The organism is Actinomadura luteofluorescens (assembly GCF_013409365.1).
GTDB classification, from domain to species: Bacteria; Actinomycetota; Actinomycetes; order Streptosporangiales; family Streptosporangiaceae; genus Spirillospora; species Spirillospora luteofluorescens.
In genome coordinates, this window is record NZ_JACCBA010000001.1 from 1823236 (window position 1) to 1878057 (window position 54822).

The window sequence follows — 54822 nt, forward strand, 5'->3', positions numbered from 1 at the left end:
AGCAGCTAAGTTGGGCACACTGGCTCGAAACGCCCGCGACCCTTATGGGAAGGTCGGCCACTTGCGAGCCCGCATTTCACTGAATGGCGGAGCGTGGCATGTAGACAACTTCTCGCCGGCTGCACAACTGAGAACGTCTTCTACGAAATAGAAGTCGCCCTCGGTCAGGATACGGGTTGGTAATCCCTCAGGGAACTTACGGCCGGAGCCACCTCTATTTTGGCTGCCCTGGCGCTACGCAACGTCCCGAAGGTGGCGAAGGCGGTCGAGGTACTCGGCCACCGCCGGATGGTCGACTGAACTGCCTGCGAGAGTATCCGCCAACTCCTGAGAAACCATGAGAAGGGATGGCAGAGACTTGCGGTCACCCTCCAACGCACGATTGCCCATGGCTACCGCCTGCTCTATGTCGCCCTCTCTTGCAGCGACGACACCAAGCGTGACACGAGCCTCGGCATTGCGCATCGGGCTACGCTCAACACCGTTAGCTTTGGTCCCTGCTCTTAGAACCTCGGAGGCGTAAGTCTTAGCTAGACGGTCCTCTGTCGCGAGGATCCGATAGCAGTCCATTGAGTAGAAATCGAACTTGGCAGGGTCGACGACGAAATGGTGATCTAGATTGTCCGGATAGGGCAGCGTCTCTAGCAGTGTCCGGCCCTGGTCTAGAGCGAGCTCGGTCTGCCGCCGGTCGCCTAGCCGGGCCCACGCCTTCGCTCTTTGGCCAGCGAGCTGCACCGCCACACTATGATTCGATGCGACCGCCTCACCGGCTTCCGCTGCCGCGATCATTCCCCGATAGTCACCCTTGGTCAGAGAGAACCATGCGCGCATTTCATGCGCCCACCCACTGATCTCGCTTGCCCCGGATTCCTCCCCGAGGGTGAGCGCTGCCCGCCGAGTCGCTTCGGAATTCCGATCATTGGCGTCATATTCGACGCATCCAACGAGAAGCGCAAGCATCCCGGAAAGCGCAAGAATCTCGCGGTGTGCGCGAGCGTTGTTCGGCGGTCCAGAAGGCCGGTAATCCGGCGCAACCACTGCCGCCCCTCCACAAGAAGGTCTTCGGGGGGTAGGTATGGATACTCCGAACACAAGCGGTCCACCGTGACGCGTAGCCCGTCGAGTGTCGCATCGTCAAGTTGCTTGTGCGCAACCGAGTGACGATCTCCAACGTGTCCATTCCTGCGACGCTGAGCAACTCAGCTTCCGAGTCGCGGCGCCCCGGCTCTGGCCCGAATATTGCTGCGGTAACGGTTCCGTAGGTCTTGGCGACTAGAGGGCGATAGAAATCATCGGGTCGCGTCTCGCCGGCTTCCCACCGCCGGATGGTGCGGAGCATGCTCGCATCGGACGGAAGTTCTTGCTTCGCGTGAGCCCGTAGCGCCGCCACGAACTTCGGTTGGGACCACCCGCGCGCCTCCCGCTCTGCGCGGATACGGCGGGCCCAGTCCGGTCGATCGTCCATGTGGATCTACCTCCTTACCGCCCAGTGTGCAGGGGAAACGGCCACTGGCACGAGGGGCTGACAGGGGGTTGTCAGCCCCCAAGCCAGCTATTCGCGCATGCGGGTCGTCGCGACTTTTGAAGCATGAACAGCGCATCACCCTCCACCCAGCGCCGAACTGGCTCATCGCTACTCACCCTTGGTGGGGAAGCGAGTCAGCAAGCCGGCCACCGCATCTTCTGTGGCCGAGAGAACCCGCCGCGCTTCTCGAAGCTGACGCTGTACCGCTACCAGTTCAGACGCCAGTTCGGGCCCGTCGCCGGTCCCGGCGGGCTCCCTCACGAACGCTCCGCTGGTTCCTCTGATCTCTACAAGCCCTTCGCTCTCCAGGATGCGCACGGCCGCGGCGGCTGTGTTGCGAGCGAGGCCGTTTGTCTCGGCGAGCTGCCGATACGAGGGCAGGCGTGCCCCCGGCGGGTAGCTCGAACCCTTTTCGATCTCCGCGCGCAGCCGCCTCGCGAGCTGGCGGCTTGCAAGTCCTTCGTCATCCCGAGTCGCCACGACCTCACGGTACCCGAGTGTCTTGCGACAAGGGCTTGACGGATCCGGTTCACGTCCCTACTGTCATGGGACAAGACAGCTTGTCGCAAGACAAGCTAAGGAAGGTCGTTCATGTTTCCGCAGCAGTCCAGCAAGATCCCGCAGTGGCTGGCCGGTGTGGCGGTCATCATCTTCGCCGTCAACAACCCCGAGAAGACCGCTGACCTGGTCAACAAGGTCATCCACGCGATCACGACGTTCTCGGGCTCGCTGGGCTAGTCCGCGATGACCGCGGCCTCTCCTCTGTCCAAGCGGCCCCGGCGCTCAAGCCACCAAGCACACCGCCGAGAGCCGCGACCCGAACCGATCACGACCCGCATGGAGGACCACATGCCTGTCAACCCGTCCGCGCTGTCGCTGGGAGACCTAGTGGCCGAACTGGGGACGCGCGGCGACTGCCGCCACGACCCGGACCTGCACATGGGCCCGGACGCGTTCGAGGACGAGCCGCTCGCCGAGCGTCTGGCCCGTCAGGACGTGGCCCGCGAGGTGTGCGAGGGCTGCCCGGTGTGGGCCCTGTGCCTGGACTACGCGCTGCGGATCCGCCCCACGTTCGGCGTGTGGGCGGGCTACCTGCCGCGCGAACTGGCCGCGCTCCGGCGTGAGGCCCGCGCCCTGTCCGCGCCCGAAGTGGAAGAGGCCGCCTGACATGAGGAACCGCACTTACACCCATTCCGACGTGCTGACCATCGGTGTCCGCGACGGCTGGGCCGACCCGGAGACCGACCCCACCCGGATCGACTGGAGGGCGCGTCAGGCGTCCGCTGCGATCCCGTTCGCGGTTGTCGATGGGCGTCCGGTCAACCCGTGCGAGAAGACCGCGGTGAGCCGGGGCCGTAACGAGTTGGGGCACTGGGGCGAGGCGTTGGCCGCCGATGCGCTGGTGTCGGTGTCCGACCCGTCCGGCCGCCGGTGGATCCTCATGGTGGAGCGTGCGGACGGGCACGGCTGGGCACTGCCCGGCGGCCACGTCGACCCCGGCGAGCACCCGACCGCCGCCGCCGCGCGGGAGTTGGAGGAGGAGACCGGGCTCGCGCTGCCTGCCTCGTACTTCTCGGCTGGCATGCCGCGGTACGTGCCCGACCCGCGCGCCTCGGATGAGGCGTGGATGGTCACCGTGCTCAGCACGGCCCATCTGGGACGCTTCGACCGCCTGGACTTCCCGCGGGTGGCCGGCGCCGATGACGCCCGCCGCGCCGAGTGGGTGCCGGCCTCCTCCTACAACGTTCTTGTCGCCGTGCTGGTCGAGGTCTATGGCGGCCAGGTGTTCCCCGCGCACGTCGGCATGCTCCGCACGATGCTGGGGGTGGCCCGATGACCGCCGTCCTGCTCATGCTGTCCGCGCTCGCCGCTGTGGCGTGCTGGGTGTGCGCCTCCCCGGCGCGGCTCGCGGTCGCCGGTGGGGTCCTGCTGGTCACCCACCCCGCGCCGACGCTGGCCCTCACCGCCCTGGTAGTCGCCGGGCTGACGGCCGCCAGCGGGGTGCTGGTCTACCGGTCGCTGCGTGACGGGGGCTGGCACCTGGTCACCGTGTGCCGCCCGAACCTGGCCCCGGCTCTCAGCCCGGCGCTGGCTCCGGCGGGAGGTGGGGCGCGATGACCCGCCGCCGTAGCTCCGCCCGGTTCTTCGACCCGACCGGCGCCCGGCACGGGCTCCCCACGTGGCCGTGGCGGATGGCCCCCGCGCACCTGCGCACCCGCCGCCAGCTCACCGCCGAGGGGCTGCGTCCGGGCGGTCAGGAGATCGCCGGACAGGTGCTGTGGAACTCCCGCCGCTACAACGCGCCCGGTGGGGTGCGCGCCGCCTACCTGTACGACGTCCGTCTGGCGTTGCCCAAGCGCGTCCCGTCCGAGCGGCAGCGCGCAGCCCTGGGCAAGGCGCTGGCCGCCCGCCGGTTCTGCCCGACCTGCCGACGCGACGTCGGATACGTCCTGCCCCGCCGCCTCGGCGAGTGCCTGGACTGCGCCGACGAGACCGGGACGGAGGCGGCGGCATGAACACCACTACGTCCGCCCCGTCGCCCGCCGCGCTACCGGCGCCGCGCCACCTGATGGGGCCGGGTGCCCTCAAATGCTGCCCGACCTGCCGGACCCCGTTGGACGGCGGCCCGGTGCGCTTCCGCTGCGAGCCGTGCGGCCGGTCGGTGATGGCCGCCGACCTCGACACCGAATACCACCCCGGCCCGGGGCCCAACCCCGCCCGGACCGACGACCACGACGGGAGGGACCGGCGATGACCACGACCTACGACCCGCCCCAGCACACCGCCAACGGCCACCAGGGCGCCGGTGGATTCGGCCCGGCCACCGGCTCGACGGCCGGACGCGACGGGTACGGGCGGCCGGTGCAGGTGTTCAACCTGCGGTACCTGCCGGGCTTCATGGCCCGTCGCCGCGGCGCAGCCGCCGGGGGCGAGGCGCCGGCCGAGGGCAGCGACCGCGCCGGCGGCTGGCTGCTGGCGGTGGCCAGCGTTCTGCTTCTGCTGCTGGCCGCCGCTCAGGGGTACGTCTCCTACCGCGCGCAGTACGCGTTCGTGCACGCCGAGAAGGGCGAGCACACCGCGTCCATGCTGGAGGCCCTCGGGCTGGACGCCGCCGCGGTCATCTTCGCGCTGCTGGCCCTGGCACAGGCCCGGCTCGGCCGTCCGGCGGTCGCCGAACGCGCGCTGAATCTGGCGTGCGTGGCGGGATCGCTGTGCATGAACGCGCTGTCCGCCGACCCCGGCTCGGCCAAGTCGGTGGCCGCGTGGGTGATGCCCGCCGCGCTGTACGCCGCCGCATCGGACCGGCTCATCGCCGTGGTGCGTCAGCGCGCTTTGGCCGGCCGCGACGGTGCCGACGAGTCCTCGCCGCTGGCCGCCGCCCGCGGCACCGCCCTGTGGACGCTGCGGTTCGGGATGGCGCCCGTCAGCACCGTGCGAGGCTTCCGCGCGTGGGTGCTGGACGAAGCCCCCGTAGCCCCCGGCCGCCGCGCCCTGCCGAGCTTCCCCGACCTGCCCGCATTGCCCGCGCCCCGCGACACCGGCCGCGACAACAAGGGCGACGCCGAGGACGACACCCGCCGCGACAGCAAGGGCGAGGGGAAGGGCGACGGCAACCGCGACACGGCACACGACGGCGACCGCGTCAGCAAGCCGCGACGGGCTCGGCCCCGGCGCCGCACCGGCGGCGCGACCACGGCCGACAAAGCGCGTGCGCTGCTGGCCGCCGAGCCGTCGCTGAGCGGTGCCGAACTCGGCCGCCGGTTGAAGGTCACCCCGCGGACCGGGCAGCGCCTGCACGCCCAGATCACCGCCACCGAGGGAGGGACCCAGTCGTGAGCTTCAGCAAGCCCATGGGCGAGGTGGTACGTCTGCCCATCCCCAACAACACCGCCCCCGCCGACGACTCGGCGCCCGGCATCAACGCCGCGCCGGACGACGCCGAGGACCTGCGCTCCGAGGGTGCCGCGGACGTGGACACCTCCTTCGAGGTCCAACTCGACCCCGACGCCGACGCCGAGGGCGTACCGGTCGATGACGGCGTCGGGTACCTGCTGGACGACCCCGAGGGCGACGCCTACCCGGTCATCCCGCACCACCTGCGCAGCCTCGCCGGGGTCGGTGAGGCGATCGGGCGCCACACCCGCCGCGCAGCTCACCGGCTGGCCTTCCACGCCGTCCGCGCGCCCCGCTACCTGGCGCTGGCCGGGGTGTGGGGCGCGGTCGGGGTGTGGCGGCTGATCGACCGGCAACTGTCGTGGTGGTGGGTGTCGGAGAACGACTACCTGCGGTCACTGGCGGTCGCGCAAGGCGATTCACGCGAGTGGTACAAGCTGCACCGCGAAGTGAAGGAGACCCGCCGCGTCCGGGGCACCATCCTGGCCGGGCAGGCCGCCGCAGTGCTGGCCGGTGGGCTGCTGCTGGTGAAGTTCGCGCCGTGGTGGGGGTGGGCCGCGGTCGCCACCGTGGCGGTGCCGTGGCTGGCGCACTTCGGCCGCCCCCAGGACCACCCGATCATCGCCCCGGCCACGACCGTGCCGCGGTTCCGGCTGCTCAACCACGACGTGGTGCTGCGCGCCTACTACTCCGCCGGCCTGGGCCACGCTGAGAAGATGAACGAGCAGGTCACCTTCGAGACGACCATGTCCCGCACCAAGGAGGGCGAGGGGTCGCAGGTCAAGGTGGTGCTGCCGCACGGCACCGGGTTCGATGCCGTGGTCAAGGCCAAGGACAAGCTCGCCTCCGGCCTGGACGTGGCGCCCTCGCAGGTGTACCTCACCCATGACCCGTCCAGCCACCGCCGTCACACCCTGACGGTGATGGACCGCGACCCGCTCGCGGTCCCGGCGGGCAAGACGCCGCTGCTGGACTGCAAGCGCCGCAACATCTGGCGGCCGGCGCCGTTCGGGCTGGACGAGCACGGCCGCAAGGTCGCCCTCGGGCTGCTGTGGATCTCGATCCTGATCGGTGCGCAGCCCCGCAAGGGCAAGACGTTCTCAGCCCGTCTGCTGGCCCTGTACGCCGCGCTGGACCCCTCGGTGCGGCTGTCGGTGGTGGACGGCAAGAACTCTCCGGACTGGAACAAGTTCGCGATGGTCGCCTACCACTTCATCCGCGGCACCGTGCCCAACCGTGCCGGTGACCCCGTCCGCCAGTTCATCGCCGCACTCGCCGAGATCAAGCAGCACATCATCGACACCAACGACTTCCTGTCGACCCTGTCGGTCGAGGAGTGCCCCGAGGGCAAGCTCACCGAGGAACTGTGCCGCCGCTACCCCAAGCACCTGTTCATCTGGATGCTGGTGGTGGAGGAGTTCCAGAACTACTTCGAGCTGCCGGACCAGGACGACAACAAGGAGATCGCCGAGCTGCTGTCGTTCATCCTGGCGGTGGGCCCCTCCTCCGGGGTGGTGCTGCTGTCGTCCTCGCAGAAGCCGTCCGGGGTCGGGGCCGGTGACGTGCAGCGGCTTTTCAACCGGTACCGCGACAACCACGCCGTGCGGTTCGCGCTTCGGTGCGGCAACCGCAACGTCTCCGACGCCATCCTCGGCGGAGACGCCTACTCCGAGGGGTTCGACGCCTCCGCGCTGCCGGTCGGCAAGCCCTACCTCGGCGTGGGCTACCTCTACGGCGCCGACGACCATACCCCGACCGTCCGCACCCACCTGGCCGACCACGGCGACGCCGAGAAGATCCTCACCGCCGCCCGCCGGATGCGCGAGCGCGCCGGCACCCTGAACGGCTACGCCGCCGGTGAAGACACCGGCGCCCCCGACCGGGACGTCCTAGGCGATGTGCTGGCGGTGTTCGGCGCCGACCCCGGCCTGCACTGGACCGAGCTGGCCGAGCGGCTCGCCGGACAGTTCGGCGACCGGTGGGCCGACGCCACCGCCGACGCCGTCTCGGCGCAATGCCGGGACCTGGGGGTGCCCAGCGTGGACGTCAAGCGCGGCGGAGTCACCCGCAAGGGATGCCGCAAGCGGGACGCCAAAGCAGCCACCGACGGCACCGCCGCGGGCTGACCCGCCCGGCTCCGGCCACCGATCCGGGCCGCTACCTGGTAGCGGCACCGCTACCTGCCCAACCTGCGAAAACGTCGCTACCCGCTACCTGCCGCTACCCGCACACCGCCCCTGACCTGCCCGGTAGCGGGTAGCGGCCCCCGGCCACACACCCACGATGCGAGGACCCCATGGCCCTGAAGATCCAGGTACTCAAGTGCGGACGCTGCGGCAAGCCCCGCGGGCTGACCCACACCTGCACCACCCGCATGGACCGCCGCACCAAGCCCGGCAAGACCCGCCTCAAGCCCCGCGTCACGGCGACGTGCCGCACCTGCGGCAAGCCCCGCGGCCTCAACCACACCTGCCACATCTCAACCGACTTCAAGAAGCGCAAGGCCGCCGCCGCGCGCCGCGAGGCCGCCGAACGCAAGCGCCAGCAGGCCGCCCGCCGCAAGGCCGCCGCCGCGGCCCGCCGCAAGAACACCACCAAGCCCCGCAAGCCCACCGCGACCAAGCCCACCGCCAAGACCACCAACGGCAAAACCACCCCGGCCAAGGCGCCCGCGGGCAAGACGGGCGCAGGCAAGGCCACGCACGACTACCGCACCTGCAACGACACCGACTGTCCCCGCTACGCCTGCCAAGCCTGGAAAGAGGCATACGCCGAAGCGATGGCCATCGGCCTGGAAGACGGCTACCAGCAGGGTCACGAGCAAGGCCGCCGCGAAACCTCCCACCAGGCCGGCGGCATGCCCGCCAACGAGAAGCAGATCAAAGCGCGGGTCGCCGCCGACTTCGCTGAGGACAACGTCCGCGAGGACGAGATCCTCCTCAAGCCCAACGGCGACATCGTCATCGACCGCCGCAAGACGGTCGCGTGGGCTCAGCCCGTGGTCATCGGCCGGTGGAAGCCCTAGCCCGCATTCCACGCAGCACACCCGACGACCACGCACGAAGGAGAACCCCGATGGTCACCCTGCTGCTGCTCGCCATGGCCGGATCCGCGCTGTGGGCGGTCAGCGTCTACGCCTACCCGTTCCGCCCCTGCAGCCGCTGTGAGGGGAGCGGCCGCAAGCACGGCAGCACCCGCCGCCGGTTCGGGCCCTGCAACCGGTGCGGCGGCACCGGCCGCACCCAACGCCTCGGCTCCCGCACCGCGCACCGCACCGTGCTGTCAGTCCGCTCGGAGATGGCCAAGGAACGCCAGCGCAAACGCGACCACAAGGCCACCGAACGCGCCACACACCCCCGCCGCCTCCACGACCACTGACCAGCCCCACGAGCCACCCGAAGGAGGACGTCAAGCGGCCCCCGGCGCCAAGCCACCAAGCACACCGCCGAGGGCCGCACCCCAACCGATCACGAACCCGAACGGATCCGAAGACCCGCCGAGCCCTAGAAGAGGCACGTCCATGATGACACCCAATCCGCCCGAACTCCCGCCAGTCGAGCAATGGCCGATCATCACCGCCCCCGACTGCCCTCTGTGCGACCGCCCCGCCGACGTGGTGTACATCGGCCCCGCCACCACCGCCGCCGGAAACGCGGTCACCTGCTGGCAGTGCCGCGCCTGCCGACACGACTGGACCATCCGGACCCACCACTGGCCCGTGCAGGACGGCCCCGACTGCCCGTACTGCCTCACCGAGGTCACCTGCTGGGCCGCGCTCGCCCCCGACACCCCCGGCGACCTGTGGACCTGCCACAACGGACACGAATTCGTCCTCACACCCGAAGGGCTGATCATCCTTCCCGAGGACGCCGCATGACCCGGCCGGCGTTCCTGCTGCCGGACCGCCCCTGGAACGGGCTGCGGATCCTGGACCTGTTCGCCGGTGCTGCCGGTGCCGGCATGGGCTTCTGGCTGGCCGGGTTCGAGGTCACCGCCGTCGACATCCACCGCCAGCCCCGCAACCCCTTCCCCTTCATCCAGGCCGACGCCCTGGAGGTCCTGGCCGACCGCGACTTCGTGGAAGGGTTCGACGCCGTCCACAGCTCACCGATCTGCCAGAGCTTCGCAGCGGTCACCGACTGGCGCGGCTCACGCCAGGACTACCCCGACCTGCTCACACCAACGCTGGCGCTGCTGAACAGCTACGGCCTCCCCTGGATCGTGGAGAACGTCGTGGAGGCGGCCCGATTCGGGCCACTACGCGCCGACCACGTCCTGTGCGGCACCCAGTTCGGCCGCAACGTGCGCCGACACCGCGCGTTCCAGACCGGCAACTGGGACTTCTTCGACCTGGTCGAACCCTGCCGCTGCCACCGCAACCGCGACCTGGTCCCCTTCGGCCACAAGAACGAACGGGCCTTCGCCGACGCCATGGGCTGCACCTGGATGACCAACCTCGAAGCCCGCCAAGCCATACCGCCCGCCTACACCCACTGGCTCGGAACCGCCCTCGCCGGCCACCTCAACGCCCAAGAGGTGACCGCATGACCAGCTCGGCACCGTCCCAGCCCGTTGCTGATGTACTGGCTCGCTACGCGCTGGCGTGCGCGGCCCGCGGCTGGCACGTCTTCCCGCTGGCCCCCGGCGACAAGGAACCGCCCCACGGGGTGCGGTGGACCAAGGTCGCGACCACCGATCCCGAGGTGATCCGGCGTATCTGGGCCCGGCGCCCCTACAACATCGGGATCGCGTGCGGCCCGTCCCGCCTGGTCGTGATCGACCTGGACATGCCCAAGCCCGGCGAGCACCCGCCGGACCGGTGGGCAGTGCCTGGCGTGAACGATGGGGCCGACGTGTTCGCGGTGGTGTGTGAGCAGGCCGGACAGCCGCTGCCGCTGGAGACCTTCCACGTCCGGACCCGGCGCGGCGGGTCTCACCTTTACTTCACCGCCCCGGACGGCATCCGGCTGACCAACACCTCCGACGACCGCGGGAACGGGCTGGGGTGGAAGGTCGACACCCGCGGCGACGGCGGATACGTCGTCGGCCCCGGCTCCTACGTCGACCTCCCGGACGGCACCGGCACCTATGACCCGATCCACACCCCGGCCCCGGCCCCGCTGCCCGGCTGGCTCACCGAACGGCTCCGCCCCGCGCCGCTGCCGCCGCAAAAGCCGATCACGGTGCGCCTGGCCACCGGCAACCGCGGCGCCTACCTGAACACGGCGGTCACCGCCAGCCTGACCGCAATTGCCGACGCGCCCCAAGGGCGCCGCAACGCCACCTTGTACGGCGCCGCCGTCGCCCTCGGCCAACTCGTGGCCGGGGGCGCCCTCGACCCCGACGACACCGAGCAGCTGCTGACCGCTGCCGCCGAGCGCGCCGGGCTGGCACCCATGCCATCCCGCCGGACCATCCGGTCCGGGTTCCGCGCCGGCACCCAACGCCCCAGGAGCGTCCCCACATGACCAGCAAGCCGCCCCTGCAAGCCGGATCCGGACCCGAAACCATCCGTGTCCTGAAAGCCGCGCTCGCCGGCAACTCCTTGCCCGACACCTACGTGTCCGCCGGCTCCCTGGTCCACATGGAGACCGTGTCCGGCGGACAGACCTCCCCTGCCGCCGACGAAGACTCGCCCCTGCCAGTCACCGCAAGCCCGATCACCCCCGCCACCCTCGCGGGCCTGCTGGCCGAACACGCCTACGTCTACCGGGTCCGGTCCCGCAGGGACGGCAACGGCGGAACAGAGACCTTCGAGGAGGAGATCACCCCGCCCCGCGACATCCTGGCCTCAGTGCTGGCCGGCAAGACCTGGCCGGGCCTGGCCCCGCTGCGCGGCGTGATCGGCGCCCCCGTCCTCCGCAGAGACGGCACCCTGCTGCAACACCCTGGATATGACCCTGCCACTGGCCTGTACCTGGCCTCCAAAGTCGCGCTGCCGCCCGTTCCCGACCGGCCCACCCCCAAGCAGGTGGCGGAAGCCCGCGACTTCGTGCTGAACCGGTTCCTGCGCGACTTCCCGTGGTCCAGCGCGGCCGACCGCGCCAACTATGTGGCACTGCTGGTCACCCCGATCCTGCGGCACTTCACCCGGTCCCTGACGCCGTTCGCGCTGATCGACGCGACCATGCCCGCCTCTGGAAAGAGCATCCTGACCGGCGGTCCCGGCATGCTCTACGGGCAACGGGTCATGCCCTGGGCCTACACCGAAGAGGAACTCCGCAAGTCCATCACCGCCGTGCTGGCCGAACAGGTCGGCGTGGTGGTGTGGGACAACCTCGCCGAAGGAACGGTCATCGACTCGGCCACCCTGGCCCTGCTCGTCACCGCCGGCGTTTGGTCGGACCGGCAGTTGGGTGCGTCCCGCAACATCGCCACCGTCAACGATCGGCTCTGGATGGCCACCGGAAACAACCTCCAGGTCGGTGGGGACATGGCCTCCCGCACCGTCCGGGTGCACCTGGACCCGAACATGCCGCGGCCTGAGCAGCGCGACCAATCCCGGTTCGGGATCCCGCACCTGGACCAGTGGATCACCACCCCTTCCAATCAGCTCACTGTCCTGTGGCACCTCCTGGTCCTGGTTCTGGACTGGACGCGCAACCAGGCACCGCGCGCCGACACCGTCTCCATGCGGCAGTTCACCCCGTGGGCCCAAGCCCTCGGCGGGTTCCTGGCCCACCACGGCATCGAGGGGTTCCTCGCCAACGCCGCTCAAGTGCGTGACATCGACGAGGACGAAACCCGGTGGCGCGCGTTCCTAGCCTGCTGGCACGACCTGCACGGCACCGAACCGATGACCGCAGCCGACTTGCGCCGCTCTGGCGAACCCGACCGCATCGGCTTGGACGAGCACGACCGATGGGAAGGCCAGTTCATCACCACCCACACCGGCCGCCCACCCAACGTGCTCGCCCTCGGCCGCCTACTCACCGGCCAAGTCGGACGCTGGCGCGGCGACTACGTCGTCCGCTCCGCCAAGAACCACCGCGGCGACCGCAACGTGTTCTGGGTGGAACACCATGACTGACCGCAACGAGCCCCGAAGAACGCTGAAACATCTCCGCAATCCCCGCAACGCCGCAGAACCCGCCCCCTACCTGAAACGACGGGTTGCGGAGATAGCAGACAGCGACAGAAGTCCATCTCCGCATCTCCGCAACCAGTGCGGAGATGAACCCCCGATTGCGGAGATGACCCGAGGACCACCCCGCCCATCTCCGCAAGCATCACCGCAGGTCACGGCCATAACTGCGGAGATGCGGAGATGCGGAGATGTTTCAGCCCCTCCCGCACAGCACAGCGAACCGGCGCCGAGCCACCAAGCACACCGCCGCCGCGGCCCGCCGCAAGAACACCACCAAGCCCCGCAAGCCCACCGCGACCAAGCCCACCGCCAAGACCACCAACGGCAAAACCACCCCGGCCAAGGCGCCCGCGGGCAAGACGGGCGCAGGCAAGGCCACGCACGACTACCGCACCTGCAACGACACCGACTGTCCCCGCTACGCCTGCCAAGCCTGGAAAGAGGCATACGCCGAAGCGATGGCCATCGGCCTGGAAGACGGCTACCAGCAGGGTCACGAGCAAGGCCGCCGCGAAACCTCCCACCAGGCCGGCGGCATGCCCGCCAACGAGAAGCAGATCAAAGCGCGGGTCGCCGCCGACTTCGCTGAGGACAACGTCCGCGAGGACGAGATCCTCCTCAAGCCCAACGGCGACATCGTCATCGACCGCCGCAAGACGGTCGCGTGGGCTCAGCCCGTGGTCATCGGCCGGTGGAAGCCCTAGCCCGCATTCCACGCAGCACACCCGACGACCACGCACGAAGGAGAACCCCGATGGTCACCCTGCTGCTGCTCGCCATGGCCGGATCCGCGCTGTGGGCGGTCAGCGTCTACGCCTACCCGTTCCGCCCCTGCAGCCGCTGTGAGGGGAGCGGCCGCAAGCACGGCAGCACCCGCCGCCGGTTCGGGCCCTGCAACCGGTGCGGCGGCACCGGCCGCACCCAACGCCTCGGCTCCCGCACCGCGCACCGCACCGTGCTGTCAGTCCGCTCGGAGATGGCCAAGGAACGCCAGCGCAAACGCGACCACAAGGCCACCGAACGCGCCACACACCCCCGCCGCCTCCACGACCACTGACCAGCCCCACGAGCCACCCGAAGGAGGACGTCAAGCGGCCCCCGGCGCCAAGCCACCAAGCACACCGCCGAGGGCCGCACCCCAACCGATCACGAACCCGAACGGATCCGAAGACCCGCCGAGCCCTAGAAGAGGCACGTCCATGATGACACCCAATCCGCCCGAACTCCCGCCAGTCGAGCAATGGCCGATCATCACCGCCCCCGACTGCCCTCTGTGCGACCGCCCCGCCGACGTGGTGTACATCGGCCCCGCCACCACCGCCGCCGGAAACGCGGTCACCTGCTGGCAGTGCCGCGCCTGCCGACACGACTGGACCATCCGGACCCACCACTGGCCCGTGCAGGACGGCCCCGACTGCCCGTACTGCCTCACCGAGGTCACCTGCTGGGCCGCGCTCGCCCCCGACACCCCCGGCGACCTGTGGACCTGCCACAACGGACACGAATTCGTCCTCACACCCGAAGGGCTGATCATCCTTCCCGAGGACGCCGCATGACCCGGCCGGCGTTCCTGCTGCCGGACCGCCCCTGGAACGGGCTGCGGATCCTGGACCTGTTCGCCGGTGCTGCCGGTGCCGGCATGGGCTTCTGGCTGGCCGGGTTCGAGGTCACCGCCGTCGACATCCACCGCCAGCCCCGCAACCCCTTCCCCTTCATCCAGGCCGACGCCCTGGAGGTCCTGGCCGACCGCGACTTCGTGGAAGGGTTCGACGCCGTCCACAGCTCACCGATCTGCCAGAGCTTCGCAGCGGTCACCGACTGGCGCGGCTCACGCCAGGACTACCCCGACCTGCTCACACCAACGCTGGCGCTGCTGAACAGCTACGGCCTCCCCTGGATCGTGGAGAACGTCGTGGAGGCGGCCCGATTCGGGCCACTACGCGCCGACCACGTCCTGTGCGGCACCCAGTTCGGCCGCAACGTGCGCCGACACCGCGCGTTCCAGACCGGCAACTGGGACTTCTTCGACCTGGTCGAACCCTGCCGCTGCCACCGCAACCGCGACCTGGTCCCCTTCGGCCACAAGAACGAACGGGCCTTCGCCGACGCCATGGGCTGCACCTGGATGACCAACCTCGAAGCCCGCCAAGCCATACCGCCCGCCTACACCCACTGGCTCGGAACCGCCCTCGCCGGCCACCTCAACGCCCAAGAGGTGACCGCATGACCAGCTCGGCACCGTCCCAGCCCGTTGCTGATGTACTGGCTCGCTACGCGCTGGCGTGCGCGGCCCGCGGCTGGCACGTCTTCCCGCTGGCCCCCGGCGACAAGGAACCGCCCCACGGGGTGCGGTGGACCAAGGTCGCGACCACCGATCCCGAGGTGATCCGGCGTATCTGGGCCCGGCGCCCCTACAACATCGGGATCGCGTGCGGCCCGTCCCGCCTGGTCGTGATCGACCTGGACATGCCCAAGCCCGGCGAGCACCCGCCGGACCGGTGGGCAGTGCCTGGCGTGAACGATGGGGCCGACGTGTTCGCGGTGGTGTGTGAGCAGGCCGGACAGCCGCTGCCGCTGGAGACCTTCCACGTCCGGACCCGGCGCGGCGGGTCTCACCTTTACTTCACCGCCCCGGACGGCATCCGGCTGACCAACACCTCCGACGACCGCGGGAACGGGCTGGGGTGGAAGGTCGACACCCGCGGCGACGGCGGATACGTCGTCGGCCCCGGCTCCTACGTCGACCTCCCGGACGGCACCGGCACCTATGACCCGATCCACACCCCGGCCCCGGCCCCGCTGCCCGGCTGGCTCACCGAACGGCTCCGCCCCGCGCCGCTGCCGCCGCAAAAGCCGATCACGGTGCGCCTGGCCACCGGCAACCGCGGCGCCTACCTGAACACGGCGGTCACCGCCAGCCTGACCGCAATTGCCGACGCGCCCCAAGGGCGCCGCAACGCCACCTTGTACGGCGCCGCCGTCGCCCTCGGCCAACTCGTGGCCGGGGGCGCCCTCGACCCCGACGACACCGAGCAGCTGCTGACCGCTGCCGCCGAGCGCGCCGGGCTGGCACCCATGCCATCCCGCCGGACCATCCGGTCCGGGTTCCGCGCCGGCACCCAACGCCCCAGGAGCGTCCCCACATGACCAGCAAGCCGCCCCTGCAAGCCGGATCCGGACCCGAAACCATCCGTGTCCTGAAAGCCGCGCTCGCCGGCAACTCCTTGCCCGACACCTACGTGTCCGCCGGCTCCCTGGTCCACATGGAGACCGTGTCCGGCGGACAGACCTCCCCTGCCGCCGACGAAGACTCGCCCCTGCCAGTCACCGCAAGCCCGATCACCCCCGCCACCCTCGCGGGCCTGCTGGCCGAACACGCCTACGTCTACCGGGTCCGGTCCCGCAGGGACGGCAACGGCGGAACAGAGACCTTCGAGGAGGAGATCACCCCGCCCCGCGACATCCTGGCCTCAGTGCTGGCCGGCAAGACCTGGCCGGGCCTGGCCCCGCTGCGCGGCGTGATCGGCGCCCCCGTCCTCCGCAGAGACGGCACCCTGCTGCAACACCCTGGATATGACCCTGCCACTGGCCTGTACCTGGCCTCCAAAGTCGCGCTGCCGCCCGTTCCCGACCGGCCCACCCCCAAGCAGGTGGCGGAAGCCCGCGACTTCGTGCTGAACCGGTTCCTGCGCGACTTCCCGTGGTCCAGCGCGGCCGACCGCGCCAACTATGTGGCACTGCTGGTCACCCCGATCCTGCGGCACTTCACCCGGTCCCTGACGCCGTTCGCGCTGATCGACGCGACCATGCCCGCCTCTGGAAAGAGCATCCTGACCGGCGGTCCCGGCATGCTCTACGGGCAACGGGTCATGCCCTGGGCCTACACCGAAGAGGAACTCCGCAAGTCCATCACCGCCGTGCTGGCCGAACAGGTCGGCGTGGTGGTGTGGGACAACCTCGCCGAAGGAACGGTCATCGACTCGGCCACCCTGGCCCTGCTCGTCACCGCCGGCGTTTGGTCGGACCGGCAGTTGGGTGCGTCCCGCAACATCGCCACCGTCAACGATCGGCTCTGGATGGCCACCGGAAACAACCTCCAGGTCGGTGGGGACATGGCCTCCCGCACCGTCCGGGTGCACCTGGACCCGAACATGCCGCGGCCTGAGCAGCGCGACCAATCCCGGTTCGGGATCCCGCACCTGGACCAGTGGATCACCACCCCTTCCAATCAGCTCACTGTCCTGTGGCACCTCCTGGTCCTGGTTCTGGACTGGACGCGCAACCAGGCACCGCGCGCCGACACCGTCTCCATGCGGCAGTTCACCCCGTGGGCCCAAGCCCTCGGCGGGTTCCTGGCCCACCACGGCATCGAGGGGTTCCTCGCCAACGCCGCTCAAGTGCGTGACATCGACGAGGACGAAACCCGGTGGCGCGCGTTCCTAGCCTGCTGGCACGACCTGCACGGCACCGAACCGATGACCGCAGCCGACTTGCGCCGCTCTGGCGAACCCGACCGCATCGGCTTGGACGAGCACGACCGATGGGAAGGCCAGTTCATCACCACCCACACCGGCCGCCCACCCAACGTGCTCGCCCTCGGCCGCCTACTCACCGGCCAAGTCGGACGCTGGCGCGGCGACTACGTCGTCCGCTCCGCCAAGAACCACCGCGGCGACCGCAACGTGTTCTGGGTGGAACACCATGACTGACCGCAACGAGCCCCGAAGAACGCTGAAACATCTCCGCAATCCCCGCAACGCCGCAGAACCCGCCCCCTACCTGAAACGACGGGTTGCGGAGATAGCAGACAGCGACAGAAGTCCATCTCCGCATCTCCGCAACCAGTGCGGAGATGAACCCCCGATTGCGGAGATGACCCGAGGACCACCCCGCCCATCTCCGCAAGCATCACCGCAGGTCACGGCCATAACTGCGGAGATGCGGAGATGCGGAGATGTTTCAGCCCCTCCCGCACAGCACAGCGAACCGGCGCCGAGCCACCAAGCACACCGCCGCCGCGGCCCGCCGCAAGAACACCACCAAGCCCCGCAAGCCCACCGCGACCAAGCCCACCGCCAAGACCACCAACGGCAAAACCACCCCGGCCAAGGCGCCCGCGGGCAAGACGGGCGCAGGCAAGGCCACGCACGACTACCGCACCTGCAACGACACCGACTGTCCCCGCTACGCCTGCCAAGCCTGGAAAGAGGCATACGCCGAAGCGATGGCCATCGGCCTGGAAGACGGCTACCAGCAGGGTCACGAGCAAGGCCGCCGCGAAACCTCCCACCAGGCCGGCGGCATGCCCGCCAACGAGAAGCAGATCAAAGCGCGGGTCGCCGCCGACTTCGCTGAGGACAACGTCCGCGAGGACGAGATCCTCCTCAAGCCCAACGGCGACATCGTCATCGACCGCCGCAAGACGGTCGCGTGGGCTCAGCCCGTGGTCATCGGCCGGTGGAAGCCCTAGCCCGCATTCCACGCAGCACACCCGACGACCACGCACGAAGGAGAACCCCGATGGTCACCCTGCTGCTGCTCGCCATGGCCGGATCCGCGCTGTGGGCGGTCAGCGTCTACGCCTACCCGTTCCGCCCCTGCAGCCGCTGTGAGGGGAGCGGCCGCAAGCACGGCAGCACCCGCCGCCGGTTCGGGCCCTGCAACCGGTGCGGCGGCACCGGCCGCACCCAACGCCTCGGCTCCCGCACCGCGCACCGCACCGTGCTGTCAGTCCGCTCGGAGATGGCCAAGGAACGCCAGCGCAAACGCGACCACAAGGCCACCGAACGCGCCACACACCCCCGCCGCCTCCACGACCACTGACCAGCCCCACGAGCCACCCGAAGGAGGACGTCAAGCGGCCCCCGGCGCCAAGCCACCAAGCACACCGCCGAGGGCCGCACCCCAACCGATCACGAACCCGAACGGATCCGAAGACCCGCCGAGCCCTAGAAGAGGCACGTCCATGATGACACCCAATCCGCCCGAACTCCCGCCAGTCGAGCAATGGCCGATCATCACCGCCCCCGACTGCCCTCTGTGCGACCGCCCCGCCGACGTGGTGTACATCGGCCCCGCCACCACCGCCGCCGGAAACGCGGTCACCTGCTGGCAGTGCCGCGCCTGCCGACACGACTGGACCATCCGGACCCACCACTGGCCCGTGCAGGACGGCCCCGACTGCCCGTACTGCCTCACCGAGGTCACCTGCTGGGCCGCGCTCGCCCCCGACACCCCCGGCGACCTGTGGACCTGCCACAACGGACACGAATTCGTCCTCACACCCGAAGGGCTGATCATCCTTCCCGAGGACGCCGCATGACCCGGCCGGCGTTCCTGCTGCCGGACCGCCCCTGGAACGGGCTGCGGATCCTGGACCTGTTCGCCGGTGCTGCCGGTGCCGGCATGGGCTTCTGGCTGGCCGGGTTCGAGGTCACCGCCGTCGACATCCACCGCCAGCCCCGCAACCCCTTCCCCTTCATCCAGGCCGACGCCCTGGAGGTCCTGGCCGACCGCGACTTCGTGGAAGGGTTCGACGCCGTCCACAGCTCACCGATCTGCCAGAGCTTCGCAGCGGTCACCGACTGGCGCGGCTCACGCCAGGACTACCCCGACCTGCTCACACCAACGCTGGCGCTGCTGAACAGCTACGGCCTCCCCTGGATCGTGGAGAACGTCGTGGAGGCGGCCCGATTCGGGCCACTACGCGCCGACCACGTCCTGTGCGGCACCCAGTTCGGCCGCAACGTGCGCCGACACCGCGCGTTCCAGACCGGCAACTGGGACTTCTTCGACCTGGTCGAACCCTGCCGCTGCCACCGCAACCGCGACCTGGTCCCCTTCGGCCACAAGAACGAACGGGCCTTCGCCGACGCCATGGGCTGCACCTGGATGACCAACCTCGAAGCCCGCCAAGCCATACCGCCCGCCTACACCCACTGGCTCGGAACCGCCCTCGCCGGCCACCTCAACGCCCAAGAGGTGACCGCATGACCAGCTCGGCACCGTCCCAGCCCGTTGCTGATGTACTGGCTCGCTACGCGCTGGCGTGCGCGGCCCGCGGCTGGCACGTCTTCCCGCTGGCCCCCGGCGACAAGGAACCGCCCCACGGGGTGCGGTGGACCAAGGTCGCGACCACCGATCCCGAGGTGATCCGGCGTATCTGGGCCCGGCGCCCCTACAACATCGGGATCGCGTGCGGCCCGTCCCGCCTGGTCGTGATCGACCTGGACATGCCCAAGCCCGGCGAGCACCCGCCGGACCGGTGGGCAGTGCCTGGCGTGAACGATGGGGCCGACGTGTTCGCGGTGGTGTGTGAGCAGGCCGGACAGCCGCTGCCGCTGGAGACCTTCCACGTCCGGACCCGGCGCGGCGGGTCTCACCTTTACTTCACCGCCCCGGACGGCATCCGGCTGACCAACACCTCCGACGACCGCGGGAACGGGCTGGGGTGGAAGGTCGACACCCGCGGCGACGGCGGATACGTCGTCGGCCCCGGCTCCTACGTCGACCTCCCGGACGGCACCGGCACCTATGACCCGATCCACACCCCGGCCCCGGCCCCGCTGCCCGGCTGGCTCACCGAACGGCTCCGCCCCGCGCCGCTGCCGCCGCAAAAGCCGATCACGGTGCGCCTGGCCACCGGCAACCGCGGCGCCTACCTGAACACGGCGGTCACCGCCAGCCTGACCGCAATTGCCGACGCGCCCCAAGGGCGCCGCAACGCCACCTTGTACGGCGCCGCCGTCGCCCTCGGCCAACTCGTGGCCGGGGGCGCCCTCGACCCCGACGACACCGAGCAGCTGCTGACCGCTGCCGCCGAGCGCGCCGGGCTGGCACCCATGCCATCCCGCCGGACCATCCGGTCCGGGTTCCGCGCCGGCACCCAACGCCCCAGGAGCGTCCCCACATGACCAGCAAGCCGCCCCTGCAAGCCGGATCCGGACCCGAAACCATCCGTGTCCTGAAAGCCGCGCTCGCCGGCAACTCCTTGCCCGACACCTACGTGTCCGCCGGCTCCCTGGTCCACATGGAGACCGTGTCCGGCGGACAGACCTCCCCTGCCGCCGACGAAGACTCGCCCCTGCCAGTCACCGCAAGCCCGATCACCCCCGCCACCCTCGCGGGCCTGCTGGCCGAACACGCCTACGTCTACCGGGTCCGGTCCCGCAGGGACGGCAACGGCGGAACAGAGACCTTCGAGGAGGAGATCACCCCGCCCCGCGACATCCTGGCCTCAGTGCTGGCCGGCAAGACCTGGCCGGGCCTGGCCCCGCTGCGCGGCGTGATCGGCGCCCCCGTCCTCCGCAGAGACGGCACCCTGCTGCAACACCCTGGATATGACCCTGCCACTGGCCTGTACCTGGCCTCCAAAGTCGCGCTGCCGCCCGTTCCCGACCGGCCCACCCCCAAGCAGGTGGCGGAAGCCCGCGACTTCGTGCTGAACCGGTTCCTGCGCGACTTCCCGTGGTCCAGCGCGGCCGACCGCGCCAACTATGTGGCACTGCTGGTCACCCCGATCCTGCGGCACTTCACCCGGTCCCTGACGCCGTTCGCGCTGATCGACGCGACCATGCCCGCCTCTGGAAAGAGCATCCTGACCGGCGGTCCCGGCATGCTCTACGGGCAACGGGTCATGCCCTGGGCCTACACCGAAGAGGAACTCCGCAAGTCCATCACCGCCGTGCTGGCCGAACAGGTCGGCGTGGTGGTGTGGGACAACCTCGCCGAAGGAACGGTCATCGACTCGGCCACCCTGGCCCTGCTCGTCACCGCCGGCGTTTGGTCGGACCGGCAGTTGGGTGCGTCCCGCAACATCGCCACCGTCAACGATCGGCTCTGGATGGCCACCGGAAACAACCTCCAGGTCGGTGGGGACATGGCCTCCCGCACCGTCCGGGTGCACCTGGACCCGAACATGCCGCGGCCTGAGCAGCGCGACCAATCCCGGTTCGGGATCCCGCACCTGGACCAGTGGATCACCACCCCTTCCAATCAGCTCACTGTCCTGTGGCACCTCCTGGTCCTGGTTCTGGACTGGACGCGCAACCAGGCACCGCGCGCCGACACCGTCTCCATGCGGCAGTTCACCCCGTGGGCCCAAGCCCTCGGCGGGTTCCTGGCCCACCACGGCATCGAGGGGTTCCTCGCCAACGCCGCTCAAGTGCGTGACATCGACGAGGACGAAACCCGGTGGCGCGCGTTCCTAGCCTGCTGGCACGACCTGCACGGCACCGAACCGATGACCGCAGCCGACTTGCGCCGCTCTGGCGAACCCGACCGCATCGGCTTGGACGAGCACGACCGATGGGAAGGCCAGTTCATCACCACCCACACCGGCCGCCCACCCAACGTGCTCGCCCTCGGCCGCCTACTCACCGGCCAAGTCGGACGCTGGCGCGGCGACTACGTCGTCCGCTCCGCCAAGAACCACCGCGGCGACCGCAACGTGTTCTGGGTGGAACACCATGACTGACCGCAACGAGCCCCGAAGAACGCTGAAACATCTCCGCAATCCCCGCAACGCCGCAGAACCCGCCCCCTACCTGAAACGACGGGTTGCGGAGATAGCAGACAGCGACAGAAGTCCATCTCCGCATCTCCGCAACCAGTGCGGAGATGAACCCCCGATTGCGGAGATGACCCGAGGACCACCCCGCCCATCTCCGCAAGCATCACCGCAGGTCACGGCCATAACTGCGGAGATGCGGAGATGCGGAGATGTTTCAGCCCCTCCCGCACAGCACAGCGAACCGGCGCCGAGCCACCAAGCACACCGCCGGTACTGCCCAAACGACCGATCAGCGACGAAGGGTCCACTGCGAGATGGCCACGAGGATGCCCAGTCCGGCCGAGCTGTACGGCCTCAAGCCCCTCTACAAAGTCTCCGAACTGCCCGGCATTCTCCCGTTCAGCCGGAGCCGGGTTTACGAGCTGGTCCGCGCGGGGCGCATCAGGACCGTCACGGAGCACAGCATTCGCCTTGTGCCCGCCAGCGCGATTATCGAGTACATCGAACTACTGGAAAGGGAGGCCGAGGCCGCGTGAGCGGTAAGAAGCGACGCTCTCCAGGTGAAGGCGGTCTTAGCTGGGACGCTGCCCGCAATAGGTGGGTGGCGTCCCAGACGATCGGCTATCAGCCCAATGGGCGCCGGATCATCGTCCGTGGCCGAGGAAAGACTCAGACGGAGGCGCTCAAGAAGCTCAAGGAGAGCTTGAAGCGCCGAGAGGAGAAGCAGGCACCGAAGGCAACCGCGGATGTGACGATTACCGAAGCGGTCGCTGGGTTCCTGCGGTACGGACTCATGGGGCGTGACGAATCGACCGTCACGAACGCGCGCAGCCTCGCCGAGCACCACATCACTCCGCAACTGGGGCACCTCACCGTGCGGGAACTCACCGCCGACGACTGCGAACGCTGGCTGGAAGGCCGCGCCGAGGTGCTCGCTACGAAGTCACTTCGCGAAGTCCGGTCAGTGCTGAAGCGGTCCATTGATCGGGTGATGCGGCGTGACGACCGCGTGACGCGGAACGTCGTGCAGCTCTGCGAGGTGCCGACCGGCAAGCGCACCGGGCGACCGTCCAAAGCACTCGACTTCTCCCAGGCGATGCGAGTGCTCGCCGCGGCCGAGCGTGCGCGGTCGGACATGCGCCAGTACGTCATCCTTGCTCTGCTCACCGGTGCGCGGACGGAGGAACTCCGGAAACTCACCTGGTCGCATGTCGTCGCCTACGACAAGGGCCGCGGGCAGTGGTGCCCGGTGCATGAAGCCGGGTGGGAGCACGATGAGTTCGCTGTCTACGTCTGGCGCTCCGTCAGGGCGCGCGGCGACACCAAGACCAAGAAGTCCCGCCGCACGCTGAAACTCCCCCGACGCTGCGTCGTGGCCCTGCGGGACCTATGGGCGAGTCTCCCCCAGCCACTCGCCCCGGAGGCGCTGCTGTTCCCCGGTGAGGCCGGCGCCGTGCGAGGGGCGATGACCGTACTCCGGGCGTTCCGCCGCGAGGTCATCGCGCCAGCAGGGCTGGACCCGGACGCCTGGACGCCGCGTGAGCTGCGGCACAGCTTCGTATCCCTGCTGTCGGATAGCGGGATGCCGCTGGACAAGATCGCCCTACTGGTGGGCCACAGTGGAACGCAGGTCACTGAGAAGGTGTACCGGCAGCAGATCCGGCCTGTGATCCAGGACGGCGCACAGGCCATGGATCTGATCTTCCCGAACCCCAACTAGGGCGTCTGGTACTCGGTTCGGTACTCACTAGACGGGTCAGGCCCGCTTCCCACGCTGGGAACGGGCCTGGTCTGGTGTAACGCTGAGGTAAGGAAGCTCCCGCGATTGGACTCGAACCAATAACCTGCCGGTTAACAGCCGGCTGCTCTGCCGATTGAGCTACGCGGGATCGTGCGTCCGCCGGGGTCTGGCGGCCCCTGGCGGCGGGTCTAGGTTAGCGCATGTCCGGGGCTGTTCGCGCACGCCTGGGGATTGAGGCGGCGAGGGCGGGTATAGGGGGTGTCACGATTCCGCCGTCAGTAGGAGTTGGACATGAAGGCTCGCACGATGTTCATGGCAGGCGCCGCGGTCGGCTACGTCTTCGGGACGAAGGCCGGGCGCGAGCGGTACGAGCAGATCAAGCAGCTCTCCAAGCAGGTGTCGGAGAACCCGAACGTGCAGGAGGCCGCCGGGAAGATCCGGTCGAAGGGCGAGACGTTCGCCGGGGCCGCGCGCGACAAGGCGGGGCACCTGAAGGACCGGGTGCCCGAGCAGGTCACGGGCGGCCGCAAGGAGGAGCAGCCGTACCCCGGCTAGAGGCCGGTCTGACGGCGCAGGTCTTCGAGGACCTGTTCGGCCTGGGCCCGCAGGCCCGGGTCGGACGGGTCGAGCCCGGCGTCGAAGACGAACGTCCAGCGCACATCGCCGCCGGCTGCGGGGCGCCGGCCGGCGATGCGCACCTTCCCGCCTCCGGGGAGGGTGGCCTGGTGGGTGACGGCGATGGTGGCGGTGACGCGCTCGCGGACGGTCTCGGGCACCGAGCCGGGGTCGGTGAGCCGGACGTGGTGCTCGGCGCCGCCGGAGGTCTCCCGGACGTGCAGCCAGCCCTCCTTCCAGGTGGCGTGGTCGACGCGTTCCCAGGGGACGCGGGTGAAGCCGCCCGCAGGGGTCGGCAGGTGCAGGGCGAAGAGGGTGGCGGTGACGTGGGAGCCGCCGCGGGTGGGCGCCGCCGCGAGGACGCGTTCGCCGCGTTCCAGCGCGAGTTCGGCGCGGACCGCGGCGGGCAGGGGACCCCGGTTCAGGCGCATGCCCCCACGGTAGGCGATCAGGCCGCCTGGGGGGCGCGGCGGGCCCCGAGGAGATCGAGGACGAGGGCCGCCGACCAGGCGTAGTCGTGGCTGCCGCGGCCGGTGCCGTCGAAGGGGTCGAAGAACTCGCGGAAGCCGGACTGGCGGACGAGCCGCATGGTGGAGCCGTAGAGCAGGTCGGCGACGACGGGCAGGTCGTGGGCGAGGGCGCCGTACCAGACGAGCCAGTTGGTGCTGATCCAGGTGGGGCCGCGCCAGTAGCCGGCGCGGTCGAAGGCGGGGGCCTGGATGTCGCAGGTGGGGACGGGGTAGCCGGCGGCGCCGGCGAAGCGGGCCGACAGCAGCAGGTCGACGAGGTTGCGGACGATCGGGGCCGGCAGTTCGGGGTCCAGGAGCGGGCCGAACGAGCCTGCGGTGATGACGGGCAGCAGGCGGTCGTCGCGCAGGTCGCGGGCGCGGAAGCAGCCGGTGTCGGCGTCCCAGAGCCGGTCGAGGACGGCCTGGTGGACGCGCTGGGCGCGCTCGCGGTGCGGGACGGGGTCCGCGCCGATGATCTCGGCGATGGCGGCGAGGGCGTGCGTGGAGGCGAGGTAGACGGCGTTGACGAGGGGGTCCTCGACCGCGAACGGGTGGGCGTCGCGGAGGTAGCCGGGCCGGTAGGCGGCCTCCCGCATGAGCGCGACGAGCCGGACGTAGCGGTCGTAGTCCTCGCCGGTCGGCAGCGCGTGGGGGCGCAGGCCGGGCGCGTAGGAGGACGGGGGCAGCGGGAGCGCGCCGAGAGGGCGGTCCCAGGCGGGGCTGTTGTCCAGGCCCGACTCCCACGGGTGGCATATGGCGATGAGGCCGCTGGAGTCGAGGTCGCGGCAGCGGGCCAGGTAGCCGTGCTGGGCGGTCAGCATCGGGTAGAGGCGGGCCAGGAACGCCCGGCTGCTCTCCCCGTCGGCGGCGCACTCGTGCAGGCGCAGGGCGCTGAGGGCGTGCAGCGGCGGCTGAGTGAGGGCGGAGGTGTGCACGCCGCGCGGGGCGTCCGGCTGCCTCTCGCTGCGCCACAGTTCGGGGCCGGGGAAGAAGGCGTGCCGGTCGAGGCGTGTGTTGAACACGATGTGGGGCAGCATCCCGTCCGCCCACTGGCCGCGGAACAGGGAGATCAGCTCGGCTTCGGCGCGGTCGCGGCGGTGGCGGGCCAGGCCCATGCTGATGAAGGCCGAGTCCCAGCTCCACTGGTGGGGGTAGAGGCCGGGCGAGGCGGCGGTGGCGTTGCCCGTCCAGTTCGCGTCGAGGACCCGGGCCGCGGCCTTCCACAGCGCGGTCTCGTCGCCGGTGAGACGGGAGCTCATGTGATCCAGGTGGCCTCCCCTGCGCGCGAGAAGGGTGCCCCTTGATTGTCGCCTCAGATCGCGGCCACGGCGACCCCTGGGACGGTGACGGTTCTCTACGGGGGCGGCCGGGACGCGGTGAGAATGCACCGTGCGGCCGGCGCGGCGACCGTCCCGCGCCCGGCGGAACTTCCCGGACCTCGTGGTTCTGCCGAGCGACTGCATCACGGCAGGACGCGGGGCGCCTCGGGCCTCGGCCGCACGCGCGAACGCGTGACCTGCCCGGTGGAGCAAAGCCGAAGGCGAGCGGAACCGGGCAGATCGCGAAGCGATGCCGCGTTCGCCCAGGCCAGGTCACGTAGCGAGCCGCCAGGCGAGCTACGTGGGCCGGGGCTCTGAAACACAGCCGCGTTGGCGGACGGCCTCGTACAGGGCGACCGTGGCGGCGCTGGCGGCGTTGAGCGAGCTGGCCGCGCCGCCGATCGGGATCCGCGCCATCGTGTCGCACCCCTGCCGCCAGCCGGCGCTCAGGCCGGCGGTCTCGTTGCCGATCACCAGGAGCACGGGGCCGGTCAGGTCCACCTCGGCGATGTCGGCGGTGCCGTTCTCGTCGGTGCCCACCACGGTGAGGGGGCGTCCGGCCTCTCGTTCCCGCCGCACCCAGTCCAGCACCTCGCCGTGGGAGCGGACGCGGACCACCGGCACCGCCAGCAGCGACCCGGTGGAGGCGCGCACCGCCTTGGGGTCGTAGGGGTCGGCGGCGTGCCCGGTGACGATCAGCCCCGCACCGCCGAACGCGTCCAGCGAACGCACCATCGTGCCGATGTTGCCGGGCCCCGTCGGCCGGTCGAAGACCGCGCCCAGGAACGAGGGGCCCACCGGGATCCGCGCCAGGTCGTCGTCCGGCAGCGCCACCACGGCGACCAGTTCGGGGACCTCCTGCTCCTTGCCGCTCAGCTCCCGCAGCAGCTCGGGCGCCATCGCCACCCGCTCGCCCCCGGCCCGCTCCAGCATCCCGGCCGCCCACCGCGACAGCGGCCGCTCGGCGTCGTAGATCAGCGCCCGGATCGGCCGGCCGTGCTCCACCGCCAGGCTGATCGCACGGACGCCCTGCACCAGGAACTCCCCGGCCCGCTGCCGCTTGTTCCGGTTCCGCAGCAGCGCCTCCCACTGCTGGAACCGCGCGTTGGGCCGCGAGACCCGCAGCACATCCCCCACCAAACGCTCCAGTCCTTGCATTCCGCCCAGCGAACGACCCAGTCTTCCATGAACCGGCCCAGGGGCGGGCGCCCCGCGCCCTCCTCGAACGGCGCTCGGTACGGCGCCGCTACCGGTCGGTGGACGTCCGCGGTGCCGCGGCCCGGGCCAGGAGCCAGTGCGCGATCTCCTCGCCCGCGGCGACGCCCCGCGCGGCGGTGACGGCGGTGGCGGGGGCCGTCCAGCCGGTGTCGTGCAGTTCGCCGTGGGCGGGGCGGATCGACAGGTCCGCGGCCTCCAGCAGTTCGGCGTCCAGGAGCGCGTCGCCCGCGGCGAGCAGGGTGGACGCGCCGGCGCGGCGGGCGACCTCCCGGGCGGCGTCGGCCTTGGTCAGGCCGGCGGGCAGGCAGTAGACCTTGCGGCCCTGCAGGGACGTCCGCCAGCCGCGTTCGGCGCACCAGGCGGTGAGGTCCTCGACCCAGCCGGGCGGCAGCGCGGCCCGGTCCACGACCGTGTAGGCGAACAGGTCGGAGGCGGTGCGCCGCTTGAGGACGAAGTCGCCGCCGTTGCGGGCGAGGTGCCGTTGGACGTCCGCGAGCGGGGCGCATCCGTCGGCGATCCTGTTCCGGACGGCCGCCGCCCAGGCCGGGTCGTCCTCGCCGTCCACGAGGATGTGGCCGCCGTTCGCGCAGATGGCGTAGGGGGGCGGCTTCTCCAGGAGGTGGACGCGCCGGTACTGCTCGGGGGTGCGCGTCGTCGTCGGGACGAACGTTGACGCCGTCGCGAGCGCCTCCAGTGTGCGGGCGGACGCTTCGGTCATGTACGAGAGCGGTGCGCCCTGGTAGAACTCCACGCACAGCAGGCGCGGCATGGTCTCGTCTGGGCCTTCCAGGGCGAAGGCCGCGGTCGAGTAGATGAGCGTGCGGTCGAGGTCGGAGCACACCAGGACGGTCACTGCACGGCCCCTTTTCCGAACCGGGGATGGATGAATCCCATGCACGCGTAGGGGAACCGGCCGGGCTCGACCTCGTGGACGGGCACGTCGCGTTCGCGGGCGAGCAGCCTGATGTGGGCCACTTCCGGACCGGCGTCGGCCCGCACGAGCACCTTCCAGGGGACGCGCCTCAGCAGCACGCGCGTCGTCTCTCCGATCCCCGGTTTGACGAGGTTCAGGTCGTCGATGCCCTCCGCCTGGGCGCTGCGCCGGACGGCCTCCCATCCCGACCAGTCGGGCGTGCGGTCGGCCGCGCGGAGCTGCGGCAGGTCCTTGGCGACGCGTTCGGCCACGTGCGCGAAGCGCGCGCAGACCGCGTCGACGAAGACGCCCGACACGTCGTCCGGGGCCAGATCGGCGTAGAACTTCGCACCGTGGAAGTCTCCGGGCCCGATGAGGGAGTCGTTCAGGACCGTCCGGCTCACCAGGCCCGACACGGTCGAGTTGAGGCAGGCGGACGGGATGAGGAAGTCGTCCCGAGTGCCGTAGAAGGACGTGCACCGTCCCGGATCCGCCAGCACGGCGAGATCGGACGGGAACGGATGCTCGGCCAGGGCGGCGGTCAGTTCCTTGGTGATGGCGCCCTTGCCCGTCCAGCCGTCCACGAACATCACGGATGCCGGGTGGTGGTGCTCGTTGAGGTACCGCAGGGCGACCGTGTCGATGCCCCGGCCGCGGACGATGCTGACCGCGTAGTGCGGGACGTCAAGGCCGTGCGCGTACCGGGCCCAGCGCCGCATCAGGATGCCGACGGGCGTCCCGGCGCGCGCCAGCGACACCAGGACGGCGTCCGGGCCGCGCTCGGCGAGGATCATCTCGGTGACGAGCCCGGTCGCGTAGGCGAGCCGTTCGGCGGACGCCTCCAGCGCGTCGTGGAAAAGCCGCCGGTACTCCGGGCCCGGCTGGTATTCGACCGGGAGCGACTCGGCGTAGTGCGCCCGCCCCGACTGGATCGCGGCCTCGCGTTCCTCCGTGGGCGCTTCGAGCCGCGCGTGGGAGAGGTCCTTGAGCAGCCAGGCGACGTCCTCCGCCGGGTAGCTGCCGAAGGCCGGCCCGTACAGCGGCTTCACGGTGCCCTCCTGTAGGACGGGATGGTGGCGACCGTCACAGGGGCGAGCGCGCGCAGCCGTTCCAGTAGGCCGTCGGCGAGTTCTGTGGTGTCGCCAACGTCGTCCACCGCGAACACGATCCGGTCGAAGGGGCGTTGGCCGGCCCCAGGGGCGACGTTGTAGGCGTACCGCTCCCCTGGCCCATCGGCCGGGTCGTCATGGGACGGGAACACGAGGCGGGTTCTGATGGCGTAATCGGGGTCGTCCACGGCGAGTACGGGGGAACGCGTCGTCGTGGAGTAGCGGACGTCCACATCCGGCCGGGCGTCGGCGAGCGCTTCCGCGAGGCGCAGTGGTGCGTACATCAGCTCCTCGAACCCGAGGACGAGGACACGGGAGCCTCCTCCCCCAAGGCCGGCCGCAAGGACGTCGCCCATCCGGGCCAGTTCCTTCTCCAGCCGCGTCCGGTGCTCGGGGAGGAACCCGTGGCGTCCACCGTCCGGCACTGCGGTCGGCCATTCCAGTTCGACCCGGGAGACCTCGAACGCCGATCCCTCCTGGGGAGCGAAAGGCGGAGACGATATCCCGGCGACGAGCGCCTTCCCTGCCTCAAGGACGCCCTCTGGGAGCTCGACCCGTCCCCCGGCCAGAGCCACCGCGTCTATGCGGGTCCCCAGTCGGACGGCGAGATCGTCCATTCGGGCCCGGTCGGCAGGGGCGCGCAGGTCGACCAGGGCCGCCAGCACGTAATGGCTCCTGGGACGAACGGCATGCAGAGCCTCGATGGTGTTCAGCACCGTCCGGCCGGTGGAAAGCTCGTCGTCCACGAGAACCACTGGCACGTCGCGGTCGAGTGGCGCGGTATCGGCGGGCAGCAGCAGGTGGCTCGTGGCGTGGCTGTGCTCCTCCTCGAAGCCGCCGTAGGTGGCGAAGCCCTCAACGGGACGCCGCGTGGAGTGCAGGTAGTACGCACCGCCCAACGCGTCCGCCACGGAATGCCCCAAGGCTGTCGCGGTCTCGGCGTAACCCAGCACGATCGCGTCCACGGGGTTCTGCGGGACGCGCATGAGGTCACGGAGTGCGGGGGCGGCGTTCTGCTCGCCCCGCAGCCCGTCCAGGAGAAGCGAACCGGGACGGGACGGCTCAACGCCCTCCAGGCAGGCGCGCACAAGCTCGCCCAGAAGCAACCCCGACCCGTACACCAGGCGTGGATCGGTCGGCACGTGCTTGCCCAGCACCGCGGATACCAGCAGATGCGCCCGCTTCGGGTTGCGGCGCACGGCGAGCCCCACGAGCGACGAGAGCCCGGCGCCCGCCGGCCGTGCGCCGTCCACGAGACGAACGCCCAGACGCGAACCCACCCAGGAACCCGTCACCGGCTGTCCGCCGCTTCCAGCAGCTCGACGAACGTGACGCCCTCCGCCGCCACCCCGAACACCCGGGCGCGCAGCATCAGCCGCTGCGCCCACGCGCGGTGCGGCTTGGCCTCGTTCATCTTGTTGGCGTAGGAGCTGGCCATCGCACCGCCCCCGGCGACGCCCAGGATGTCGGCGGCGTCGCTGTACTCCTCGTGCGTCACCACCGACAGGGCGTGGACGGCCGCGACATGGCTCGGATGGATGACGGTCTTGCCGGTGAGACCGTTCGCCTTGTCCAGGTGGACCTCGCGGATCAGCCCGTCCAGGTCGGAGGTGATGAGCCGCTGCCGCAGCGGCGCGGCGCGCTGCCGATCGAACGGCGACTGCCGCAGCTGCGGCTTGAACATCCGCTCCCCCTGCGAGAAGTACTCCCACACGGGCCCGGTCACCACGTGGCCGGTGCCGTCGGCGCGGCCGAGGATGTTGACCACGTCGCAGATCACGCCCGCGACGGGGCCGATGTCGTAGATCGTCAGGTCGGGCGGGCGCCGCAGCCCGTACGCGGCGGACATGTCGGTCGCCCCCAGCCGGACGGCGAGGATCCGCGACCGGTGCTTGGCGAGGAGGCGCGCCACGTCGTGCAGCATCTCCGCGCGCGTCTCGGCGTACACGGCCTCCGGGCTCTCGATCACCGGCATCGCCAGCAGCCGCAGCCCGGAGCGGTCGGCCGCGTCCTCCAGCGCGTCCAGGAACGCTCCACCGCCGGACGCGGTGAACTTCGGCAGCACGAATCCGGTGACGAGCTCCGCCGCGGCGCCGAGCCGGCCGACCAGGTCGCCGATCTGCCGCGGGTCGCGGACGCGGACGAACAGCAGCGGGACCTCCGCCCCGTCCGCCCCGGAGGCGCCGTCCGCCCCGGAGACGGCGTCCGCCCCGGAGGCGGTGTCCGCCCCGGAGGCGGTGTGCAGCGCCCGCAGATGCGCCACGAGGTTGGCCTCGCCGGCCTCGACCTCGTCGTCGGCGATCGCGTCCTCCAGGCACACCACCATGCTCATCACGCCCCGCCGCGCCGCGCGCTCGATGTCGGCGGCGAGGGCGGGTCGTGTGGCCGGGCAGTACAGCGTCGCGCCGAGCGCGACCGCCAGCACGTCCGGGTCGTCGTGCCGGCCGAACGGGCGCGGATGCCGGTAGAACAGGTGCTTACGACGCGCGGCGTCGATATGGTCGAAATGCCGCATTTACCCCTCGTCAGACGGTGCTCTCGACGGGGGGCGCGGGGGGTCGCCCCCGGGCGGACGGGCCGCGCCGGATCACAGGTGCGTCGCCACGGCGGGGAGCAGGTGCTGGAACGTGCGGCCGGTGGCGGTCGCCCCGATCGCCGTCATCGACCAGCCCTGCCCGTCCCGCGACACCTTGGCCATGATCTGCGCGTTGTGCTGCCCGGCGCCGCTCAGGTCGTAGCGCGCGATCTCCTGGCCGGTGCTCTCGTCCACCAGCCGGCAGAACGCGCCCGCGATCTGGGAGAAGTCCTGGCCGGTGAAGGAGTTCACCGTGAACACCAGCTGGACGACGCCCTCCGGGACGCTCTGCAGGTCGACGTTGATGACCTCGTCGTCGCCCTCGCCCTCGCCGGTCAGGTTGTCGCCGGTGTGCTGGACGGAGCCGTCCTTGCTGCGCAGCTGCCGGAACCACACCTGGTCGGCGAGGTTGCCGGACGCGTCGAACAGCAGGCACGAGGCGTCCAGATCGATGGACTGCGGCTTGCCCTTGCCGAACAGCCCCTTCTTGGCGACGGCGTCCCAGCCGAGGCCCATCTTGACTCTGGACAGGGTGCCGCCGCCCGGCTTGGCCAGCGAGACCTTCTGCCCCTTCTGCAGCGATATGGACATCGTCGGTACCTCCGGTGATCGATGTGTGTCGCGGGGTCGAGGTGACGCCGGTCAGACCTGGCTGGAGTGCAGCGGCCGCCCGCCGCCCGCGGTCCCGTCGGGAGAGTCCCCGTCCTGGCCGCGGTTGCGGACGACGGAGCTGGCGAACGCGGCGATGATCAGCCCGGCGCCGAGGCCGCCTGTGATCCACTCGGGCACGTGGTGGCCGATGCTCACCAGCATGCAGACCGCGAGGGCGCCGATCGCCCAGTGCGCGCCGTGCTCCAGGTAGACGTACTCGTGCAGGGTGCCCTTGCGGACCAGGAACACCGTCAGCGACCGGATGTACATGGCGCCGATGCCGAGGCCCAGCGCGATGACGATCGGGTCGGTGCTGATCGCGAAGGCGCCGATGACGCCGTCGAAGCTGAACGAGGCGTCCAGCACCTCCAGGTACAGGAACAGGAAGAATCCCGCCTTGCCCGTGGCGAGGGCCAGGGAGCTCGGCCCGGACCGCCCGCCGCCCTTCACGGCCTCCGCGCCGTCCTTGGCGTCGTCGTCGTCCTCGTCGTCGTCCTCGCTCGCCTCGGAGAACAGCTCGCCGAGCCCGTTGACCAGGATGTAGGTCACCATCCCGAGCACGCCGGCGATCATGACGCTGCCCGGGTCGGAGGCCGACAGCCACGCCACGAGCGCCAGCGAGCCGCCCGCCACCACGACCGACAGCTGGTCCAGCTTGCCGATGCGGGCGAGCGGCCGCTCCAGCCACGGCAGCCACTTGTCGGCGCGCTCCTCGAACACGAAGTCCAGGAACAGCATCATCAGGAACATGCCGCCGAACGCCGCGATCATCGGATAGGCGTCGTTCATCAGCTGGTGGTAGCGGTGCGAGTCGTTGAGGGCGAGGTCGAACGCCTCGACCGGGCTCAGCTTGGCCGTGATCCCCACGATCAGCAGGGGGAAGACCAGCCGCATGCCGAACACGGCGATCGCGATGCCGACGGTGAGGAAGATCTTCTGCCAGAAGGCGCTCATCCGGTCGAGCACCTTGGCGTTCACCACGGCGTTGTCGAACGACAGCGAGACCTCGAGGACGGCCAGGACGGCGACCAGGGCGAGCCCGGTCGGTCCGTCGTAGAGCAGGGCGAGGAGCAGGCCGACGACCGTGACGCCGAAGGACCACCCGAAGGTGCGAAGAATCATGCGCGTATTTCTGCTAGGAAGGGCGGCCGGGCGGAGCGGCCGGGATGCGGGGGAGCCGGCGGTCAGCCGACGTTGACGCCGAAGTCCATCGCGATGCCCGCCAGACCGGAGGCGTACCCCTGTCCGACGGCCCTGAACTTCCATTCGCCGCTGTGCCGGTAGAGCTCGCCGAACACCATGGCGGTCTCGGTGGAGGCGTCCTCGGTGAGGTCGAAGCGCGCGAGCTCGTTGCCGTCGTTCCGGTTGACGATCCGGATGAAGGCGTTGCGGACCTGCCCGAAGCTCTGCTGCCGGTTGTCGGCGTCGTAGATCGAGACCGGGAACACGATGCGGTCGCACTCGGCCGGCACCGCGGTGAGGTCGACGTTGATCGACTCGTCGTCGCCCTCGCCCTCGCCGGTCAGGTTGTCGCCGGTGTGCTCCACCGAGCCGTCAGGGCTGCGCAGGTTGTTGAAGAAGACGAAGTGCTGGTCCGACATGACCTTGCCGTGGCTCGCCAGCATCAGCGCGGAGGCGTCCAGGTCGAAGTCGGCGCCGGTGGTCGCGCGCACGTCCCAGCCGAGGCCGACGGTGACCGCGGTGAGGTTCGGCGCGGCCTTCGTCAGCGAGACGTTGCCGCCCTTGGCGAGTGAAACCCCCATGTGCGGGCTGCTCCCTTCCTGTCCAGACTGCTCGGACTGCTCAGATGTTGACGCCGAAGTCGGCGGCGATGCCGGCCAGGCCCGACGCGTACCCCTGGCCCACCGCCCTGAACTTCCATTCCGTCCCGTTGCGGTACAGCTCACCGAAGACCATGGCGGTCTCCATGGACGCGTCCTCGGTCAGGTCGTAGCGCGCCATCTCCGCCCCGTCGGCCTGGTTCAGCACCCGGATGAAGGCGTTGCGGACCTGCCCGAAGTTCTGCCCGCGGCTCTCGGCATCGTAGATCGACACGGCGAACGCGACCCGCTCGGCCGTGGCGGGCATCGCGCCGAAGTTGACCTTGAGCTGCTCGTCGTCGCCCTCGCCCGCGCCGGTGGTGTTGTCGCCGGTGTGCTCGACCGCGCCGTCCGGCGTGCGCAGATTGTTGAAGAAGACGAAGTGCTGGTCGGTAATGATCTTTCCGGAGGCGTCCAGGACCATCGCGGAGGCGTCGAGGTCGAAATCGGTCCCGGTCGTCGTGCGCAGGTCCCAGCCGAGACCGACGGTCACCGCGGACAGGCCGGGGGCCTGCTTGGTGAGCGAGACGTTGCCGCCTTTGCTCAGACTGACGGGCACGATGAGCCTCCAAGATCGCATGCCGGATCGGACGCCGATGGGGCGCCCAGCCTTATCGACGTTGCAGCGATGCTATCCGTTCCATCCTTTATGAAGGGATGGCGACAATCTTTGTGATTCGCTCGCCACCCGGCCGCCGTCACGTGCCCGGCCTCCTTCCCGCATGGACGAAACCCGGGCCGGTTGCGTCAGACTGGGGATCGGACGAAGGGAGGCTGCGTTGCGGGGACCGGGCGACCAGCGCCGCCGGGGCGGCCGCGGGGCACAGGCGGCGGCCGGGGCGGTCGAGGCGAGGGAGGCGGCCGCGGCGGCCTTCTACGACATGGACCAGGCGCAGAAGTACATCGGCGGCCGCGTCACCGTGTTCGAGGACCTGGACGCCAGGGCGGCCGAGCCCGCCCGCCGGGAGTTCACCCGGCTCGCCGAGACCGCCGACGCCGCCTCCGTGGCCTACATCTCCGTCCTGGACGCCCACGACCTCGATGACCGGGACCGGTCACCGGCCGAGTACGACGCCGCGCGGCGCGCGTTCGTCGCCTCCACCGAGCGGCTCCAGAAGATCACCGGGGACCTCAACGGCTTCGCCGAGCGCCTCTCCCAGCAGATGGCCCGGCTGGAGTCCGCGCTCGACCAGCTCCCGCCCCGCCTCACCGCCGCCCGCGACGCCGTGGCCGCCGCCGACGCCGCCGTGGCCGCGGCCAGGTCCGCCGGGATGGACGCCACCGACCCCAAGGAGGAGCTGGACCGCGCCAAGGGGGTCCTCGCGCAGCTCGGCTCCCAGGGGCTCGGCGGGCTCGGCCTCGACGGCGCCATCCGCAAGGCCGACGAGGTCCGCGCCATCGCCGAGCGGGCCCGGGAGGCCGCCGCGGAGCTGCCGCGGCAGGCGCAGAAGGTCCGCGACTCGCTCTCCTCCGTCCGGACGCGGGCCGACGCCGTCGCGAACCGCGCGGGGCACGTCCAGGAGGCGATGCGGGTCCTCGTGCGCGGCTACTCGCAGGCGTGCTGGCAGGACCTCAAGGGCGCCCCCGAGTCGATCGAGGCGGCGGTCACCCGGGCCCGCGAGCGGCTGAACGAGGCGTCCGCGCACGCGGGCCGCGCCGAGTGGAAGCAGGCGCAGCGGGCGCTCACCGCCGCGCGCACCGAGCTGAACGCGGCCGACCGCCGCGCCGGGCAGGTCACCGGGCGCGCGGAGGAGCTGAAAGCGGTCGCCGAGGACCCGGCCAAGCCCGTCGAGAGCGTCCGGTTCGCGGTGCGCGACGCCCAGCGGCTCGCCGTGGCGCAGCCGGGCGGGGCCCCGCCCCAGCACGCCCGCGTGCTCGACTCCCTCGTCGAGCGGCTGGAGAGGGCGCCGCGGCGGCTCGCCGGCGCCCACCCCGACTACTGGGCCTACCTGCAGGAGCTGGAGTCCATCAGGACGGCCGCCGGCGACGTGGTGACGCGCATCCGCTCGGAGCGCGCCCAGCAGGGGTAGCCCGCGGCCCGTCAGGCGAAGAGCGTCTCACCCCAGTAGCCGCCCTCGCGGACGCCGGGCGGGCACGCGAAGACGCCGGACCCGACGTGCTGGATGTACTCGTTCAGCGCGTCGGTGGCCAGCGAGTTCTGGACGCGGATGAAGCCCGTCCGCGGGTCGCGCTGGAACGCGATGAAGAACAGGCCCGCGTCCAGCCGGCCGAGGCCGTCCGACCCGTCGGTGAACGAGTAGCCGCGCCGCAGGATGCGCGTCCCCTGGTTGGAGTCGGGGTGGGCGAGCCGCACGTGCGCGTCGGGCTTCATCTGGGCCAGGGCCGGCTTGTCGCGCTCCTTCTTCAGCCCGGCCGGCGCCCCCTCGCCCTTGTTCCGCCCGAAGACGTCCTCCTGCTCGCGCAGCGAGGTGCGGTCCCAGGTCTCGATGTGCATCCGGATGCGGCGCGCGACGAGGTAGGAGCCGCCCGCCATCCAGCCGGCCCCGTCTCCCCCCGCCGCCCACACGTGGCGGTCGAGCAGGTCACCCTCGGTTCCGGCGATGTTCTCGGTGCCGTCCTTGAACCCGAACAGGTTGCGCGGGGTCTGCGCGTCCGGCGTCGTCGAGGACGTCTTGCCGAAGCCGAGCTGGGACCAGCGGACCGCGGCCACGCCGAACCCGATGCGCGCCAGGTTCCGGATGGCGTGCACCGCGACCTGCGGGTCGTCCGCGCAGGCCTGCACGGCGATGTCGCCGCCGCTGCGGGCCGGGTCGAGGTTGTCGCCGGGGAAGTGCGGCAGGTCGACGAGGGCCGCGGGGCGCCGCGCCCTGATGCCGAACCGGTCCTCGCCGTCCTTGACGAACAGCGACGGGCCGAAGCCGATCGTCAGCGTGAGCCGGGACGGAGGCAGCCCGAGCGCCTCGCCGGTGTCGTCGGGCGGCGCGACCGCGGGGCCGCCGACCGCGCCTTCGCCGACCGGCCGGCCCGCGGTCATGGCGGCGGCCGCGGCCGTCCACTCCTTCAGCATCCGCACGAGCCGGTCGCGGTCGCCGGTCGTCACGTCGAACGCCGCGAAGTGCAGCCGGTCCTGCACCGGGGTGGCGATGCCCGCCTGGTGCGCGCCGTGGAAGGCGATCGCGTCGCCCGCGTCGTCCTCCTCCGCGGAGGCGACCCGGTCGAGCCCGGCCCCGGCGGCGGCCCCGACGAGCAGGCTCGCGCCGGAGAACCCCAGCATCCGCCGCCGGGACATCCCCGGCCGCTCCTGCGTCCCTTCGCCCGTCATGCCGCCTCGGTTCCTCTCGTCAGGGTCACTTCGCGACGGCGGCGGCGAGCCTGGACAGGGGCTCGCCCAGCGCGTTCACCGCGTCGGCCAGCTCCTTGCGCTCGTCCTCGCCGACCTTGTCGTAGGAGACGTAGCCGTCGCCCTTCGCGTGCTTCTTCAGCAGCGTCTCGACACCCGCGAAGTTGTCGTCGAGGTCCTTCGCGAGCTGCGCGTCCCGCTCCTGGACGACCGGCTTGAGCAGGTCGTAGATCTTCTTGGCGCCGTCCACGTTGGCCTTGAAGTCGACGAGGTCGGTGTGGCTGAACGCCTCCTCCTCTCCGGTGACCTTGCCGGTGGCGACCTCGTCGAGAAGTTCCTTCGCGCCGCCCGCCATGTCGTTGACGGGGTCCAGCGTGAGGCCGGGCAGCCTCGACTTCAGCGTTCCCAGGTCGGCCAGCAACTGGTCGCCGTACTTCTCCTTGCCCTTGACGGAGCCGTCCTTCCAGAGGGCCTTCTCCAGCAGGTGCCAGCCGGACCAGTCCTTCTTCTCCTCCGGCTTGAGGTCGGCCTCGCGCGCGTCGACCTTGGGGTCGAGGTCGCCGAACTTCTCGGCGACGGGCTCGATCGTCTCCCAGCCGACGCGGGACGGCGCGTACAGCTCCTTGGCCTTCTCGACGTCGCCGTCCTTCACCGCGGCGACGAACTTCTCCGTCTTGGCGATCGTGTCGTCGGTCTGGACGATGACGAAGGCCTTGTAGTCGGCGGCGGCCTTGCTCAGGCGCGGGTCCGCGCCGCCGGCGGCGCCGCCGGTGACCGTGACGTCCTGGGACGGGCCCTTGCCGGTCTGCCCGGCGCTGCACAGCAGCCTGTACTTGCCGGCGGGCAGGTTCACGACGAAGTCGACGCTGGTGCCGGGGCCGATGTTCTCCCGCTCGGCGAGGATCTTGCCGTCCGGCTTGAGCACCTCGAACTCGTTGACCTTCGAACCCTTGTTGGCGACCTTGAAGGTGGTCTTGCCCGCGGGGAGGTCGGTCTTGGCGACCTCGCAGGAGTCGTCGGTGGCCGTCACGGCGACGGCGCCCGCCGCTCCGGCCTCGTCCCCGTCACCGCCGCACGCCGCCAGAAGGGACATCGACACCGCGGCGGCGCCGGCGAGCGCGAGGACGGACACAGGACGCATCAGGGTCTCCAGGAGCGTGCAAATGGTTAGGCTTACCTAAATTAGCGAAAGCTAACCTCAGCACGTCAAGTGGGGCCCCGGACAGTGAGTCATCCCACGCCGTGCGGCCTCGGCACGGGGCGTCTCAGCGGGGGCGGTCGTGCAGGCCCATCGTGAGGTTGCGCGCGGCCATCGGCGGGCCGCCGGCCTGCGGGTCGCCGTACGGGGGCAGATGCCCCGGGTGCTGCGGCCGCTGCTGGTGCTGGGGCGCCTGCTCGCGCTGCTGGGCCGCCGGCTCCGCCCAGACGGCCGTCCCGTACGCGCACACCTCGACGCCGCCGCCCGTCACGGCGGTGTCGAACCTCATGCCCACCACCGTGTTCGCGCCCTTGCGCCGGGCCTCCTCGCCGAGCCGGTCCACCGCCTCGCGGCGCGCCGCGGCCAGGCCCGCGCCCGGCTGCTCCCCCGTCACCCGGAACGTCGCGCTGCTCCCGCCCTGCCCGGGCGCGTGGACGGCGCCCTGATCGGCTCGGACCGCCAGCCCGAGGACCTCTCCGAGCACGCTCCTGATCTCGTACCCCGCCACGCCATCAGTCGTCACGATCAGCATGGTCACCACGGTAGGACACGGTCCGGACGAAATGCGACGTAACGGCGGTAACGCGTATCTCTCCGCACCGCCGGCACCGCATCCGCCGGCACCCGCGGCGCGGCCCGCGACCGCCCTCCCGGCGGACGGCCGGGAGGGCGGCCCCGTCGTCAGGGCCCGCGCCTCAGTCCAGATACTCGCGGAGCATCTGGGCCCGGGACGGGTGGCGCAGCTTCGCCAGCGTCTTGGACTCGATCTGGCGGATCCGCTCCCTCGTCACGCCGAACTCGCGCCCCACCTCCTCCAGGGTGCGCGGGTGGCCGTCGACCAGGCCGAAGCGCAGCTGGATGATGCGCTGCTCCCGTTCCGACAGCGTGGCGAGGATGTCCTCCAGCTGGTCCTGCAGCAGGATGAACGCCGCGGCCTCCATCGGCACCACGGCGTCGGCGTCCTCGATGAAGTCGCCGAGGTCGGAGTCCTCCTCGCCGATCGGGGACTGCAGCGAGACCGGCTCCTGCGCGATGCGCTGGATCTCCACGACCCGGACGGGCGACAGGCCCATCTCCAGGCCGATCTCCTCGGGGCTCGGCTCCCGGCCGAGGTCCTGGTGCATCTGGCGCTGCACGCGGACCAGCTTGTTGATCGTCTCCACCATGTGCACCGGGATGCGGATCGTCCGGGCCTGGTCGGCGATCGCCCGGGTGATCGCCTGCCGGATCCACCAGGTGGCGTACGTCGAGAACTTGAACCCCTTGGTGTAGTCGAATTTCTCGACCGCGCGGATGAGTCCGAGATTTCCCTCCTGGATCAGGTCGAGGAACAGCATTCCCCTGCCGACGTAGCGTTTGGCGATCGAGACCACGAGCCGGAGATTGGCCTCGATCAGCCGTTGCTTCGCCCGCGCCCCCTCGCGGGAGAGCAGTTCGAGGTCGAGCAGTTCGCCGCGGGCGAGGACGGCGGTGCGCGCCATCTTCTCCTCGGCGAACAGTCCCGCCTCGATCGATTTCGCGAGTTCTACCTCATCTTCTGCCGTGAGCAGCGGTACGCGACCGATCTCTCTCAGGTAGATCCGAACCAGGTCGCTCGTCGGCGCCCGCTTGCCGAGGTCTCCCTCATCCGCTCGCGTGACGTCCTCGGTCTCCTGCTGAGACTCGAGGACCTCCACCCCCTGCTCTGCGAGCATCCGGACGACCCGCTCCAGCGAGTCGTCCGGCAAGTCCGAGCGATCGAGCGCGGCAGCGACGTCCTCGACGGTCACACCGCCGCGCTCTCTGCCGCGTGCGACGAGGTCCGCCACCTGATCAACCGATGGCGCCTCGCTTGGCAGCACCGAAGGGCCCACGCAGACAGTCTGCGTCAAATGGGGCCTAGATCACAGGACCCATTTTCCCGGAAGGGACGCCTATTGCGACCCAAGTCCTCGCTCCCGCAACACCCGTCTCTGCTGCTCAAGCGCGACAAGATCACCGAAGAGCCGGTTGTACTCCTCGGCCGCTTCGACCGGATTCAGCCGCCCGAGTTTAGATTTCACGTTCGCGATCATGCGTGTGAGCTGGCGCTCCTGGATTCTGGCCAGCAATTCCACCGCGTAACGGTCGTCCGATTCTTGGGCGGAGCGGACGGGTTCCACCCCGAGCTTGGTGAGCAGATCCCTGACCTGGTCGTTCGGCGCCCGCTCCAGCAGGAGCACGATCCACTCCGCGGTGTTCCCCGCCGCGGCGACGCCCCCCGCCTCGGCGATCACCGCTCGCACGGCCGCGTGCGGGGGCGCGATGAACGCCTCGACCGGGACCTCGTCGAACGCCGGGCCGAGCAGCGCCGGGCGCTGGACCGCCATCTTCAGCAACTCGCGCTCGCGCTGGACCTCGGGATCGCCGGGGTCGAACGCGGGGCGCGACGGCGCCTGGGGCTCCGCGGCGCCGCCCCGCCCGTTCTCACCGGCGGGGCCCGCGCGGCCGTTGCCGTTCTGGAAGCGCCCGTTCCCGTTCTGGCCGCGGCCGTTTCCCGCCTGGGCGCGGCCGTGCGCCCGGTTGGCCAGTTCGCGGACGCGGCGCAGCACGAACTGCTCGTCCATGATGCCGAGCCAGCGGTCGAGGTTGACCGCGTACATGTGGCGGCGGGAGCGGTCCTTGATGGCCGCGACGACCGGGGCGGCCGCGTCCAGCGCGCCGAGCCGGCCCTCGACCGTGTCGAGGTCGTGCTGCTCGATCGCGCTGCGCACCGCGAACTCGAACAGCGGCAGCCGGGACGCCACGAGGTCGCGCACCGCCGCGTCGCCGTGCCGGATGCGCAGGTCGCACGGGTCGAGGCCGTCCGGCTGGACGGCCACGAACGTCTGGGACACGAACTTCTGCTCGTCGTCGAAGGCGCGCAGCGCCGCCTTGCGCCCGGCCGCGTCGCCGTCGAAGGTGAAGATCACCTCGCCGCGGAACTCGTCCTGGTCCATCAGCAGGCGGCGCAGCACCTTGATGTGCTCGTCGCCGAACGCCGTGCCGCAGGTGGCGATGGCCGTCGGGACGCCCGCCAGGTGGCAGGCCATCACATCGGTGTAGCCCTCGACCACCACGGCCTGCCGCCGCCGGGCGATCTCCTTCTTGGCGAGGTCGGCGCCGTACAGCACCGAGCTCTTGTGGAAGAGCGGCGACTCGGGGGTGTTGAGGTACTTGGGGCCGTCGTCGTCCTCGAAGAGGCGGCGCGCGCCGAACCCGATGACGTCGCCGGACAGGTCGCGGATCGGCCACATCAGCCGGCCGCGGAACCGGTCCATCGGGCCGCGCCGCCCCTCCTTGGCCAGCCCCCCGGCGACGATGTCGCGGTCGGCGAAGCCGCGCCCGCGCAGATGCCTGACGAGGCCCTCCCACTCGCGGGGGGCGAACCCGACGCCGAAGCGCTCGGCGTCGGCGGCCTCGAAGCCGCGCTCGGACAGGAACGTGCGGCCGGGCGCGCCGGCGGCGGAGTTCAGCTGCTCGGCGTAGTACTCGGCGGCCGCCCGGTGCGCCTCGATCAGCCGGGCGCGCTGACCGCCGTCCTGCCGGGGGCCCCGCCCGCCGCCCTCCTCGTAGCGCAGCTGGATCCCGGCCTGGACGGCGAGCCGCTCCACCGACTCGGTGAAGGTGAGGTGCTCGATCTCCTGGACGAACTTGATGACGTCGCCGCCCGCCTCGCAGCCGAAGCAGAAGTACAGCCCGCGCGAGGGCGTCACGTTGAACGACGGGGACTTCTCATCATGGAACGGGCACAGGCCCTTGAGGTTGCCGCCGCCCGCGCTGCGCAGCTGCAGGTACTCGCCGATCACGTCGGCGATGGACGAGCGCTCCCGTACGAGCGCGATGTCCTCATTGCGAATCCGGCCTGCCACGACCAAGGAGTCTACGGCGGGCCCGTGACATCGGGGGCATCGCACCGCGACGGGCATGGATGCGCCCCCGTCCCCCGGGCGGGCGACCCGCGGGGGGACGGGGGCGCCGCAGGTCAGCCCACCCGGAAGCGGCCGAAGAGCCGGTACATGAACTCCGTGCCCTGCTTGAGGGCCTCGACGGCGATGCGCTCGTCGTTGCCGTGCATCGCGATCAGCTGGTCGTTGTCGACGACGTAGGGGTAGACGCCGTATCCGGGGACGCCCTTGGAGGTCCAGGGCGACAGGCTCGTCCCGGCCTCGAACAGGGCGGGCGCGAAGACCGCGTCCGGGTAGGTCCTGGCGGCGGCGTCGCCGATGGCCTCGAACAGCGGCGAGTCCAGGCTCGACGGCGGCTTGGCCCAGGTCTCGTCCAGCCGCTTGAGGGCGTCCTCCTCCGACTCCCCCGGGTTGCCCGCGAGCGTGACGGTCACGTCGCGGTCGGCGAGGCGCCGCCGGATGGCGGCCAGGAAGTCGCGCGGCCGCTGGCCGCCGGGGACGCCGCGGCAGTTGAGGCGCAGCGTGGCCTTGGACGGGATGACGTTCTCCTTGTACCCCGCGTCCTCGATCACGAAGGCGTGCGTCGTGCGGAGGAGGGCCTGGTGCAGCCACGGGTAGGAGCTGCGCTTGACGACGAGCGCGGCCGCCCGCTCGCGGGCCTGCTGGGACCGGGCGGACAGCAGCAGCCGCAGCGCCCGTTCGAGCGGCCGGTCGTCGGTGGCCTTGGCCAGCGCGCCGAAGTACTCCCGGGTGACGGGGGTGAGCGCGACCGGCGCGAGCCAGGTGTCGATGTCGGTGACGGCGCGGGAGAGCCTGGCGATGGCCGAGTCGGGGTTGGGCTTGGAGGAGTGGGTGGCGGTGCCGCCGGCGGCGAGGTCGAGGTTGAAGTAGACCTTGTCCTGGCGGGTCACCGTGATGAGCATCGGCGTCCGCCGGTCCTTCTGGGCGAGGAACCAGCCGCCCTCGGTGAGCACCATGCCCGCGTTGATCTTGTCCCAGTGATGCTCGGCCAGCCAGTGGGAGCCGTACTGCCCGGCCTCCTCGTCGCAGTCGGTGAGGACGATGATGTCGCGGTCGAACCGCCCGCCCTCCTTGACGTGCCGGAGCAGGGCGCTGATGTTCGCGGAGTTGGCGCCCTTCATGTCCAGGGCGCCGCGGCCGTAGACCTCGCCGTTGCGAACGGTTCCGGCGAACGGGTCGACCGACCATTTGTCACGTTCCACCGGAACGACATCGGAATGTCCGAGCAGGAGCAGCGGCGGCGCCGCGGTGGTCCCCTCGATCCGGGCGATGAGGTGGACGTTGTCCTTCTTCGGCGTGGGGATGATCTGGGCGGGGACCCCCGCCGAGTCCCAGACGCCCTTGAGCATCTCGGCGTAGGGCCGGGTGACGCCGCCCTCCCCGAAGTTCTGGGTGTCGAACGAGATCATCTTCTGCAGCAGGGCGAGCGGGTCGAGATCGGCGGGCGCGGGCCCGCGGGCGGGGCCGGCGAGGGCGGACCGGCCGGCGGGCGCGGCGGCGGCGGTGCCGCCCGCCAGCACGCCGCCCGCGAGCAGGACGGCGCCCGCGCCGGTGCGGTGCAGGAAGGCGCGGCGGCTGACGGGGGGTGGGGAGTCGGGCATGGGAGCTCCTCCTTCGAACCCGGACGGGTTTCGTGATCAAAGGTGACACGGCGGCCCGCCGATCTCCAGGGCGCGGCGCCGTCCCGGCACGGCGCCGGGCGGTTCGAAGCCAGGAAGATCACGCGGTGTCGGAATATACGATCCGATGGCCGGACTCGGCCGGGTTAACGGCGGGTAACCCTGGTTTTACTCTGGACAACTGGGACCGCACCACGATGAGATGTCCCACCGTAGATTTGCCCACCCCCAGGCGGACTCGATGACGGATGTTGTGCTGGACGGCGTCGACAAGGTGTATCCCGGCGGGCAGGTCGCCGTCCGCGACGTCCGCCTGCGCATCAACGACGGGGAACTGTTCGTCCTGCTCGGACCGTCCGGCTGCGGCAAGTCGACCATCCTGCGCATGATCGCCGGGCTGGAGGAGATCACCGGCGGGGACCTCTGGCTGAACGGCACCGTGGCCAACGACCTGCCGCCCCGCGACCGGAACGTGGCGATGGTGTTCCAGGAGGGCGCGCTCTACCCGCACCGCACGGTCAAGGGCAACATGATGTTCCCGCTGGAAGTGTCCGGGGACGACCGCGCCGAGGCGTCCGCGAAGGTCATCGAGCTGGCGCGCGCGCTCGGCATCAACACGATGATCGACCGGCTGCCGCGCACGCTGTCGGGGGGCCAGCGGCAGCGGGCCGCGATCGGGCGGGCGCTGATCCGCGAGCCGTCGCTGTTCCTGATGGACGAGCCGCTGTCGAGCCTGGACGCGGGGCTGCGCACGGAGCTGCGCGTCGAGATCGCCGCGCTGGTCCGCTCCAGCCGCACCACCACCGTCTACGTCACGCACGACCAGGTCGAGGCCATGACGATGGCCGACCGGATGGCCGTGCTGCGCGACGGCGTCCTGGAGGACGTCGGCACCCCCGAGCAGATCTACGAGGACCCGGCGACCGTGTTCACCGCCGCGTTCCTCAGCTCCCCCCCGATCAACCTGCTGCAGGCCACCCTGTGGGCCGTCGAGGGCCAGGGGCTGATGTTCGACCTCGGGCCGCAGCGGCTCACCCTGCCCTGGGGCGACAAGCGGGCGTCCGCGCTGATCAGCCACCACGGCCTGCCCGTGATCGTGGGGATCCGCCCCGACACGGTGATCCCGATCGCCCCGGGCTCGCCCGCCCCGTCCGGGACCGTCCTGTCCGGCCAGGTCCGCGCCCTGGAGTTCCACGGGCACGAGTGGCTCGCCTACGCCGAGGCCGGCATCCCCACGGTGGACGCGAACGAGGTCGGGCGCCCCGAGCGGCCGCAGGTCCCCGCGGCGGCGCGGCCGGGGCTGCGCGACCGGGTGCGGGCGATGTTCGGGCGGCCGGCCGAGGAGGAGCCGGTCGAGGAGCACGCGGGCCACCACCGGCGGTCCGACCTCGTCTTCCGCATCGCGCCCGGCGGGCGGCCCGACCGGGGCGACCGCGTCGCGCTGGCGGTCGACATGGACCGGGTCCTGTTCTTCGGCGCGGACGGCCGGCGCATCACGCCCGTCCACCGCTAGCCGCGCAGCACCCCGGCGAGCCGGCGCATCCCCTCGTCGATCTCCGGCGGCGTCACGGCGCCGTACCCGAAGACCAGCCCCGCACCGGGCGGCCCGGTCACCGCGAACTCCGACAGCGCGAACAGCCCGACGCCCGCGCCGAGCGCCCTCGCGGTGACGGCGGCGTCGTCCGCGCCGTCCCGGAACACCGCGCTCAGGTGCAGCCCCGCCTCGGACGGGACGAGGTCGAGCCGGTCCCCCGGCAGCCCGGCGACCCGTTCGGCGACGCGCTCGTGTCGCGCCCGGTACTCGCGGCGCGACCTGCGGATGTGCCGGGCGAGCAGGCCCTCGTCGATGAACCGGGCGAGCGCGGCCTGCGCGGGCAGCTCGGCGTGCCAGGACGAGACGTAGCGCGCCATCCGGAACGCGTGGTGCAGCGACGGCGGCGCCACCAGGAACCCCAGCCGCAGCACCGGCCGCATGATCTTGGAGAAGGTGCCGGTGTACAGGACGCGGCCGTCCTCGTCGAGGCTCTGCAGCGGCTCGACGGGCCGCCCGCCGTACCGGTACTCGGTGTCGTAGTCGTCCTCGACGATCACCACGTCCCGCCGCCGCGCCCAGTCGAGCAGCGCCCTGCGGCGCGGCAGCGACATCGGCATGCCCAGCGGGAACTGGTGCGAGGGGGTGACGTAGACGGCCCGCGCCTCGCCGGGCAGCGCGTCCACCCGCAGCCCCTCGGCGTCGACCGGCACGCCGCGCACCCGCATCCCCGCCGCGGCGAGGAGCATCCGCACGGGCGGGTACCCGGGGTCCTCCACGGCGACCACGTCGCCCGGTTCGAGGAGGACCCTGACGATCAGGTCGAGGGCCTGCTGGACGCCGGAGGTGACGACGATGTCGGCGCCGCTCGCCCGCACCGACCGCGAGAGGCCCACGTGGCGGGCGACGGCCTCGCGCAGCGCGGGCAGCCCGGCCGGGTCGGCCGCCGAGGCGGGATCGGCCAGCCCCGACGGACGCAGCAGCCCCGACATGATCCGCCGCCAGGCCTCGTACGGGAACAGCCGCACGTCGGGCAGCCCGGCACGGAAGTCCCACCGGATTCCGGGCATCGGCGCAGGCCAGGCGGACACCCCCTCCCACACGGCCCGCGGCCGCAGCGGCGAGACGGCGGGCGCGCCACGCGCCGCGGACCCGGTCTCCCGGACGAACGTCCCCGCGCCCACCCGGCTCGTCAGGAACCCCTCGGCCGCGAGCCGGTCGTAGGCGACGCCGACGGTGTTGCGGGAGATCGCCAGGCGCCGCGCCAGCTCCCGCGTCGGCGGCAATGCCTCCCCCGCGCGCAGCCGGCCGTCCAGGATCGCGGCGCGCAGCTGGGCGTAGATCTGCCCGGCGAGGTCGCGCCGCCCCACCAGGCTCACGTGGAGGTCCACGGCGTCGACCCTAAATCGGCTCAGTCATTCTGCGCAATTTTGGACCTGTACCTGGGCCTCTGGGAGTCCCTAGCGTGGCCGCATGGACCCGCTGAACGAACTGCTCACGACCGATTTCCGGCCACTCGACCGGGAGGCGGCCGATCTCTACCTTTCCGTCGTCGCGCAGGTGAAGCCGGACGCGCTGCGCCTGCCGACGCCGTGCCCCGACTGGACGCTGCACGGCCTGCTGCGCCACCAGGTGAGCCAGGACGAGGGCTTCGCGGCCGCCGCCAGGGGCGAGGGCGCGCGGCTGTCCGCGTGGCGCGGCGGCGACCTCGGCGAGGACCCCCTCGCCGCGGCGCGGGCCTCGGCCGGACTCGTGACCGAGGCCTTCGCCGGGGCGGCCCTGGACGCCCGGTTCGACCTGCCCGAGATCCGCGACGGCGGGGCCTTCCCCGCCGCGCTGGCGATCAGCTTCCACTTCGTCGACCTGGTCGTGCACGCCTGGGACGTCGCCGCCGCGATCGGCACCGCCTGGGAGCCCGGCGCCGAACTCGTGGAGGCCTCCCTCAAGGTCGCCGCCATCGTTCCCGAGGAGGGCCGGGGCCCCGGCGACTCGTTCGCCCCGTCCGTCCCCTCCGCGGACGGCGCGGAGCCGCGGGACCACCTGCTGGCCCTCCTCGGCCGGGACCCCGCATGGCGCTCCTGAGGACCGCGTGGCGCGGCGGGCCCGTCCGGGCGACGGGCCCGGTCCTCGTCAGCGTCACCGATTTCACCTGCGCGCACGCGCTCGACCTGCCGAGGGCCTTCCGCGCGGGCATGGTGCTGCGCCGGTCGTGGCCGGACCTGGAGGGAGCCGTCGGCATGTGGCTGTGGACCGACCTCCGCCGCCGCAGGTGCGGCTCCGTCTCGGTGTGGACCGGCGAAGCCGCGCTGCGCGGCTTCGTGGCCTGGCCGCCGCACGTCGCCGTCATGCGCAGGTTCCGGCGGCGCGGGACGATCCGCGCCGACACCTGGTGGGCCGACGCGTTCGAGCCGGCCGAGACGTGGGCGCGCGCGGAGCGCGTTCTCGCTCAGGCCGGGGCGGGAGCGGCCTCGCAGGTCACCGACACCTCCCGGTAGAAGCCGATCTTCACCTTGATCTGCCGCTGCTGCGCGCGCAGGGTGGCGATCTGCTCCTCGACCCTGCGGTCGTGCTCCTGCAGCAGGTCGAGCCGTTCCTGGACGGTCTCGCCGCCGCCGCGGGCCAGCTCGGAGTAGCGCAGCATCTCGGCTATCGGCATCCCCGTGCCGCGCAGGCAGCGCAGCATCCCGAGCCACTGCAGGTCGTCGTCGGAGAACACGCGCCGTCCCGACGCGTTCCGCGCGATCCCGGACAGCAGCCCGATCTTCTCGTAGTAGCGCAGCGTGTCGATGCTGAAACCGCTCTTCTCGGCGGTCTCGGCGGGAGAGTAGGAGCTCACGCACTCCAGGATCGCACCTGGAGTGCACTCCAGGTCAATGTCCGGCCGGAGCGGCGGCTTGACCTGGAGCGCGCTCCAGGTCGCAGAGTGGGAAGGAGAGAAGCACACCACGAAGCACGCGAAGGACTGCCATGCGCATTGGACTCCAGGTTCCGAGCTTCACCTTTCCCGGAGGGCCGGAGCAGATCGGCCCCGCGTTCGCCCGCGTCGCCCGCGAGGCCGACCAGGGCGGGCTGCACTCGCTGTGGGTGATGGACCACTTCTTCCAGATCGGCATGGTCGGCCCGCCGCAGGACCCCATGCTGGAGGGCTACTCGGCGCTCGCGTACGCCGCGGCGCTGACGGAGCGGATCACCCTCGGGACGATGGTCACCGGCGTCACCTACCGGCACCCCGGCGTCCTGGTCAAGACGGTGACCACGCTGGACGTCCTGTCGGGCGGGCGCGCGTGGCTCGGCATCGGCGCGGCCTGGAACGACGAGGAGTCGCGCGGCCTCGGCGTCCCGTTCCCGCCGACCGCGGAACGGTTCGAGCGGCTGGAGGAGACGCTGCGGATCGCCCACCGGATGTGGGAGGGCGACGAGACGCCGTTCGAGGGCGACCACTACACGCTGGAGCGCCCGCTCAACTCGCCGCCCGCGCTGCGGCGCCCCCACCCGCCGATCCTCGTCGGCGGGGGCGGGGAGAAGAAGACGCTGCGGTTCGTGGCGAAGTACGCCGACGCCTGCAACCTCTTCGACGGCGACGAGCTGCCCCGCAAGCTGGAGGTCCTGAAGGAGCACTGCGAGCGCGAGGGCCGCGACTACGCCGAGATCGAGAAGACGTCGCTGACCTTCTTCACCGGCACGCCCTCGGTCGGCGCCGCCGTCGACACCGTCGGACGGCTCGCCGAGCGCGGCATCGACCAGGTGATCTTCTCGCAGGGCACCGGCCAGGACCTCGCCGGCCTCCTCACCGAGGCGCAGGCCCAGACCGAGAAGATCGTCCCGGCGGGCCGGTGAGCCCCCTCCCGCGCGCCGCGGCGCGGCGCGCGGGGGCTCGGCTCAGACCCCGCGCAGGGACGAGAGCTTCTCCGGGTTGAGGACCCGGCGGAGGGCGGTGACCCGGCCGCCCTCGACCTCCACGGTGTCGACCGCGACCCGCCGGCCGTCCCGCAGCACCAGCAGCTCGCGCCGGCCGTTGACCTCCGCGTACTCCAGCCGCAGCGTCTTGCGGGCGCCGACGCGCACCAGCGCGGTCACCACCCGTCCCGCCCCGGCGATGACCTTGCGGGCGGCGAAGACGTGCCCGCCGCCGTCGGTGGTGTAGGTGGCGTCCGGGTCCAGCAGCGCCAGCAGCGCGGCCTCGTCGCCGCGCTCGTAGGCGGACCGGAAGGCCGCCAGCACCCGGTCGCGCTCGGCCGCCGGGGCCGGGCGCGGCGGCGGCGCCGCCGCGATCTTGCGGCGGGCGCGGGACGCGAGCTGCCGGCAGGCGGCGGCCGACCTGCCGAGCACCCCGGCGATCTGCTCGTAGGGCACCTCGAACGCCTGGTGCAGGACGAACGCGACGCGCTCCGGCGGCGACAGCTCCTCCATCACGATCAGCATCGCGGTGCCGACAGTCTCGTCCACGAGCACCGGCTCGGCGGCGTCCGGCCCGGTCAGCAGGGGTTCGGGCAGCCACGGCCCGACGTACTCCACGCGCCGCGCGCGGGCGGAGCCCAGCACGTCGTAGGCGCGGCGCGCGGCCACCGTGAGCAGCCAGGCGCGCAGGTCGCGCACGTCGTCCAGCGACCCCCGGGCGGAGGCGCGCAGCCACACGTCCTGGGTGATGTCCTCGGCGTCCGCGACGCTCCCGGTGATCCGGTACGCGGCGCCGAACACCGCGGACCGGTGCTCGGCCCATTCGTCGTCGAGTCGGCTCACGCCCGCTCCGTGCCCCGGCCGTGCTCACGCGTGAGGGACGACCCCCGCGGCCCCCGCTTCATGCCGTCGCGGGAGTGAACACCCACTTCTTGTACGACCAGTAGCGGAACGCCGAACCGAGGCCGACGCCCGCGAGGAGCCCCAGGTTGTAGGCGATCCCGCCGTGCAGGCCGAGGGTGTAGTAGGTGAAGCCGGTGCACAGCACCTGGATCAGCAGCCCGACGCCGTTGAGCGCGAAGAAGATCGCGACCTCCCGGCCGGAGCCGTCGCTGTCGCGGTGCCGGAACGTCCAGAACCGGTTGAGCAGGTAGGAGGACAGCGTGGACACCACGGTCGGCACGACGACGCTGGTGACCGGGCTGCCGCCGAGCCACGCCCGCATCAGGTTGGCGCCGAAGATCATGATCAGCGTGCCGAGGCACCCCACGAACCCGAAACTGAGCAGTTCGCTGAGGAAGGTCCGCAGAGCCGGGGCGGAGGCGGCCGTTTCGGCCGGTCCCGACCGCTGCATGGTGCTCACTCGCCCAGACCTTACCTGAGTAGGACATATACAAAGGTCGCAACCCCACCAAAAGATCAACGGGCGCCGCCGGCGGCGCCGTCGTCACCGCTCGGCCGTCACCGCCGCCGGGGCCAGCAGGACGATCAGCCCGACCAGCGCGACCGGGACGGCCAGCGCCCACGCCAGGCCCACGCCCTGCGCGATGAACCCGATGACGGGCGGGCCGCCGAGCAGGCCGAGATAGCCTACGCCGGTCACCCGGGCGATCCCCGCCGCGGGCGGCACCCCGGGCACGTTGCCCGCCGCGCTGAAGGTGACGGGGGCCACGACCGCGACGCCGAGGCCGAACAGCGTGAAACCGGCCACCGCCGCCGTGGGGTCGCCCGCCGCGAGCCCGAGACCGAGCCCGAGGGCGGCGACCAGCGAGCCGCCCCGCAGCACCGGCACGGGCCCGAAGCGCGCGACGACCTGGTCGCCGGTGAGCCGCCCCACGGTCATCGCCACCGCGCACCCCGCGTAGCCGAGCCCGGCCACGCCGGGCCCGGTGCCGAGGTTCTCCCGCAGGTAGATCGCGCTCCAGTCGGCCATGGCGCCCTCCCCCACGAACGAGCACAGCCCGATGACGCCCAGCATGACCAGCGGCCAGCGCGGGGAGCGCGCAGGCGCGGAGGCGTCCTCGTCCGGCTCGGGGAACGCGTCGGCGGAGCGGTCGAGCAGGCCCCGGCAGCCGAAGGCCAGCACGGCGATCAGCACGGCCGCCGCGGCCGCCAGATGCAGCGGGACGGGAACGCCCGCGTGCGCGGCCGCCGCGCCGGCCAGCGCCGCCAGCAGCGTCCCGATGCTGTAGGAGCCGTGCAGCCCGGACATCAGCGGGCGGCCGTAGCCGCGCTCCACGGCGACGCCCTGCGCGTTCATCGCCACGTCCATCAGGCCGAGCGAGGCACCCATCAGCAGCAGCGAGAGGATCAGCGCGGCCAGGTTCCAGGCGAGGCCGAGCGGGACCAGCGCCAGCGCGCCCGCGGCCCCGGCGGCGATCGTCGTCGCGCGGCTGCCCCACCGGCCGACGATCCGCCCCGCGAAGCGGACGGCCGCGACGACGCCCACCGGCGCGCCGAGCAGCGCCACACCCATCGCGCCCTCGCTCAGCCCGAGATGCTCCTTGATCTGCGGGATGCGGGCGACCCAGGCGGCGCCGAGCAGGCCGTGCGCGGCGAACGCCAGCGTCACGGCGGTGCGCGCCCGGGCCAGCGTCGTGATCTTCTCGGTAACCACTCGGCAGACTGTACGTGGCCGACGCGACCGGCCCGGCCGGCGGGCGCCTCACGCCAGGTCCGCGAGCGGCTCCCCCGGATCGGCGAGGCGGGCGGCATCCACCGGGCGCCCGGAGCGGATCAGCGCCTGAACGTCCCCGGTGACGTCCCACACGTTGACGTTCATGCCGGCGACGACGCGGCCGCCCGACAGCCAGAACGCGATGAACTCCCGCCCGGCGGCGTCCCCGCGGTACACGACCTCGTCGTACTCCCCCGGCGCCGCGACGCCCGACATCTCCATGCCGAGGTCGTACTGGTCGCTGAAGAAGTAGGGGAGCTGGTCGTAGACGACGTCCCGGCCGAGCATCGCGCGGGCCGCGGCGGGCCCTCCGTTCAGCGCGTTCGCCCAGTGCTCGACGCGGATCCTGCGGCCGAGCAGCGGATGGTAGGCGTTGGCGACGTCCCCGGCCGCGTAGATGTCGGGGTCGGACGTGCGCAGTGACTGGTCGACGAGGATCCCGTCGGACACCTCGAGCCCGGCCTCCTCGGCGAGCCCGCTGTTCGGCCGCACCCCGATGCCCACGATCACGACGTCCGCGGGCACCTCGGCGCCGCCGGAGGTCACGACCGCCGACACCTGCCCGGCGCCCCAGAACCCGGCCACGCCCTCGTCCATCCGCAGGACGACGCCGTGCTCGCGGTGCAGGTCGGCGAACATCCCGCCGAGCTCGGGCCCCATCGCGGCGTGCAGCGGCACCGGCTCCGGTTCGATGACCGTCACCTCGTTGCCGTGCTCGCGGGCGGCGGCCGCCGCCTCCAGCCCGATCCAGCCCGCCCCGGCCACCACGACCCTGCGGCCGCCGGGCGCCAGCGCCTGCTTCAGCGCGGCCGAGTCGGCCATCGTCCGCAGATAGTGGATGCCCTGGAGCTTGGAGCCCGGCACGTCCAGCCGCCGCGGGGAGGCGCCCGTCGCCAGCAGCAGCTTGTCGTAGGAGACCGGCTCCTTGGTGGACAGCCGGACCTGGTGCGCGCCCCGGTCGATGGACGCGACGGACGTGCCGACGCGCAGCTCCACGTCGTGCTTGTCGTACCAGTCCGCCTCGTGGACGTGGGCCTTGTCCCGGGGCTCCTTGTCCAGCAGGAACCCCTTGGACAGCGGAGGCCGCTCGTACGGCCGCTCGATCTCCTCACCGACCAGCAGCACCCTGCCCTCGAAGCCCTCCTCGCGGAGCGTCTCCGCCGCCTTGGCCCCGGCCAGGCTGGCGCCGGCGATGACGAACGTCTCCTCGGGCATGGTGACCTCCTGTAGTGGACCTGTAGCTATCCCTACAGCGGCCTCTGCCACGAGACAAGGGTTCGTCGTCTGGCGCGTCGAGCGCGTCGCTTCCCGCGCCGGCCCGCACCCCTGGTCAGTACCCGCGCCCGCCGAGCATGCGGTGGCGGGCCATCGCCGACAGATCGGTCAGGGAGGCGATCTGGTCGATCACGGCGCGCAGCCGGGCCGCGTCGTCGGAGGCGTCCACGAACGCGTCGCGGAAGCCGGGGTCGAGCGTGTCGGGCGCGCCCGCGAGCATCATCTCCGCGAGCTCGGTGATCAGCGTCCGCTGGCGGGCCCTGACCTCCTCGTGGCTGATCCACACGTAGTGCGCCGTGATGCCCTTGAGCAGGGCGTTCTCCAGCCGCTGCGCCCGGGGGACGATCAGTTCCGCCGCGTAGCGGGTGAGCGGGCGGTCGCCGTAGGCCTCCCGCGTCGCGGTCTCGGCGGCCAGGCAGAACCGCCCGATCAGCGTGCTGGTCAGGTTCTTGAGGGCGGCGAGGCTGCGCGGGGTGCCGTCGTAGCGGTCGGGCCAGTAGGGCTCGGCGAGCAGCGCGGCGAAGCGCTCCTCCAGCTCGGCCTGGCCGGCGTCGGGGCAGTACAGCTTGGCCGCCGTGGCGGCGACGAGCCGGCGCTCGGCGGGATCGGCGAGGCGGTTGAAGTCGACGTGCCCGGCGACCAGCGCGTCCTCCAGGTCGTGGACGGAGTAGGCGACGTCGTCGCTCCAGTCCATGACCTGGGCCTCGAAGCAGGTGCGGCCCGGCTCGGCGCCGTCGCGGACCCACCGCGCCACGTCCGCGTCGTCGTCGTACACGCCGAACTTGCCGTTCACCGCCTCGGCCTGCGACCACGGGTACTTCATCGCGGCGTCCAGCGCGGCGCGGGTCAGGTTGAGGCCGACGCTGCGGCCGTACAGGGGCGGGCCGTCCGCGGCGAACGACTTCGGCTCC

61 protein-coding genes and 1 tRNA gene (2 of these 62 cut by a window edge) are annotated in these 54822 nt (G+C 71.5%); 35 read left to right on the forward strand and 27 right to left on the reverse strand.

The features are described 5' to 3' along the window. Positions 1–151: the end of a ComEC/Rec2 family competence protein gene (locus tag BJY14_RS08245; RefSeq protein WP_179843063.1), read on the forward strand. 1016 nt of this gene lie to the left of the window's left edge; only the last 151 of its 1167 coding nucleotides appear in the window; its start codon lies off the left edge, out of view; the stop codon is at positions 149–151. 83 nt (positions 152–234) lie between these two features. Here BJY14_RS08245 and BJY14_RS44360 read toward each other — a convergent pair whose 3' ends face one another. Together BJY14_RS44360 and BJY14_RS08255 are read right to left on the reverse strand one after the other, a co-directional pair. Beyond that, complete coding sequence (locus BJY14_RS44360; protein WP_218905210.1) at positions 235–960, reverse strand: hypothetical protein; 726 nt, start codon at positions 958–960, stop codon at positions 235–237. Positions 961–1633: 673 nt separating this feature from the next. Continuing rightward, positions 1634–2005, reverse strand: a complete 372-nt coding sequence (locus tag BJY14_RS08255; RefSeq protein ID WP_179843064.1) for a GntR family transcriptional regulator — start codon at positions 2003–2005, stop codon at positions 1634–1636. Positions 2006–2116: 111 nt separating this feature from the next. On the opposite strand from BJY14_RS08255, the gene BJY14_RS08260 reads away from it, so the two are divergent. From BJY14_RS08260 to BJY14_RS44990, 28 genes are all read left to right on the forward strand, one after another. Continuing rightward, positions 2117–2263, forward strand: coding sequence for a hypothetical protein (locus BJY14_RS08260; protein WP_179843065.1), 147 nt, complete (start codon positions 2117–2119; stop codon positions 2261–2263). A 111-nt stretch (positions 2264–2374) separates the two neighbouring features. Continuing rightward, positions 2375–2692: a WhiB family transcriptional regulator gene (locus tag BJY14_RS08265; RefSeq protein ID WP_179843066.1), complete on the forward strand. Its 318-nt coding sequence runs from the start codon at positions 2375–2377 to the stop codon at positions 2690–2692. Position 2693: 1 nt separating this feature from the next. Next, positions 2694–3362 (forward strand): NUDIX domain-containing protein, encoded by a 669-nt coding sequence (locus tag BJY14_RS08270; RefSeq protein WP_179843067.1) that lies wholly within the window; start codon positions 2694–2696, stop codon positions 3360–3362. Further along, positions 3359–3643, forward strand: coding sequence for a hypothetical protein (locus tag BJY14_RS08275; protein ID WP_179843068.1), 285 nt, complete (start codon positions 3359–3361; stop codon positions 3641–3643). The genes BJY14_RS08270 and BJY14_RS08275 overlap by 4 nt, the downstream gene beginning before the upstream one ends. Continuing rightward, positions 3640–4041 (forward strand): RRQRL motif-containing zinc-binding protein, encoded by a 402-nt coding sequence (locus BJY14_RS08280; RefSeq protein ID WP_179843069.1) that lies wholly within the window; start codon positions 3640–3642, stop codon positions 4039–4041. Before BJY14_RS08275 ends, BJY14_RS08280 begins: the two co-directional genes overlap by 4 nt. Continuing rightward, positions 4038–4280 carry a hypothetical protein gene (locus tag BJY14_RS08285; protein ID WP_179843070.1) on the forward strand — a complete coding sequence of 81 codons (243 nt, stop codon included), beginning with the start codon at positions 4038–4040 and terminating at the stop codon, positions 4278–4280. The genes BJY14_RS08280 and BJY14_RS08285 overlap by 4 nt, the downstream gene beginning before the upstream one ends. Beyond that, positions 4277–5362, forward strand: coding sequence for a DUF2637 domain-containing protein (locus BJY14_RS08290; RefSeq protein ID WP_179843071.1), 1086 nt, complete (start codon positions 4277–4279; stop codon positions 5360–5362). Before BJY14_RS08285 ends, BJY14_RS08290 begins: the two co-directional genes overlap by 4 nt. Beyond that, complete coding sequence (locus BJY14_RS08295; protein WP_179843072.1) at positions 5359–7545, forward strand: cell division protein FtsK; 2187 nt, start codon at positions 5359–5361, stop codon at positions 7543–7545. Before BJY14_RS08290 ends, BJY14_RS08295 begins: the two co-directional genes overlap by 4 nt. Before the next feature lie 170 nt (positions 7546–7715). Then, on the forward strand, positions 7716–8444 hold the full coding sequence (locus BJY14_RS08300) for a hypothetical protein (RefSeq protein WP_179843073.1): 729 nt from the start codon (positions 7716–7718) through the stop codon (positions 8442–8444). A gap of 50 nt (positions 8445–8494) precedes the next feature. Next, positions 8495–8797, forward strand: a complete 303-nt coding sequence (locus BJY14_RS08305; RefSeq protein ID WP_179843074.1) for a hypothetical protein — start codon at positions 8495–8497, stop codon at positions 8795–8797. Positions 8798–8939: 142 nt separating this feature from the next. Next, positions 8940–9296, forward strand: coding sequence for a hypothetical protein (locus tag BJY14_RS08310; protein ID WP_179843075.1), 357 nt, complete (start codon positions 8940–8942; stop codon positions 9294–9296). Further along, positions 9293–9967, forward strand: coding sequence for a DNA cytosine methyltransferase (locus tag BJY14_RS08315; protein WP_179843076.1), 675 nt, complete (start codon positions 9293–9295; stop codon positions 9965–9967). Before BJY14_RS08310 ends, BJY14_RS08315 begins: the two co-directional genes overlap by 4 nt. Then, positions 9964–10887 (forward strand): bifunctional DNA primase/polymerase, encoded by a 924-nt coding sequence (locus BJY14_RS08320; protein ID WP_179843077.1) that lies wholly within the window; start codon positions 9964–9966, stop codon positions 10885–10887. Before BJY14_RS08315 ends, BJY14_RS08320 begins: the two co-directional genes overlap by 4 nt. Continuing rightward, positions 10884–12449: a hypothetical protein gene (locus BJY14_RS08325; protein ID WP_179843078.1), complete on the forward strand. Its 1566-nt coding sequence runs from the start codon at positions 10884–10886 to the stop codon at positions 12447–12449. The genes BJY14_RS08320 and BJY14_RS08325 overlap by 4 nt, the downstream gene beginning before the upstream one ends. Before the next feature lie 245 nt (positions 12450–12694). After that, a complete protein-coding gene (locus tag BJY14_RS08330) occupies positions 12695–13210 on the forward strand; it encodes a hypothetical protein (protein ID WP_179843079.1) in 516 nt (171 codons plus the stop codon). A gap of 50 nt (positions 13211–13260) precedes the next feature. Then, positions 13261–13563 carry a hypothetical protein gene (locus BJY14_RS08335; protein WP_179843074.1) on the forward strand — a complete coding sequence of 101 codons (303 nt, stop codon included), beginning with the start codon at positions 13261–13263 and terminating at the stop codon, positions 13561–13563. Positions 13564–13705: 142 nt separating this feature from the next. Beyond that, the gene (locus BJY14_RS08340) at positions 13706–14062 is read left to right on the forward strand and encodes a hypothetical protein (RefSeq protein ID WP_179843075.1); all 357 of its coding nucleotides are present in this window, start codon (positions 13706–13708) and stop codon (positions 14060–14062) included. Further along, positions 14059–14733: a DNA cytosine methyltransferase gene (locus BJY14_RS08345; protein ID WP_179843076.1), complete on the forward strand. Its 675-nt coding sequence runs from the start codon at positions 14059–14061 to the stop codon at positions 14731–14733. Before BJY14_RS08340 ends, BJY14_RS08345 begins: the two co-directional genes overlap by 4 nt. Then, entirely contained in the window at positions 14730–15653 is a 924-nt protein-coding gene (locus tag BJY14_RS08350; protein WP_179843077.1) for a bifunctional DNA primase/polymerase, read from the forward strand. Before BJY14_RS08345 ends, BJY14_RS08350 begins: the two co-directional genes overlap by 4 nt. Then, entirely contained in the window at positions 15650–17215 is a 1566-nt protein-coding gene (locus BJY14_RS08355) for a hypothetical protein (RefSeq protein ID WP_179843078.1), read from the forward strand. Before BJY14_RS08350 ends, BJY14_RS08355 begins: the two co-directional genes overlap by 4 nt. A 245-nt stretch (positions 17216–17460) precedes the next feature. Beyond that, entirely contained in the window at positions 17461–17976 is a 516-nt protein-coding gene (locus BJY14_RS08360) for a hypothetical protein (RefSeq protein ID WP_179843079.1), read from the forward strand. Positions 17977–18026: 50 nt separating this feature from the next. Next, complete coding sequence (locus tag BJY14_RS08365) at positions 18027–18329, forward strand: hypothetical protein (RefSeq protein WP_179843074.1); 303 nt, start codon at positions 18027–18029, stop codon at positions 18327–18329. 142 nt (positions 18330–18471) lie between these two features. Then, positions 18472–18828: a hypothetical protein gene (locus BJY14_RS08370; protein ID WP_179843075.1), complete on the forward strand. Its 357-nt coding sequence runs from the start codon at positions 18472–18474 to the stop codon at positions 18826–18828. Continuing rightward, positions 18825–19499, forward strand: coding sequence for a DNA cytosine methyltransferase (locus tag BJY14_RS08375; RefSeq protein ID WP_179843076.1), 675 nt, complete (start codon positions 18825–18827; stop codon positions 19497–19499). Before BJY14_RS08370 ends, BJY14_RS08375 begins: the two co-directional genes overlap by 4 nt. Next, positions 19496–20419 (forward strand): bifunctional DNA primase/polymerase, encoded by a 924-nt coding sequence (locus tag BJY14_RS08380; protein WP_179843077.1) that lies wholly within the window; start codon positions 19496–19498, stop codon positions 20417–20419. The genes BJY14_RS08375 and BJY14_RS08380 overlap by 4 nt, the downstream gene beginning before the upstream one ends. After that, positions 20416–21981 carry a hypothetical protein gene (locus BJY14_RS08385; RefSeq protein WP_179843078.1) on the forward strand — a complete coding sequence of 522 codons (1566 nt, stop codon included), beginning with the start codon at positions 20416–20418 and terminating at the stop codon, positions 21979–21981. Before BJY14_RS08380 ends, BJY14_RS08385 begins: the two co-directional genes overlap by 4 nt. A 362-nt stretch (positions 21982–22343) precedes the next feature. Next, positions 22344–22553: a helix-turn-helix domain-containing protein gene (locus tag BJY14_RS44985; protein WP_179849249.1), complete on the forward strand. Its 210-nt coding sequence runs from the start codon at positions 22344–22346 to the stop codon at positions 22551–22553. A gap of 65 nt (positions 22554–22618) precedes the next feature. Beyond that, complete coding sequence (locus tag BJY14_RS44990; protein WP_312879068.1) at positions 22619–23737, forward strand: site-specific integrase; 1119 nt, start codon at positions 22619–22621, stop codon at positions 23735–23737. A gap of 96 nt (positions 23738–23833) precedes the next feature. On the opposite strand, the gene BJY14_RS08400 is transcribed toward BJY14_RS44990, so the two are convergent. Next, a tRNA-Asn gene (locus BJY14_RS08400) sits at positions 23834–23906 on the reverse strand. A 143-nt stretch (positions 23907–24049) separates the two neighbouring features. On the opposite strand from BJY14_RS08400, the gene BJY14_RS08405 reads away from it, so the two are divergent. Next, a complete protein-coding gene (locus tag BJY14_RS08405) occupies positions 24050–24313 on the forward strand; it encodes a YtxH domain-containing protein (protein WP_179843081.1) in 264 nt (87 codons plus the stop codon). Here BJY14_RS08405 and BJY14_RS08410 read toward each other — a convergent pair. From BJY14_RS08410 to BJY14_RS08460, 11 genes are all read right to left on the reverse strand, one after another. After that, positions 24310–24804, reverse strand: coding sequence for a hypothetical protein (locus BJY14_RS08410; protein ID WP_179843082.1), 495 nt, complete (start codon positions 24802–24804; stop codon positions 24310–24312). The genes BJY14_RS08405 and BJY14_RS08410 overlap by 4 nt on opposite strands. Positions 24805–24821: 17 nt before the next feature. Further along, positions 24822–26141 (reverse strand): MGH1-like glycoside hydrolase domain-containing protein, encoded by a 1320-nt coding sequence (locus tag BJY14_RS08415; RefSeq protein ID WP_179843083.1) that lies wholly within the window; start codon positions 26139–26141, stop codon positions 24822–24824. 357 nt (positions 26142–26498) lie between these two features. Then, positions 26499–27338, reverse strand: coding sequence for a TrmH family RNA methyltransferase (locus tag BJY14_RS08420; RefSeq protein ID WP_179843084.1), 840 nt, complete (start codon positions 27336–27338; stop codon positions 26499–26501). Between the two features lie 109 nt (positions 27339–27447). Further along, complete coding sequence (locus tag BJY14_RS08425) at positions 27448–28272, reverse strand: HAD family hydrolase (protein ID WP_179843085.1); 825 nt, start codon at positions 28270–28272, stop codon at positions 27448–27450. Continuing rightward, entirely contained in the window at positions 28269–29381 is a 1113-nt protein-coding gene (locus BJY14_RS08430) for a cysteine protease StiP family protein (protein ID WP_179843086.1), read from the reverse strand. The genes BJY14_RS08425 and BJY14_RS08430 overlap by 4 nt, the downstream gene beginning before the upstream one ends. Next, positions 29378–30721, reverse strand: coding sequence for a phosphoribosyltransferase family protein (locus BJY14_RS08435; protein WP_312879069.1), 1344 nt, complete (start codon positions 30719–30721; stop codon positions 29378–29380). Before BJY14_RS08435 ends, BJY14_RS08430 begins: the two co-directional genes overlap by 4 nt. A gap of 11 nt (positions 30722–30732) precedes the next feature. After that, positions 30733–31956, reverse strand: coding sequence for an HpcH/HpaI aldolase/citrate lyase family protein (locus BJY14_RS08440; RefSeq protein ID WP_179843088.1), 1224 nt, complete (start codon positions 31954–31956; stop codon positions 30733–30735). 72 nt (positions 31957–32028) lie between these two features. Continuing rightward, positions 32029–32607, reverse strand: a complete 579-nt coding sequence (locus BJY14_RS08445) for a TerD family protein (protein WP_179843089.1) — start codon at positions 32605–32607, stop codon at positions 32029–32031. A gap of 51 nt (positions 32608–32658) precedes the next feature. Beyond that, a complete protein-coding gene (locus BJY14_RS08450) occupies positions 32659–33789 on the reverse strand; it encodes a DUF475 domain-containing protein (RefSeq protein ID WP_179843090.1) in 1131 nt (376 codons plus the stop codon). Between the two features lie 62 nt (positions 33790–33851). Beyond that, entirely contained in the window at positions 33852–34430 is a 579-nt protein-coding gene (locus BJY14_RS08455; protein ID WP_179843091.1) for a TerD family protein, read from the reverse strand. Between the two features lie 40 nt (positions 34431–34470). After that, positions 34471–35046 (reverse strand): TerD family protein, encoded by a 576-nt coding sequence (locus BJY14_RS08460; protein WP_179843092.1) that lies wholly within the window; start codon positions 35044–35046, stop codon positions 34471–34473. Between the two features lie 220 nt (positions 35047–35266). Here BJY14_RS08460 and BJY14_RS08465 point away from each other — a divergent pair, with 220 nt between their 5' ends. Further along, on the forward strand, positions 35267–36517 hold the full coding sequence (locus tag BJY14_RS08465) for a molecular chaperone DnaJ (RefSeq protein WP_179843093.1): 1251 nt from the start codon (positions 35267–35269) through the stop codon (positions 36515–36517). 11 nt (positions 36518–36528) lie between these two features. Here BJY14_RS08465 and efeB read toward each other — a convergent pair whose 3' ends face one another. The 6 genes from efeB to BJY14_RS08495 all read right to left on the reverse strand — a co-directional run bounded on the left by efeB (position 36529) and on the right by BJY14_RS08495 (position 44513). Continuing rightward, positions 36529–37770, reverse strand: coding sequence for an iron uptake transporter deferrochelatase/peroxidase subunit (gene efeB / locus BJY14_RS08470; RefSeq protein WP_179843094.1), 1242 nt, complete (start codon positions 37768–37770; stop codon positions 36529–36531). Between the two features lie 25 nt (positions 37771–37795). Then, on the reverse strand, positions 37796–38929 hold the full coding sequence (gene efeO / locus BJY14_RS08475; protein ID WP_179843095.1) for an iron uptake system protein EfeO: 1134 nt from the start codon (positions 38927–38929) through the stop codon (positions 37796–37798). Between the two features lie 124 nt (positions 38930–39053). After that, positions 39054–39518 (reverse strand): YbjQ family protein, encoded by a 465-nt coding sequence (locus tag BJY14_RS08480; protein WP_179843096.1) that lies wholly within the window; start codon positions 39516–39518, stop codon positions 39054–39056. Positions 39519–39681: 163 nt separating this feature from the next. Further along, on the reverse strand, positions 39682–40827 hold the full coding sequence (rpoD, locus tag BJY14_RS08485; RefSeq protein ID WP_376770037.1) for an RNA polymerase sigma factor RpoD: 1146 nt from the start codon (positions 40825–40827) through the stop codon (positions 39682–39684). A gap of 72 nt (positions 40828–40899) precedes the next feature. Beyond that, the gene (gene dnaG, locus BJY14_RS08490; RefSeq protein ID WP_179843098.1) at positions 40900–42855 is read right to left on the reverse strand and encodes a DNA primase; all 1956 of its coding nucleotides are present in this window, start codon (positions 42853–42855) and stop codon (positions 40900–40902) included. 113 nt (positions 42856–42968) lie between these two features. Beyond that, the gene (locus tag BJY14_RS08495; RefSeq protein WP_179843099.1) at positions 42969–44513 is read right to left on the reverse strand and encodes a M20/M25/M40 family metallo-hydrolase; all 1545 of its coding nucleotides are present in this window, start codon (positions 44511–44513) and stop codon (positions 42969–42971) included. A gap of 259 nt (positions 44514–44772) precedes the next feature. On the opposite strand from BJY14_RS08495, the gene BJY14_RS08500 reads away from it, so the two are divergent. Next, positions 44773–46044, forward strand: a complete 1272-nt coding sequence (locus tag BJY14_RS08500) for an ABC transporter ATP-binding protein (protein ID WP_179843100.1) — start codon at positions 44773–44775, stop codon at positions 46042–46044. Here BJY14_RS08500 and pdxR read toward each other — a convergent pair. Further along, positions 46041–47453 carry a MocR-like pyridoxine biosynthesis transcription factor PdxR gene (gene pdxR / locus BJY14_RS08505; protein WP_179843101.1) on the reverse strand — a complete coding sequence of 471 codons (1413 nt, stop codon included), beginning with the start codon at positions 47451–47453 and terminating at the stop codon, positions 46041–46043. The genes BJY14_RS08500 and pdxR overlap by 4 nt on opposite strands. 82 nt (positions 47454–47535) lie before the next feature. On the opposite strand from pdxR, the gene BJY14_RS08510 reads away from it, so the two are divergent. After that, positions 47536–48144, forward strand: coding sequence for a TIGR03086 family metal-binding protein (locus BJY14_RS08510; RefSeq protein WP_179843102.1), 609 nt, complete (start codon positions 47536–47538; stop codon positions 48142–48144). Then, entirely contained in the window at positions 48132–48557 is a 426-nt protein-coding gene (locus BJY14_RS08515; RefSeq protein ID WP_179843103.1) for a hypothetical protein, read from the forward strand. The genes BJY14_RS08510 and BJY14_RS08515 overlap by 13 nt, the downstream gene beginning before the upstream one ends. Here the strand turns inward: BJY14_RS08515 and BJY14_RS08520 are convergent. Further along, on the reverse strand, positions 48509–48898 hold the full coding sequence (locus BJY14_RS08520) for a MerR family transcriptional regulator (protein ID WP_179843104.1): 390 nt from the start codon (positions 48896–48898) through the stop codon (positions 48509–48511). The two genes, BJY14_RS08515 and BJY14_RS08520, sit on opposite strands and share 49 nt — an antisense overlap. Positions 48899–49029: 131 nt before the next feature. Here BJY14_RS08520 and BJY14_RS08525 point away from each other — a divergent pair, with 131 nt between their 5' ends. Continuing rightward, entirely contained in the window at positions 49030–49899 is an 870-nt protein-coding gene (locus BJY14_RS08525) for an LLM class F420-dependent oxidoreductase (protein WP_179843105.1), read from the forward strand. Positions 49900–49941: 42 nt separating this feature from the next. On the opposite strand, the gene sigJ is transcribed toward BJY14_RS08525, so the two are convergent. The 5 genes from sigJ to BJY14_RS08550 form a co-directional block, all read right to left on the reverse strand. Further along, on the reverse strand, positions 49942–50802 hold the full coding sequence (gene sigJ / locus BJY14_RS08530; RefSeq protein ID WP_179843106.1) for an RNA polymerase sigma factor SigJ: 861 nt from the start codon (positions 50800–50802) through the stop codon (positions 49942–49944). Between the two features lie 58 nt (positions 50803–50860). Next, complete coding sequence (locus tag BJY14_RS08535) at positions 50861–51313, reverse strand: GtrA family protein (protein WP_218906105.1); 453 nt, start codon at positions 51311–51313, stop codon at positions 50861–50863. 93 nt (positions 51314–51406) lie between these two features. Further along, the gene (locus BJY14_RS08540) at positions 51407–52576 is read right to left on the reverse strand and encodes an MFS transporter (protein ID WP_179843108.1); all 1170 of its coding nucleotides are present in this window, start codon (positions 52574–52576) and stop codon (positions 51407–51409) included. A gap of 48 nt (positions 52577–52624) precedes the next feature. Beyond that, on the reverse strand, positions 52625–53851 hold the full coding sequence (locus BJY14_RS08545) for an NAD(P)/FAD-dependent oxidoreductase (protein ID WP_179843109.1): 1227 nt from the start codon (positions 53849–53851) through the stop codon (positions 52625–52627). Positions 53852–53966: 115 nt separating this feature from the next. After that, positions 53967–54822 carry the 3' portion of a deoxyguanosinetriphosphate triphosphohydrolase gene (locus BJY14_RS08550; protein ID WP_179843110.1) on the reverse strand. It continues 419 nt past the right edge of the window, so 856 of the gene's 1275 nt are visible here — the last part of the coding sequence; its start codon lies off the right edge, out of view; its stop codon occupies positions 53967–53969.

What these genes read in the sequence shown, in the direction of transcription:
- BJY14_RS08500 (WP_179843100.1), top strand. Translation starts at nt 44,773, where the DNA reads ATGACGGATGTTGTGCTGGACGGCGTCGACAAGGTGTATCCCGGCGGG.
- BJY14_RS08360 (WP_179843079.1), top strand. Translation starts at nt 17,461, where the DNA reads ATGTTTCAGCCCCTCCCGCACAGCACAGCGAACCGGCGCCGAGCCACC.
- BJY14_RS08410 (WP_179843082.1), bottom strand. Translation starts at nt 24,804, where the DNA reads ATGCGCCTGAACCGGGGTCCCCTGCCCGCCGCGGTCCGCGCCGAACTC.
- BJY14_RS08325 (WP_179843078.1), top strand. Translation starts at nt 10,884, where the DNA reads ATGACCAGCAAGCCGCCCCTGCAAGCCGGATCCGGACCCGAAACCATC.
- efeB (WP_179843094.1), bottom strand. Translation starts at nt 37,770, where the DNA reads ATGACGGGCGAAGGGACGCAGGAGCGGCCGGGGATGTCCCGGCGGCGG.
- BJY14_RS08370 (WP_179843075.1), top strand. Translation starts at nt 18,472, where the DNA reads ATGATGACACCCAATCCGCCCGAACTCCCGCCAGTCGAGCAATGGCCG.
- BJY14_RS08260 (WP_179843065.1), top strand. Translation starts at nt 2,117, where the DNA reads ATGTTTCCGCAGCAGTCCAGCAAGATCCCGCAGTGGCTGGCCGGTGTG.
- BJY14_RS08525 (WP_179843105.1), top strand. Translation starts at nt 49,030, where the DNA reads ATGCGCATTGGACTCCAGGTTCCGAGCTTCACCTTTCCCGGAGGGCCG.
- BJY14_RS08450 (WP_179843090.1), bottom strand. Translation starts at nt 33,789, where the DNA reads ATGATTCTTCGCACCTTCGGGTGGTCCTTCGGCGTCACGGTCGTCGGC.
- BJY14_RS08275 (WP_179843068.1), top strand. Translation starts at nt 3,359, where the DNA reads ATGACCGCCGTCCTGCTCATGCTGTCCGCGCTCGCCGCTGTGGCGTGC.
- BJY14_RS08265 (WP_179843066.1), top strand. Translation starts at nt 2,375, where the DNA reads ATGCCTGTCAACCCGTCCGCGCTGTCGCTGGGAGACCTAGTGGCCGAA.
- BJY14_RS08385 (WP_179843078.1), top strand. Translation starts at nt 20,416, where the DNA reads ATGACCAGCAAGCCGCCCCTGCAAGCCGGATCCGGACCCGAAACCATC.
- BJY14_RS08415 (WP_179843083.1), bottom strand. Translation starts at nt 26,141, where the DNA reads ATGAGCTCCCGTCTCACCGGCGACGAGACCGCGCTGTGGAAGGCCGCG.
- BJY14_RS08455 (WP_179843091.1), bottom strand. Translation starts at nt 34,430, where the DNA reads ATGGGGGTTTCACTCGCCAAGGGCGGCAACGTCTCGCTGACGAAGGCC.
- BJY14_RS08375 (WP_179843076.1), top strand. Translation starts at nt 18,825, where the DNA reads ATGACCCGGCCGGCGTTCCTGCTGCCGGACCGCCCCTGGAACGGGCTG.
- BJY14_RS08405 (WP_179843081.1), top strand. Translation starts at nt 24,050, where the DNA reads ATGAAGGCTCGCACGATGTTCATGGCAGGCGCCGCGGTCGGCTACGTC.
- BJY14_RS08280 (WP_179843069.1), top strand. Translation starts at nt 3,640, where the DNA reads ATGACCCGCCGCCGTAGCTCCGCCCGGTTCTTCGACCCGACCGGCGCC.
- BJY14_RS44985 (WP_179849249.1), top strand. Translation starts at nt 22,344, where the DNA reads ATGCCCAGTCCGGCCGAGCTGTACGGCCTCAAGCCCCTCTACAAAGTC.
- BJY14_RS08350 (WP_179843077.1), top strand. Translation starts at nt 14,730, where the DNA reads ATGACCAGCTCGGCACCGTCCCAGCCCGTTGCTGATGTACTGGCTCGC.
- BJY14_RS08315 (WP_179843076.1), top strand. Translation starts at nt 9,293, where the DNA reads ATGACCCGGCCGGCGTTCCTGCTGCCGGACCGCCCCTGGAACGGGCTG.
- BJY14_RS08290 (WP_179843071.1), top strand. Translation starts at nt 4,277, where the DNA reads ATGACCACGACCTACGACCCGCCCCAGCACACCGCCAACGGCCACCAG.
- BJY14_RS08305 (WP_179843074.1), top strand. Translation starts at nt 8,495, where the DNA reads ATGGTCACCCTGCTGCTGCTCGCCATGGCCGGATCCGCGCTGTGGGCG.
- BJY14_RS08345 (WP_179843076.1), top strand. Translation starts at nt 14,059, where the DNA reads ATGACCCGGCCGGCGTTCCTGCTGCCGGACCGCCCCTGGAACGGGCTG.
- BJY14_RS08335 (WP_179843074.1), top strand. Translation starts at nt 13,261, where the DNA reads ATGGTCACCCTGCTGCTGCTCGCCATGGCCGGATCCGCGCTGTGGGCG.
- BJY14_RS08440 (WP_179843088.1), bottom strand. Translation starts at nt 31,956, where the DNA reads ATGCGGCATTTCGACCATATCGACGCCGCGCGTCGTAAGCACCTGTTC.
- efeO (WP_179843095.1), bottom strand. Translation starts at nt 38,929, where the DNA reads ATGCGTCCTGTGTCCGTCCTCGCGCTCGCCGGCGCCGCCGCGGTGTCG.
- BJY14_RS08535 (WP_218906105.1), bottom strand. Translation starts at nt 51,313, where the DNA reads ATGCAGCGGTCGGGACCGGCCGAAACGGCCGCCTCCGCCCCGGCTCTG.
- BJY14_RS08270 (WP_179843067.1), top strand. Translation starts at nt 2,694, where the DNA reads ATGAGGAACCGCACTTACACCCATTCCGACGTGCTGACCATCGGTGTC.
- BJY14_RS08355 (WP_179843078.1), top strand. Translation starts at nt 15,650, where the DNA reads ATGACCAGCAAGCCGCCCCTGCAAGCCGGATCCGGACCCGAAACCATC.
- BJY14_RS08365 (WP_179843074.1), top strand. Translation starts at nt 18,027, where the DNA reads ATGGTCACCCTGCTGCTGCTCGCCATGGCCGGATCCGCGCTGTGGGCG.
- BJY14_RS08310 (WP_179843075.1), top strand. Translation starts at nt 8,940, where the DNA reads ATGATGACACCCAATCCGCCCGAACTCCCGCCAGTCGAGCAATGGCCG.
- BJY14_RS44360 (WP_218905210.1), bottom strand. Translation starts at nt 960, where the DNA reads ATGCTTGCGCTTCTCGTTGGATGCGTCGAATATGACGCCAATGATCGG.
- BJY14_RS08340 (WP_179843075.1), top strand. Translation starts at nt 13,706, where the DNA reads ATGATGACACCCAATCCGCCCGAACTCCCGCCAGTCGAGCAATGGCCG.
- BJY14_RS08445 (WP_179843089.1), bottom strand. Translation starts at nt 32,607, where the DNA reads ATGTCCATATCGCTGCAGAAGGGGCAGAAGGTCTCGCTGGCCAAGCCG.
- BJY14_RS08495 (WP_179843099.1), bottom strand. Translation starts at nt 44,513, where the DNA reads ATGCCCGACTCCCCACCCCCCGTCAGCCGCCGCGCCTTCCTGCACCGC.
- BJY14_RS08330 (WP_179843079.1), top strand. Translation starts at nt 12,695, where the DNA reads ATGTTTCAGCCCCTCCCGCACAGCACAGCGAACCGGCGCCGAGCCACC.
- BJY14_RS08285 (WP_179843070.1), top strand. Translation starts at nt 4,038, where the DNA reads ATGAACACCACTACGTCCGCCCCGTCGCCCGCCGCGCTACCGGCGCCG.
- BJY14_RS08300 (WP_179843073.1), top strand. Translation starts at nt 7,716, where the DNA reads ATGGCCCTGAAGATCCAGGTACTCAAGTGCGGACGCTGCGGCAAGCCC.
- BJY14_RS08320 (WP_179843077.1), top strand. Translation starts at nt 9,964, where the DNA reads ATGACCAGCTCGGCACCGTCCCAGCCCGTTGCTGATGTACTGGCTCGC.
- BJY14_RS08510 (WP_179843102.1), top strand. Translation starts at nt 47,536, where the DNA reads ATGGACCCGCTGAACGAACTGCTCACGACCGATTTCCGGCCACTCGAC.
- BJY14_RS08515 (WP_179843103.1), top strand. Translation starts at nt 48,132, where the DNA reads ATGGCGCTCCTGAGGACCGCGTGGCGCGGCGGGCCCGTCCGGGCGACG.
- BJY14_RS08380 (WP_179843077.1), top strand. Translation starts at nt 19,496, where the DNA reads ATGACCAGCTCGGCACCGTCCCAGCCCGTTGCTGATGTACTGGCTCGC.
- BJY14_RS08545 (WP_179843109.1), bottom strand. Translation starts at nt 53,851, where the DNA reads ATGCCCGAGGAGACGTTCGTCATCGCCGGCGCCAGCCTGGCCGGGGCC.
- BJY14_RS08480 (WP_179843096.1), bottom strand. Translation starts at nt 39,518, where the DNA reads ATGCTGATCGTGACGACTGATGGCGTGGCGGGGTACGAGATCAGGAGC.